Consider the following 54993-nt stretch of genomic DNA (forward strand, 5'->3'; position numbering starts at 1 on the left):
AGAAGTCCGCAAGCATGAACCAACCCTCGAGGAGCCGCACCACCACCGAATGTGCGACAGAGCCGTTGTTGCGATAGTCCCGGGGCCGTCCTAAGCGAGAGCAGTCGCGGCGTGCAGTTCCTCCACGCTGCGCGGCGGCCCATGCGTGATGAGGCGCTGGAAGGTGGCCGGATCGAAGAGCTCGTCGAGTGCTAGGTGGGCGGCGCCGATGATTCCGCCTTCTCTGGTGCTATTCAGGTGAGCGGGGCGGATGACCAGGTCCCGCGTGGCCAGGGGTAGAGAGCGTTGATAAACAGTCTCACGGATGCTTGCCAGCAATTGTCCGCCGTTTGAAACAACACCTCCGCCCATCAAGATGATCGATGGGTTGAAGAAGTTGACGAGCGTCGACAGGACCGAGCCGATGGTCTTACCGCTGTGGGTAAGGGCTTCCACGGAGAAGTGATCTCCATTGCGGGCTGCGGTAATGACATCTTGGGCTGTGATGTTCTCGGTCTCGGTGAGTCGCTCATGGAGGATGGGGCTACGGCCGTTCTGGGCGGCGCGCAGCCCCTGGAGCCCCAGTGCTCCGCCGCCGGCGATGGCCTCGAGACACCCGTATTTGCCGCACCGACACGCCACGTTCTCGGCCCCGGCCACGGCCACGTGCCCGATGTCTCCGGCACTGCCCTGGGCCCCGCGGTGCAACCGCCCGGCCGAGACGAGCCCCGCTCCGATGCCGGTGCCGATCTTCACGTAGATGAAGTCCTGGCCCCAGAACTCCCGCCTGGATCTGAGCTCGGCGAGGGCCAGCACATTGACCTCATTGTCGACCCATACCGGGGCTCGGAACGCAGCCGTGAGTCGTTCTCGCACGGGGTAGTTGTCCCATCCCGGCATGATCGGCGGTTCGCTGGGGCGTCCGGTGGCGTATTCGACAGGTCCGGGCAGACCTACGCCGACGCCCCAGACGTCCCCTTCCGGAAGATTCGCCTCGGCCAGCAGGTCCTTGAGCACTTCCTCGGCCCGGGAGAGTGCGGGCTCGGGCCCGGCTGCGATCTCATGAACTGCGTTGCGGAGAGCCAGCACGTTGCCCGCCAGATCCGTGGCACCGACCGTGAACGAGGTGGCCCCGAGCTCCAGGCCGAGGATGAGCCCGGCTGAGGCGTTGAAACGCAGGAGGCGGGGATTTCGTCCGCCGGTCGACTCTCCGTACTCACCCTCCATCACCAGGCCTGCCTCTTGCAGGACGTTGAGGCGCTGGGCGAGGGCGGTACGTCCCAGACCAGTCTTGGCCGCCAGGTCGGGCCGGGTCTGGGGCCCTTCCCTGCGAATGATTCCCAGGGTGAGGGCGGCGCTATGGGCGAGGTTGGCGTCCATACCGGACAGCAGAGCGGGAGTGGGCATGGTCCTATCCAACATCCTTTCCGGCGGAACGGGCGGTAGACACCCTTGACTTATGTATATGAACGGCAATAGTCTGCAAGTGAACAACATAACACGTGAGTTCCCTCACACCCCAAGGAGCAGACAGTGAAGTTGGCGTACCACTCGATCACGTGGGGCGGAGTCATCGGCGACCCCACCGGCGTCACCAGCATCAAGGACCTCTACTACCGGTCGGCCGGGACGGTGACCGACTCGTTCGCCCCCATCCAGCAGGCCGGGTACTCCGGGGTGGAGATGTTCGAGGGCAACCTCTACGACTTCTCCTCCCACCTGGGTGACCTCCAGTCCCAGCTTTCCGACCACGAACTGGAACTGGTCAGCGTCTACACCGGCGGAAGCTTCATCTATGCGGACGCCCTGGAGGACGAGCTGTACAAGGTTCGTTCCACGGCCGAACTCGCCGCGGCGGCCGGTGCCGGTCACCTCGTCCTAGGTGGTGGCGCCATCCGGGCGGCCGGCACCCGCGAGGACGACTACAAGCGGCTTGGTGGCGCGCTGGACACCGTGGCTCAGATCGCCGAGAGCAACGGCCTGCGCGCCTGCTTCCACCCTCATCTGGGCACGATCGTGCAGTCCCCCGAGCAGCTGGAGACCGTCTTCGCCGAGACCGGCATCGGCTTCTGCCCCGACACCGCCCACCTGGCCGCCGGCGGTGGGGACCCGGCCGAAGCCGTGCGCAAGTACTCCGACCGCCTGACGCTGGTGCACCTGAAGGACTACGACTCCACCAGCGGTCATTTCCTGCCGCTGGGGGATGGGGAGCTGAACTTCCGGGGCATTCTCGACGCCGTCCAGGAGGCGCACTACGACGACTGGGTGGTCGTGGAGCTGGACTACTACGACGGGGACCCGGCGGAGGCCGCTCGGCGCAGCCGCCAGTACCTGAGAGGCCTGGGACTGTGAACCGCCGAGCCCGTCTGGCGACAGCAGCCGGCCTGGTGACCCTATCGGTTTCCCTGACCGCATGTGCCTCCACCACCACAAACAGCACGTGTCTGTTGCCCGACTACGCCCCGGCCCAGGAAGCCCTGCAGGAGATGGAAGGCCAGGTCCTCAGCAAGGGACCCCAGGGGGAAGAGCCGGTCTCCGCCGACACCTTGGAGCTGACCGGCACCGAGGTCGAGGAGGTCAAGGCCGAGAAGGCCACCGCAGCCATCGTCATGCACTACACCGGCGACGACTGGACCGCAGCACAGCTCGACGGGCTGACAACACGGTTCGCCGAACTCGGCATCGAGGTCATCGGCGTCACCGACGCCGGGCAGGACCCGAGCAAACAGGTCTCGGACATCGAGAACATGATCGCGCGCCAGCCCGACATCATGATCTCGATCCCCACGGATGCCGTGGCCACGGCGGGAGCCTATCGCCGGGCTGCCGAAGCCGGGATCGATCTGGTGTTCATGGACAACGTCCCGGCCGGCTTCGTTCCCGGTGAGGACTACATCTCCGCGGTCTCTGCGGACAACTACGGCAACGGCGTCGTCTCCGCCCACCTGATGGCTCAGGCGCTGCAGGGGGAGGGGAACATCGGGGTGATCAAGTACGGGGTCGACTTCTTCGTGACCAATCAGCGTCACGAGGGGTTCACCGACACCATCGAGAACGAGTACCCCGGCATCAACATCATCGCCGAGCGGGGCATCTCCGGCGCCGACCTGGCCGGAGAAGCCCAGAACACCGCCAACGCGATGCTCCTGAGGCACCAGGACGACATCGACGGCCTCTGGGGTGTCTGGGACGTACCCACAGAAGGGATCATGGCCGCCGTCCGTACGGCCGAACGCGAGGACATCACGATCACCACCGAAGATCTGGGCTTGAACGTGGCGATCGCCATGGCCCAGAACACTGCGGTGGCCGGGCTGGGCGCCCAACGCCCCTACGACCAAGGTGTGGCCGAGGCCACCCTGGCCGCCTACGGACTGCTCGGAAAAGACGCACCCCCCTACGTGGCCCTCGGCGCCCTGCCGGTGCACCACGACAACCTGCTGGAGTCCTGGCAGGACATCTACCACCAAGACGTTCCCGAGCCCATCCGGGAGTCCTACGTCGAGTGCACCCCGCCCACGAACTGACATCTGACCCAGCACAAGAAATGGAGCAATGACAATGCAAGAGCTGAAGATCGCCATCATCGGAGCCGGATTCATGGCCAAGGCCCACTCCATGGCCTACGCGACCATGCCGATGTTCTTCTGGCCGGCCCCGGCCCAGCCGGTGCGGGAGCTGCTGATCGACGTGAACGAGGAGTCCGCAGCCGACGCTGCGGCCCGCTACGGGTGGAACCGCTCGGGCACGGACTGGCGTACGGCCATCGAAGACCCGAGCATCGACGTGATCGACATCGCCACTCCCAACCACCTGCACGCGGAGATCGCCATCGCCGCCCTGCAGGCAGGCAAACACGTGATCTCCGAGAAGCCTCTGGCCCGTGGGGCCGAAGAGGCCAAGGCCGTGTACGAGGCAGCACAGGCCTCGGACCGCACCACCATGGTCGCTTTCAACTACCGCCGCACCCCCGCGATCACCTACGCCAAGAAGCTCATCGACGAAGGACGCATCGGCAGGATCCTCAACTTCCGCGGCACCTACCTGCAGGACTGGTCGGCCAGCCCGGACTCCCCGCTGTCCTGGCGCTTCCGCAAGGACATCGCCGGCAGTGGCGCCCTGGGCGACATCGGCACCCACGTCGTCGACATCGCCCGGTACCTGGTGGGCGAGATCTCCGCGGTCAGTGCCCAAGCCCGCACCTGGATCCCGGAGCGCCCCGTACCCAGCGGCACCGTCGACAAGCTCGGTGCCGGCGGTGACGCCAACGCCCCGAAGGAGACCGTCGACGTCGACGACGAGGTCATGACCATGCTCCGCTTCGACAACGACGCGATCGGCAGCATCGAAGCCACCCGCAACGGCTGGGGCCGGAACAACTTCCTGACCTTCGAAATTCACGGCACCGAAGGCTCCATCACCTTCGACTACGAGAAGCGGGACCAGTTGCAGGTGATCTTCGCCTCCGACGATCCCGCCGAGCGAGGCTTCCGCACGATCTACACCGGCCCCGCCCACCCGAACGGGGAAGCGCTGTGGCCCATCCCCGCCCTGGGCATCGGCTATGGCGAAACCAAGATCATCGAGGCCCACGACCTTTTCCACGCCATCGTCAACGGCACCCCAGCCAGCCCTGATTTCGCCGACGGTTACCAGATCGAAAAGGTGGCCGACGCGATCCTGGAGTCCTCCGACAGCGGGCAATGGGTGACCGTGGAAGGGCTGCAGTAGTCATGTCCAGCGCAACCGCATCCTCTTCGCCTACGACCGGGACCGTCGCCGTGTCCATGCAGGGCATCGAAAAGGCCTTCGGCGTCAACCGGGTGCTGCAAGGAGTGAACTTCGAAGTGCTCGCCGGTGAGGTCCACACCCTCGCCGGGGAGAACGGAGCGGGCAAGTCCACACTCATGAAGATCCTGCAAGGCGTCTACAGCGCCGACGCCGGGGAGATCGCCGTGGACGGGCATCCTGTGACCATCAACTCCCCGATCGCTGCCCGCGAGGCGGGGGTGGGCATGGTCTTCCAGGAATTCAGCCTGGTCCCCACCTTGAGTGTCGCCCAGAACGTCTTCCTCAACCGAGAACCCCGCAATGCCCTGGGGTTGATCGACGAGGAAGCCATGGAGCGTGAGACGGAAAAGATCTTCGAGACCTTCGAGCTGCCGATCAACCCCAAAGCTTCCGTAGACAGGTTGAGCACGGCGTACTGGCAATTGACTGAGATCGCCAAGGCCATCTCCCAGAACGCCCGGGTACTCATCCTCGATGAACCCACCGCAAGTTTGTCGAAGAAAGAATCTGAGATTCTATTCGCGCTGATCAAACGATTGACGTCCCAAGGGATCGGCATCGTTTACATCTCCCACCGCATGGAGGAGATCTACCGGGTCACCGACCGCATCACGGTCATGCGCGACGGGGCCGTGGTGCTGACGGATCACGCCACCAACATCACCCCGGAGGATCTCGTCGAAGCCATCATCGGGCGTCGACTGGAGAACGCGCTGACCTACGAGACCCACGGCGTGGATCGTTCCGGGACTCCGCGACTGGAGGTGAAGGGCCTGTCCACCGACCACGGCTTGGAGGACATCTCCTTCACCGTTCACCCCGGGGAGGTCCTCGGCTTGGCCGGGCTGATGGGCTCAGGCCGTACCGAGCTCGCGCGCGCCCTCTTCGGCATCGACAAGCACCGCAGCGGCGAGATCCTCGTCGACGGTGAGCCTGTCTCCGTCACTACCCCGGTCTCGGCCATGGAAGCGGGATTCGCCCTCGTGCCCGAGGACCGCCGTGAACAAGGACTGGTGCTTTCTCACAGCATCCGCGACAACCTGCTGCTGCCGCTGCTCGGCCGATTCAGCCGGGGCCCGCTCATGGACGAACGACGCTCACGACAGTTCGTGACAGAGGTGCTGAAGAAGTTCGAAGTGAAAGGCGCGACCCCCAACCTCGAGATCCGACTGCTGTCCGGTGGCAACCAGCAGAAGGTCGTTCTGGGCCGCTGGGTCTCCACCGAGCCCAAGATCCTCATCCTGGACGAACCCACGGCCGGCATCGACATCGGCACCAAGGGCGAAGTCATCGAGCTGATCCGGGAACTGTCCCGAACCGGCACCTCCGTGGTGCTGATCTCCTCGGAACTGACCGAACTGCTGGCGGTCAGCGACCGCATCCTGGTCCTGCGCAAGGGCCGCCTCCAATCCACTCTGGACCGCTCCGAGATCGAAGACGAAGAGTCGCTCCAATTGACCATTCAGGGAGTCTGACCATGTCCACTTCTACCTCCACTCCAGCCCCGGCTCAGGCGGACACCGCTGCCCGCAAGAGCTCGGTGGATTGGCGCAACTACATCATCTACATCGGCCTGGTCCTGGTGTACGGGATCTGCGTCATCTTCCTGAACGACTCAGGCTTCGCCACCGTCGAAAACCTGCTGAACATCTTCCGCCAGACGGCCATGATCGCTTTCATGGCCGTGGCCGTCACGTTCGTGATCGCTTCCGCCGAGATCGACTTGTCCGTCGGCGCCGTCGCCGGGCTGGCCAGTGTCACCGCAGCCATGGGCGTGGCAGCCGGCGGTCCTGTCACCGGCACCCTGGCCGGAATCGGCACCGGTGTGCTCGTCGGGCTCGTCAATGGCAGTCTGGTGGCCTTTGCCCGGATTCCCTCGTTCCTGGTCACCCTGGGCATGATGGGCATCGCCTTGGGCGTGGCCATGTGGATCACCGGTTCCGCCCCCCAGCCCATCCTCTCGCCCGGGTTCAACGCCTTCTTCGGCGGTGGGTCGATCGGTCCGATCCCGGCCCTGCTCATCTGGGTCGTCATCGCCACCATCATCGGGGCGATCGTCATGCACCGCACCGCCTACGGCCGTCGGGTGCTGGCCACCGGCGGCAACGAGCAGGCCGCCATCTACAGCGGCGTGCGCACGCGCCGGATCATCTTCAGCGTCCTCATGGCCTCCGCCGTGGCCGCCTCGATCGCCGGCATGCTCTACGCCGGACGCCTGGAGTCCGGCCGCTACCAGTGGGGCAGCGGGGACGAACTGTCCGTCATCGCGGCGGTCATCCTCGGCGGCACCAGCCTCTTCGGCGGGCGCGGAGCCGTCGTCGGATCCGTCATCGGGGCGCTGCTGATCGGCGTGATCAACAACGGTCTGGTGCTGGCAGGCCTGGACACCAGCCAACAGAACATCGTCCGCGGCGTGATCATCATCCTCGCCGTGGCCCTGGCACGAAGGAAGTAGCCCAGTGCGCGCAGGAATCATCGGCGGGGGCATGATCGCCCGCGTCCACGCCCACGCGGTGCGCGCATCGGGCCACGAGGTGCTGGCCGCAGCCAGCCGAGACTCGGCATCCGGTCAGCGCGCAGGGCAGCAAACGGGTGCCAGGGAAGTGCACTCCACTCCCCTGGAACTCATCGAAGATCCCCGCGTCGAGGTGGTGCACATCTGCTCTCCCAACGACACCCACCCCGATCTCGTACGTGCCACCCTTGAGGCCGGCAAGCACGTGATCTGCGAAAAGCCGCTGGCCACCGGCCGGACCGATGCGCAGGCCATGGTCGATCACTGGCGGACCACCGATCTGGTGGCCACCGTCCCTTTCGGCTACCGCTTCTACTCCTCCATCCGTGAACTGCGGGCCCGTCTGTCCTCCGGGGAGGACACACCGCACCTGGTGCGGGGCAACTACCTGCAGGACTGGTTGTCCCGTTCCACGGACACCAACTGGCGGGTGGACTCCACCCAGGGTGGTCAGTCCCGGGCCTTCGCCGACATCGGAGTCCACTGGTGCGACCTCCTGGAGTTCGTCACCGGACAACGCATCACGTCCCTCATCGCCGACCTGTCCACCGTCTACGACACCCGAGGGACGAGCTCGGAACCGGTCAGAACCGAGGACGCGGCCGTGCTCGTCTTCCGTCTCGATGGCGGAACCCTGGGCAGCGCCACAATCTCGCAAGCGGCACCAGGACACAAGAATGACCTACGCATCGCCGTGGACACCCCCGTACACTCCTACGAATTCCACCAGGAAGAACCCAACACCCTATGGATCGGGGGGCGGGAGCAGACTCGAATCTGGAATCGAGCCGACGAGGACGCCTCACCCTTGTCCACCGCCTACGACCAGTCCCCGGGAGGACATCCCCAAGGGTGGCGCGACGCATTCACCTCCTTCGTCACCGACACCTACCGGGCCGCCCGGGGCGAGGAAGTGGACGGGCTACCGACCTTCGACGACGGCCTGCGAGCAGCCGTTCTCACCGACGCCGTCCTCTCCTCCGCCGCCTCCGGCCGGTGGGTGGACATCGGCTGATGCACCCGCTGCCCTGAAACACTCCCCTGCCCCATCGGCTCGCTTCCGGAGCGCGACGGATTCGCCGTCGAACTCGAAAAGGAACCCATCATGACTCATGAGAACTCCCACCCCGTCACCCTGTTCACCGGCCAATGGGCCGACCTGCCCTTCGAGGAGGTGGCCCGGCTGGCCGCCGAGTGGGGCTACGACGGGCTGGAGATCGCCTGCTCGGGCGATCACCTGGACGTGTGGCGGGCAGCGGAGGACGACGCCTATCTGGCCGGGCGCACCGAAATCCTCGACCGCTACGGGCTGAAAGTCTGGGCGATCTCCAACCACCTCAAGGGCCAGGCTGTCTGCGATGACCCCATCGACTTCCGGCACCAGGCCATCGTCGGCTCCCGCATCTGGGGCGACGGCGAGGCAGAGGGCGTGCGGCAGCGGGCGGCGCAGGAGCTCAAGCTCACCGCCCAGGTGGCGCGCAAGCTGGGCTGCGACACCGTGGTCGGATTCACCGGCTCGTCCATCTGGCAGTACGTGGCCATGTTCCCCCCGGTCCCGCAGTCCGTGATCGACGCCGGATACCAGGACTTCGCCGACCGGTGGAACCCGATCCTCGACGTCTTCGACGGCGAAGGGGTGCGCTTCGCCCACGAGGTGCACCCCTCCGAGATCGCCTACGACTACTGGACCAGCGTCCGAGCCTTGGAAGCGATCGACCGGCGCGAAGCCTTCGGGTTCAACTGGGACCCGAGCCACATGCTGTGGCAGGGCATCGACCCGGTCGGATTCATCACCGACTTCGCCGACCGGATCTACCACGTGGACTGCAAGGACACCCGCCTGCGCCCGGCCACAGGTCGGTCAGGGATTCTGGGCTCGCACCTGCCCTGGGGTGACCCGCGGCGCGGGTGGGACTTCGTCTCCACCGGCCACGGCGACGTCCACTGGGAGGACGCCTTCCGCGCGCTGAAGTCGATCGGCTACAACGGGCCGATCTCCATCGAGTGGGAGGACGCCGGAATGGACCGCTTGCACGGTGCCCCCGAAGCGCTGCGCCATGTCCGGTCCCTGCTCTGGAAGACACCTGAGTCCTCATTCGACGCCGCGTTCAGCAACCAAAACTGACCCTGGCCGGCCGACACCGGTCACCACGACGCAACACAGGAGGAGAAATCATGGAGATCATCCAGGACCACAACGGCCGCCCGGCCCAGCACGGACGAGCATTCGTCAACGGCGTGCGCCTGCACTACGCCATCGCCGGCCAGGGAGAACCGCTGTTCCTGCTGCACGGAGTGCCGAAGACGTCCTACCACTGGCGCCGGATTGTTCCGCTGCTGACGCCGTACTACACGGTCATCACCCCGGACCTCCGCGGGCTGGGCGATTCGGAGCACCCTCAGGACGGCTTCGACATGAAGAACATGGCCGAGGACATCGCCCAGCTGGCCACTCACCTCGGATACGAGACCTTCAACCTCGTCGGAGAGGACTGGGGGGCCTCGACCGCCTACCAGGTCGCGGCCCAGTACCCCGATCGCGTGAAGAAGCTCGTCTACCAGGAGATGATCCTCCCCGGCTTCGGCCTGGAGGACTACTCGTTCCTCACCCGTGAGAACGTCAGCACCTACGTGTGGCTCTGGCACATCAACTTCTACAGCGTGCCCCACTTCCCCGAATTCCTCATCAGCGGCAAAGAGCGAGAGTACTTCAACTACTTCATCAAGCACGAAACCCACAACCCACAGGCCATTACCCCCGACGCCCTGGACGAGTACGTCCGCTGCTACTCGTCACCGGGCGGCCTGCGGAGCATGCTCGAGATCTACCGTGCAACCCTCGACGACGCCGACCAGAACCGTGAGGCAGCGAAGACGAAGCTCACGATGCCTGTCCTCGCGGTCGGCAGCGAGTACTTCATCGGGGCCGACAACGAGCGCCAGATGCGCGAGGTCGCCGAGGACGTGCGCGGAGTCATTCTCCCGTGGGGCCATCAGTTGGCGGAGGAGGACCCCAAAGCGCTGGCATCCGCCTACCTGGACTTCTTCAGCCGGGAATAGCAGCGTGCCGGGACGCGGACGGCCGAGCGAGTCCCGGGCCTCGGGTTCACCGCCCCCGAATGCGGGACCCGGTGAGCAGAGACCATTAACGACGCCAGGACTGAAAGGAACGACGAACGATGTCCTCAACCACAGGCAATTCCGGTGCATTCTTCCGCGTGGCCCAAAGCGAGAGCGGCTCCTGGAGCTTTATCGACCCGGACGGCAAGCCGTTCATCTCGCTGGCCCTCAACCACCTCGATGACACCGACCTCCGCTATCCACACAACGTGGAGGTCTTCGAACGCAAGTACGGCTCACGCGAAGCATGGACCAAGGGAGTCGTCCGCGACCTCCAGGCACTGAACTTCAACACCATCGGATGGACATCCCAGTACATCAGCGGAGGATGGGGCGAGGCGCTGGACTGGTTCGGCGACCCAGTCGACCTCGGCCACTCCCACCCCTGGCCCGACCAGCACCTTCTCGACGCCGGAATGCCCTATGTGGTGCAGATCCGCGTGCAGGAGATCGAGGACTGGAACGGTCACCCGGCGTACCGAGACGTATACGGTGAAGACTTCCACAAGTACGCGGACTGGATCGCCCGACGCATGGTCTCAGACCACAAAAGCAGCCCGAACCTGGTCGGCTACTTCCTCGTCGACATCCCGGGTTGGCTGCCCCATGCCTCCGGACGATTCTGGCCCGGATTCGAAGGACTGAGCCAAGCCGAGCACGACCAGAAGTTGTTCGACGTGGCTACTCAGTACTACCGGACGATCACCGAGGCAATCCGCCGCTACGATCCGGATCACTTGATCCTCGGAGACCGGTACAACGGCAACAAGGGCATTCCCGAAGCAGTCCTGCACGCCATGATGCCGTTCGTCGACGTCCTCTCCGTCCAGTACTTCACCGGGAAATCCGACGAAGAGCACGCGACCATGATCGAAGACCTCCGCAGATGGCATGAACTGACGGGCAAGCCAGTAGTCATCGCAGACATCGGCAACTGGGTTCCCACGGACATGAACCCTCACCGCACGAGCCCCATGGACACCCAAGCCGAACGCGGCGCGGACTACGCCAGCGGCCTGGCGCGGGCCGTTGCAGAGCCCTGGATCATCGGTTGGCATTGGTGCGGATACATCGAGAACCTCGGCCGCGGGTGGGGCATCAAGGACCCCCACGACGAGTTCTACACCGACATGACAGACCAGATCCGCGAGGCGAATGCGAGGGCCCAAGCAGTCGCAGCTCAACGCATGTGATCCTTTCCGCCACAGGGCCCCCTGCCGGAGCTGATCGGCAAACTGGTCCGTTCACAGGGCACGTCGGGCAGAGGTTAGCCGCGGGTCTCTGCAGTCAGATGTGTCGATGCCATCTGAATACTGGCCCCGGGCGCCGGGCGGATTCAACGGCATAAGGGGTCAATATTCGGTCGGCGTTGACAAGATGCATAAAAGGCGCCGCCCACCCGGGAACGACTGAGGCCTCAGCTCACCACGGAGGGCAGTTCCCGGATCCGCCGGTAGAGGGTCGCCCTGGACATGCCGAGGTCACGGGCGACCTGGGGGGCCGGTTCCCCACCCTCGATCAAGCGCAGGGCATTGCGGATCTGGGAATCCGTGAAGGTCCGGCGGCGCCCGCCGAGGTCCTTGCCGGCGGCCCGGCGCTTGGCCACCGAGTCAGTGATCCGCTCCCGCTTGATCTCCAGTTTCATCTGCGCCAGGGCGACCATCACGGTGAAGACCATCGCGCCCATCGGAGTGTGGGTGTCCACATCTCCACCACCCAGGTTCAGCACCCGCAGCCCCGCACCCATGCCCCGCAACGCCTCGGCGAAGGCCAGCATGTTCTGCGTCGAACGGCCCAGCCGGTCCAGCGTGGTGATCACCAATGTGTCTCCCTCCTCGAGAGCGGCCACAGCCTTGTCGAACTGTGGACGCGAAGCATGGGCTCCAGACCCTCCGTGGTCGATATATAGGTCATCATGTCGAACGCCGGCGGCCAGCAGATCAGACACTTGACGGAGCGCATGCTGCTGCCTTGTCGAAACTCACGCGTACCCGACCTGCAGGGCGACCATTGCCCCGGAGGCGATGACAAGGCCAGTGACGACTGGGGTGCCTGCGAGACGTGGCACCGGGTGGGTGGTGGCGGAGCGTCTCTATTACCTTCTGGTAGTTCCCAACCGTAATCGGATTGCGATCACATTGTTCCCGCACTGTCTTGAACCCGGGCTGACCAGGGCGTTTACTAATGAATGTCCATCTGACTAGGGGGAACATCATGGACGCTCTGTACAAGAAGCTTGCCGGCGCCACCGTGGCCGGGATGCTCGTGGCGGGATCGTTCGCCGGCCCGGCCCTGGCCTCCGACAAGCACAAAGAGGACGACGGCAGGATCAACGTCGTCGTCTACAAGGACAAGAAGCACGGCAAGGACAGAGAGACCGAGCACAAGAACCTCACCATCAAGGAGGCGACCAGGTTCGCCGCCGAGAAGTGCGACGTGAAGCCGAAGACGCTCCAGGACGAGGCGTGGAAGGCCGAGTACAAGAACGAGAAGGTCTTCGTCTGCAAGGTCGAGAAGAACAAGAAGACCAAGCTCTACGTCTGGTTCGAAGACAACGGGGACAAGAAGAAGGACGACAAGAAGGACGACAAGCACTAGTCACCCTGATACACGGAGGTGCCCGCCCGGTAACCGGGCGGGCACCTCCTGTGAGCGGTATGTGCCTCGAAATCGCCTTGCCGGGCTGGTGGTCGCGCGGGGAAGCTGGACGGCAGGCAGGGCCGCTCGTCACCGCACCCAGCGGGGACAGGGCGCTGTGAAGGGATGTGATGGTCATGATCAACCCCTCCGGGGACCCGGGCCCCGATGACGCCGCCTGGGACGCCCGCCCGCAGCACTCCTCGGCCGAGGCCGTCTCCATCGACCCCGACTACAGCACCCGTGGGGGGTACCGCGAGGACTTCCTGGACCACCGGCTACCGCTGCCGGACCACCGATCGTGGGGCGAGGTGGCCTCCGCCGAGCTCAAGTACCACCACTTCAGCATCGTCATGCACCGGCCCCGCCGACTGGCCCTGTACACCGCGGTGAACATCGACGGGCGCACCGCGACGAGGCCTCGGCGGGACTCCGACCGCTGGATCATCGACCCCCGTCTGCCCCGCACCGAGCAGACCAACGATGAGCTCTACCGGGACAACGCCCTCGACCGCGGACACCTGGTGCGCCGGCTCGACCCCGCCTGGGGCCCGGTGGCCGAGGCTGCGAACGACGATACCTTCCACTTCACCAACGCCACCCCGCAGCACCATGACTTCAACGCCGACCAGAGCCTCTGGGCAGGCCTGGAGGACTACATCCTCCACAACACCGACAACCGCGACCTCACCGTGAGCGTCGTCACCGGCCCCGTCCTCCACGACGACGACCCCCCGTACCGCGGGGTCGCCCTGCCGAAGCAGTTCTACAAGCTCGTCGCCATGGTCACCACCACGAACCGGCTCTCCGTCACCGCCTACCTGCTCAGCCAGGAAGCCCTGCTGGAGGAGTTCACCACCGCACCCGAAGAGTTCTCCTTCGGCGCCTACCGCACCTTCCAAGTACCCGTCCGACGCATCGCAGCCCTGACCGGGCTCGAGCTGCCCGCCCACATCGCCGCCGACCCCCTCGACCGCCTCGCGGCCACCGCCCTGCCCCGGGAGATCCTCCGGCCCGAGGACATCCTCCTGGTGAGCTGACCGCCCACCGTGTCCCACCAGCGCTCCGCCTTCTGCCCCGTCTTCTGCCCCGTGCCTTGCGCGAGCGGCTGACTCCATGCCCACCTCAACGGTGCCGAAGCCATGGGAAGAGTTCCGTGGGCTTGGCGGCGGCGCAGCGGTGAGCCCCCCTGGGATCCCCTTCCGGATCCGGAGGAGGAACGTGAGGCCGAGGGCAGACCAACGGCTCCAGCCGTTTTCGCACCTCTGTTCGGCTGCAGCAACGGTTCATGCGGTGGGCCATGGGGCCCACGTGCCAGCCACGCCTTGAGCACGACGGGGTCGCCCCCTGGGGCCGGGAGCAGACCGGGCGTCTCCAGCACAGGAGCGCCCCGCGACGCCTCCCCGTCCGGTGGATTCACGGCGCCACTAGGTGTCATTACGATAGCAAACAGCATTCGCAATGTGACAGTTCTGTTATCCGCCGGTTATGGTGATCGGCGTGCCGACCGGAAACCGGTCGGCATCCCCGTGGCACATCGCCGAATTCTGCCGGTGCCCGGGGCCCCCCTGATCACAGTGCTCGGCAGAAGCGGGGGAACCATCACCGGTCCCCACCCCAGGACCTAGGGGTTAAGCCGCCAGGGCCCCCACCCTGCGGCCGGGTGTCTCCCACCCGCATCCGACAGCTCACCTCGCAGGCAAGCGGGAGGACATCACTCATGCCCAAGTTCCAGTCCCACACGCCTCGCCACCGCGCCCAGACCCCGTTCCGCCTCACGCGCACCGCGATCCTGGCAACCGTCGCCGGAGCCATGATCCTCGGCAGCGTCGCCCCGGCCCAGGCCGCCCCCACCACGGCCCCTCAGCCGCTCCTCACCACCCAGTCCGCCTCCGGCAAGGCCGCAGCCATCGCCTCCGCCGCGAAGAACCAGCTCGGGGTGAGCCAGGACTGCACCGCCCTGGTGACCAAGGCCCTGCGCGCCGCCGGGATCAAGCACCACGGCTGGCCGGTCTCCTACCTGAAGCTCGGCACCCGGGTCTCCGCCGCCCAGGCCAAGCCCGGCGACCTGGTGTACTACGCCGACGGCGGTATGGGATTTGCCCACATCGCTGTCTACATCGGCGGCGGCAAGGCCGTCCACGGGGGCTGGAACGGCAACCAGACGGTCATCCAGACCGTCAACGTCGGCTCCGGTCCCGTCTACATCAGGGTGCGCTGACCGCCCCACCCGGTCGGGGGTGCGCAGTTCCCGCCCGGTGGGCGGGAACCGCGCACCCCGCCTTTGTGGTCTTCCCCTGCCCTGCAATACCAGGCTGGGCCACGGACGACGGGGCCGACCGGAGCCGCTGAGATCCCCCGTCAGCATGCCGCGGTCGTACTGCTCAGCTGGCCTCGCTCACCGTGACGGGAGATCGTCGGGCGATCCTCGAAGTCCGGCCTGGCCCCTCCAGCACCACACGATGGTTCTGCTGATCCCACAGGGGCACCCATACCCCGGCTCCGCCGGCTACGCGGCAGCCCTGGCTGTCCAGGAGACCCGGACCATCAGTGAGCCCTCAACCCTCGACGACCCCGAGGCGCTGCGGGCGGACGCGATCGTGATCCGTCCCCAACAGTTGAAGGATTGGGTGCTCACCGACCTGCAGGACCTCGACGCCACCCGCTGACAACCGGCAGTGCCCGACCGGGCGGGGCAGTACCGCCGGGATCGTTACCACTCGAGGCCCACACCGCTGGACCCAGCAGAAAGTCCCACAGAGACGGGGTCGCCGAGTTGTGCCCGTCAGTTCAGCGGGGCAGGTGGCGCTGCAGCCACAGCGCCAGCCACATCCTCAACCGCAGCTCCGGCCAGGACGGGGCGTCCACGACCAGCGCGGCCGGCCCGTACCGGTGGACCGACTCGACCCCCTCACGGTCGGCGAGCTCGGCGACCAACCGGTCCACCACCCCCGGGTGGTCCTCGGCGATGTCGTCGCGCAGCCCGACGTCGAAGCAGTCCACCTCGGCGACCACCGTCACCAGCGGTTCCTCGGCGGTGGCGGCCTCCGGGCCTTCCCCACGCAGCGCGGCGATCGTCCGGCGCACCTGCTCGACCATCTCCGCCCCGCCCATTCCCTCCCGGCCGCGGACGGTCTGGTACACGCTGTACAGCGGCAGCGCCGGCAGGCACACCTGGTGGACGCCGGCTGCGAGCACCGGGCGGTTGAGCATCGGGAAGTCGTCGAAGCGGTGATGACCGATGATCCACACGGCCGCCGGGACAGCATCAGTGATGACCTGCCCCAGGTAGGAGGCGAACCCGTCGACCAGGCCCAGCGACTCGGCCGGCGGGTGCGGGTCCACCAGGATCCCGTGACGAATCCAGCTGGGCCACCCGGGACGTGTCGGATCTTCCTCCACAGGCCGGGGATCCACCCCGAGCTCGGCGACCCGGGCGGTGATCCACTCCCACACCGGTCCCACCGACTCGAGCGTGCCCTCGAGCATCTCATCTGGATCCAGGCCGCCGTCGGCCATCGCCGAACGCAGTTGCGCCAGCGCCGGGGCCCGCTCGGCCAGGTACTCCTTCAGCGCCGTGGCGGCCTGCTCCGCGTCCATCCACTCGTAGAGCACCTCCGTCATGGACGTGACTCTACCCAGACCCCCTCACCACCCCGAGGCCGGTGCTGCCCCTCGGGGTGGAGGACCGTCGCGGACTCGCCCTTAGGGTGGGGCTATGGGCCCCGCCGTACACCGCACCCGCTACAGCACCCAGGACCCGGATCAAGCCCTGGACATCCTGGCCCGGGTCTACTCCGTGCGCCAGTGGACCCTCACCGGCACCGAGGGATTCCACCTCGAGGTGGCCACCACCACCATCGGGCCGCTCACCCTGGAAGCAGCCCGGACCCGCGGGGCCGCCGGCACCCAGACCGTCGACTTCACCGACACGCTGCGCATCGATCACCTCACGGCCGGCCGCCTGGCCATCGACCAGGTCACCGACAAGGTCCTCCCGGCCACCCCGCTGCTGCTGCCCCCGGCCGGCTACACCCAGCGCTGGTCACAAGCCGCCATGCACTCCGTGGCCCTGGACCCGACCGCCGTGCAGGCCCACGCCTGCGCCCTGCACGGCAACGAGCTCGTCCCCCTGCACTTCACCGGCTTCACCCCCGTCAGCACGGCGGCAAGCCGCTACTGGACCGAGCTGCTCACCCACACCCACCGCTATGTGCTGAGCAACAAGGACGCCACCGACTCACCCCTGATCCTCGACCAGACCGTGCGCCACCTGCTCACCGCGCTCCTGCACACCTTCCCCAGCACCTTCCTCGAAGCACCCCCACCGAGCCGGGACACCGCCCCGGTCCCGGCCGCGCTCCGCCGGGCCACATCGTTCATCGACTCGCACCTGGCCGAGTCCATCGGCATCACCGACATCGCCCAGGCCGCCAGGCTCAGTCCCCGCGGACTCCAGGCGGTCTTCCGCCGCCACCTCGACACCACCCCCACCGCATACCTCCGTCGTGCCCGGCTCGCCGCCGCCCACCACGATCTCCTGGCGGCCGATCCCGCTACCGGGGCCACCGTGGGCGGTATCGCCGCCCGCTGGGGCTTCGCCCATCGAGGCCGCTTCGCCACCGCCTACCGCAGGATTTACGACCAGTCCCCCACCACCACACTGCGCTGCTGACCCCACACATCGCAGCCACCCCTCGACCCCGGGACTGAACGGCACACCCGTACCGCTGTCCCCCTCGAAATGGCTGCGGACCACATCACTTGTGTCTCACCACCCAGCCATCTCATGACCCTTGCCCTACAGGACCGGAAATGACAGTTCTTTGTCGACACGGCACCACGAGCTGAAGAAGTAGAACTGTTAACTTTTCGCGCCTGCCTCGTCACGTCGACGCTCATATGCTCGGGTTTCCACCCCAGCTGAGGAGTCCCTGTGAAAAGAACCCGCCCTGCCCCGTGGCGCGTCGCCGCCGTTGCCGCCGTTTCCTGCTCCCTGCTCGTTCCGGTCCCAGCGGCTCTGGCCTCGGTCTCCGAGCAGCAGGCGGTGAACGAGGCCGGAAAACCCGCCGCCGAGGGACGGGCGACGATCAAGCGCGACGACTACGGTGTGCCCCACATCTACGCCGACACCACCCAGGACCTGTTCTACGGCTACGGGTACGCGGTGGCCGAGGACCGGTTGTTCCAGATGGAGATGGCCAAGCGCTCGGTGCTCGGGACCACCGCCGAGGTGCTCGGGGAGCCGGGCCTGGAGCACGACCGTTTGACGAGGTCCGGCTTCGACCCCGAGGACATCCACCGCCAGATCGAGGCCCTGCCCCAGGAGGACCGCGACGTCCTCGAGGGCTACGCCGAGGGGTTCAACAAGCGCATCGACGATGTGCTGGCCGACCGGGAGAACCTGCTGCCCAAGCAGTTCACGGACTACGGCTTCGAGCCCTCGCGGTGGACCGGCTACGACGTGGCGATGATCTGGATCGGCACCATGGCCAACCGGTTCTCCGACAGCACCTCGGAGGTCGCCAATCTGCAGGTCCGCGACCGGCTCGTGGCCGAGTACGGGGCGGGCCGCGGGCAGGAGCTCTTCGACCAGATCCTCTGGACCGAAGACCCCACGGCCCCGACGACGGACCCGCGCACGGACCACCCGCAGCCCGAGGTCCCGGGCGAGATGCCCTACGACCGCGCCGGGCGTGCTCTCGGCCCGCAGTCCACCTCCACGGTGTTCGGCGCCGCGGCGTCCCCCTCTCTGCTCCCTGTGGACCCGTCCCTGTCCGATGACGGGCTGGAGACCATGGCCCGCAACGGCGGGGAGGACTGGCCCCACCAGCAGCCCACGGCCTCGAACCTGTGGGCGGTCGGGTCCCAGAAGTCCGCCGACGGCGGCTCCGTGCTGCTCAACGGACCCCAGTTCGGCTGGTTCAACCCCTCCTACGTCTACGGGGTCGGGCTGCACGGGGCCGGCTTCGACGTCACGGGCAACACCCCCTTCGGCTACCCGATGGTCCTGTTCGGCACCAACAAGCACATCTCCTGGGGCGCGACCGCCGGCCCCCTGGACGTCAACGACGTCTACCAGGAGAAACTCAACCCGCAGAACCCGGACCAGTACTGGTTCGACGGGGCCTGGCGCGACATGGAGGTCCGCCAGGTGACCGTGCAGGTCAAGGACGGCGAGGACGTCGTCGTCGAGGTCCGCTCCACGGTCCACGGGTTCGTCACCAGCGTGGACGAGCAGAACGACACCGCCTACACCAAGAAGCGCTCCTGGGCGGGTTCGGAGATCGAGTCCCTGCTGGCCTGGACGAAGAAGACCAAGGCCACCAACTGGGACGAGTACCTGGACCAGGCCGAGAACGTGGGCATCTCCATCAACTGGTACTACGCCGACAACGACGGCAACATCGGCTACGTCTCCCCCGGGCACATGCCCGACCGCCCCGAGAACCAGGACGCGCGCCTGCCCGCGGTCGGGGACGGGAGCATGGAGTGGGAGGGCATCCGCCCGTTCGAGGAGAACCCGCAGGCTTTCAACCCGAAGCAGGGCTACATCGCCAACTGGAACAACCAGCCCGGCCCCGGCGCGGTGGGCGACTCCGGGAACTGGTCCGACGTGGACCGGGTCAACGAGATCACCTCCCGGCTCCAGGCCCAGCGCAAGCTGAGCACCGAGGACATGTGGGCGATCAACGAGGAGACCTCCTTCGCCGATCTCAACATCCGCTACCTCCGCCCCTACCTGGAAGAGGCCGTGCGCACCCTGCCGGCCAAGGATCCCCTGGCCCAGGACGCCCGGCTGCTCCTGGACTGGGACGGCCAGACCCGCGACGAGGACGCGGACGGCTCCTACGACGGCCCGGAACCGACCATCATGCGCGCCTGGGTGAAGACCCTGACCGAGGACGTCCTCAAGGACGACCTGCCCGCCGAGGTGTACGCCAAGTACGCCGAGAACGTCTACGCCCGCCCCGGCGGTTCCGCCCGCCCGGCAGACGCCGTGAAGCTCATCGACAACGCCCTCCAGGGCGAGGACTCCGGCGTGCCGCAGACCGTCGACCTCCTCAACGGCCGGGACGGATCCGAGGTGGTCCAGAAGTCCTACGCCCGGGCCATGACCCAGCTGCGCGACGAGCACGGAGAAGACCCCGCCGACTGGCGCACCGAGACCGTCCCGCACACCTACAGTACGAAGAACTTCATGGGCATCGACCAGGCCGGCGACGACGAGGCCCTCTCGACCCCGATCTACATGAACCGCGGAACCGAGAACAACATCATCTCCCTCAACGGCGAGGACGCGGAGGCCTGCATGGCTGCCCCTCCGGGACAGAGCGGATTCATCGCCCCGGACGGCACCAAGTCACCCCACTACAGCGACCAGCTCGGGCTCTACACGAACTTCGAGTGCAAGCAGGAACATCTCTCCCCCGCGGAGGTGGAAAAAAACCTCGAAAGCGTCACGACCCTCCACTGACAACGGTAAAACCCTGCGGACAGTCTCACCCATGGGAAAACGGCGTACGGCGACAATCCTCCAGGAGGAGTCCGGCGTTTCGGCCTGGGGCTGCGATCAACCAGTTCCTGCCCACATCTCATTCCTGATCTGCAAGGGTTCAGGAATTGTTCGACCGATCGCCGTCGCCCCGAAACCGGAGGAGCTCTCGGGCAAGACGTAGTCGCCTCCACCCCGAATCCCGCGGCAGACCCTCTGGCCCCCACCCCACCAGGTGGGGGCCATGGTCGTGCGAGCTCCGTCCCCAACCGGCCCGCCCGCGGAACCGAACCCGGTCCCCGGAGGCCAACAGCGCCCGGAACACAGCGAGGACTCCTCCGGGAGCGTCTCACCACCCAGCCATCTCATGACCCTTGGACTGCGCGGTGCCTCCTTCCCGCCGGTCCTTGTTCTCGCCTGCTGCTCCGGGACGCCCGGGGGTTCTCCTGGACATGGCGTCGTCATGTCTGCCCCCACACCTTCCACAGGCCGGGTGCGGGGCGGACAATCCCACCATGACGACTCTCACGCCCTGCCTGTGGTTCGACACCGAAGCCCAGGACGCAGCGAACTTCTACATCTCGGTGTTCCCCAACTCCCGGATCACAGACACCACCCATTACGGCGAGGCCGGGCCGCGTCCGGCGGACATGGTGCTGACGGTGGAGTTCGAACTCGACGGCAATCCGTTCACCGCCCTCAACGGCGGACCCGAGTTCAGCTTCACCGAGGCCGTGTCGTTCCAGATCGACTGCGCCGATCAGGCGGAAGTGGACCGGTACTGGGATGCCCTCACCGCCGACGGCGGGCAGGAAAGCATGTGCGGGTGGCTCAAGGACAAGTACGGGCTGTCCTGGCAGGTGGTGCCCCGCAGGCTCGTCGAGCTGCTTGCCGATCCCGACCCGGGCCGGGCGCAGCGGGCGATGGCCGCCCTGATGCCGATGCGCAAGATCATCATCGCCGACCTGGAAGCCGCCGCCGACGCCTCGTGAGCCGTGGTGGGCCCTGCCGGCACCGGCCCGGTGCTCTACTTCGACCTGCCGCCGCTCCGGACGCGGAGTGGCGTGGGCGGAAGCTGCTGGCGCTCCGTCACTTTCCCAGATGTTCACCCTGACGCAGTGCAGGCCCCGTACAGTGCGGCCCGTGACACTCCACTACCGGGCGATGACCCAGCAGCAGGCCGCCACCGCGCTCGAGGTCTTCGTCTCCGAACGCGCCCCGGCCCTGGACCACCTGCGCATCGAGCTCACCGCTCACGGGGCCGACCCCTCGGCCATGCTCGACGGCACACCGGCATCGCTGACGGCACTGTGGCAGTGGATCACCGACCGGCTCCTGGAGGACAGCGCCGCTGCCTCCCCCACTCCCCCGCTCGAGCTGCGGGACCTGTGGCCGTCATGGGCCCAGCACACCGCGGCCGCTGACCCGCTGCCATCACCGGAGGCACTGGCACTGGTGGACGGGTTCATCTCCTACCTGGCCGAGGTCATCACCACCGGCGCGCCGGAGGCGACCTGGAAAGTAGGACTCCAACGGGTGAAGGCCTACCACTGGCACAAGCATCCGGTGCTCACCTCCGAGACCACCGACACCCAGGTGTTCCTGCCGTCCCTGCCCAGGACCGGCACCTACCGCCTGCTCGCCGGACTCGACCCGGTGCCCGACCACGAGATGTGCCTGCACGCGGCCGCCGCCATCGCCTCCCTGCGCGGGGATCACCCGTGGGAGCCGGTCGTGCCCCCGGCACCACTGGTGGAGGTCACCACCCGGCCCGGGTGCTTCGAGCTGGAGCTGCACGGCGACCTTGCCCACGAGCACCCAGCCTTGGTGGACCTGCTGGTCGAGGAACTGTCCGCGCAGGACGGTGTCGAGTCGGTCGACCGTATGCACCCCGGAGCGCTCATCGTCGCGGCACCCGGCTGGGACGCCGACCGGCTGGAGCTGTGGGCGATCACCTGGCTCGTGCAGCACCTGCCCCGCTAGAGCCGGACCCGAGCACGGAGGACCCCTCGATGTCGATGACCAATTACCGGACGATGACCAAGCGCCAGGCCGCCAAGGCCCTGGACGAGTACCTCGCCGAACGCTCCGCCGCCCTGGACCGCCTGGGCGCCGAGCTCGCCGCCGACGGAGTCGATCCGGAGGCGATGCTCGACGGCACCCCGGACTCGCTGACGCCGCTGTGGCGGTGGGTCGCCACCCGGATCGTGGGACTGGAGGACGCTCCCGCCCCTGTCTCCCCGGATGCGCCGGCGCCGCCGGAGTGGCCCTCGTGGGCCCGCTGCACCTCGTGGCTGCGCCGGTCCACACCGAACTAGGTCGTGACCCTGCTCGACGGGTTCGTCTCCTACCTCGGGCAGGTCATCACCGCGCACGCCCCGGAAGCGGCGTGGCAGGTGGCCCACCACCGGATCAAGGCCTACCGCCTGCAGAACCACCCGGTGCTCGCCAGCCCGCTCACCGACTCGCACATCTTCACGCCGGTCGTCGTCAGCGTCACCGCCAACCGGCTGCGCAGCGGCGTGGACCCGCTGCGCGAGGACGAGTTCACCGTCTACGCGGTCGCCGTCATCGGCCGGCTTCGCGGGCAGGACGAGGTCGACGTCGCGGAGCCGGAACCTCTCGTGGAGGTCGGGTCCGACGATGACGACGGGGTCTTCGACGTCGGTCTGCGCGAGGACATCGCCCACGAGCACTCCCGGAAGGTGGACCGGTTGGTCGCCGAGCTCGCCCAGCAGCCCGGCATCATCTCCGCGTTCCGTGAGGACCGCGAGGTGCTGCTGGTGACGGCCCCGGACTGGGACGCCGAGGACCTCCAGCGGTGGGTCCTGAACTGGCTCACCGCCCGGCTGCCCGCCCTGGCCTGACCGCACAGCGCCACACCACGCGCCCGATCCCCGCTCCGCCGGCGGCCTCCGTGACCCTGGTCGACGGCTTCGCCGCCTACCTCGGTCAGGTCATCGGTGCGGCGGCACCGGCGGCCACCCGGCGGGTCGGTGAACACCTGGTTGCCGACCACCCGCTGTTCGGCTACCCGGTGCCGGAGTCGGACCAGGACCAGATCTTCCTGCCGGCCGTCCCGCTCCACAGCGCCTACCAGTCCGCCCATGGCCGCGCCTGCCATGGGAGACATGAACCACCACCAGCTGATCGCCCGGCACAGCGCTTTCCGATCCTGACCAGGCCCTGCCGGCTCGGCCACCTCAGCGAGCTGCGATGCACACGACCTCTGCGTCAGGGCTGGGATCCACGTCATTGGGCCGGCAGGTCACTTCGTCGCCTCGCCGAGGGTGGCATCCGACGACGCAAGGGTCTAGCTTCGGGGAGCATGACCATTCAGCGGATGGACAACGTCGCCATCGTCGTCGAGGACCTGGATGCCGCCGTCGCATTCTTCACCGAGCTCGGCATGGAGCTGGAAGGCAAGGCCCAGATCGAAGGCCTCTACGCCGACCGCACCGTCGGACTCGACGGCGTCCGCACCGACATCGCGATGATGCGGACCCCCGACGGCCACGGCAGGCTGGAGCTGACCCAGTACCACACCCCTGCAGCGATCGCAGCCCAACCGCAGAACCCGCCGCCCAACACGGTGGGCCTGCATCGGGTCATGTTCGCCGTGGACGACATCGACGACACGATCGCCCGCCTGCGCCCCCACGGCGCCGAGCTCCTCGGCGAGGTGGCCCAGTACGAGAACACCTTCCGGCTGTGCTACCTGCGCGGCCCCGCGGGCATCATCGTCGCCCTGGCCGAACAGATAGGCTGACGCGAGCCGCTCTGTTCCCCATCGTCTCGATCCGCTGCCGGCGCTGCCTCAAGGTGCTGCCCGTCCCGTCATGCACCGGCTGACCGCGAAGTCCCCACGCCCTTCAGGCCGCGGCACGTCGGGTGTTCAGCGACCTGCAGCTCGCATGCATTCGTCCACCGGCGCCGACCCATCCACGCTGGAGTCACGCGACCCATCCCAGACCCTCCGGGCGATCGACGAGACTGAGTCCGTTCTCCCAGAGGACTCCGCAATGCCTTTCACCCACTACCGGCTGATGCCTGTCGAGCAAGCCACCGCAGCCCTCGAGGAGTTCCTCACTGAACGCCCCGCCGCCCTGGGCCTTCTGCGCACCGAGCTCACCACCCACGGGGTGGACCCGGATGCGATGCTCGACGGCTTCCCGTCCTCCCTGACGCCGCTGTGGAACTGGATCGCCGGCCGCCGCGCGGAGTTCGCACTCGACCCTGCCACAAGCACCCAGGCGGTGCCGCGGGAGCAGTGGCCGTCGTGGGCACGGCACGCCGTGACCGGCGTGAAGGTGCCGTCCTCGACGATGATCGTGCTGGTTGACGGGCTGGTCTCCTACCTCGCCCTCGTCATCATCACCGGGGCCCCGAACGTCCGGTGGGGTTTGGGCTCCCCGGAGGACTCGCACCACCATCTGCACCACCACCCGGTGCTCATCGGCCACGGCCGCCAGGTCTTCGTGCCGACCCTGCCGATGGGAGGGATGATGCGGCTCAGGCGCGGGGAGAGATCGCTGCACGCGACCGAGCTGGAGGAGTACGCGGCCGGTGCCATCGTCGATCTGGGGCTGAGGCCGACGGCGGTTCTCGAGTCGCAGGACTCCCTCGTGGTGGTCGTGGCCGAGCCCGAGTGCTTCGACATCGGTGTGCATCCGGTCATCGCCGATCGCAGCCCCGACCTGGTCGACCGCATGGCACGCGAGCTCGCAGGCCTGGACGGGATCGTCTCGGCGCACAGGAGCGCTCCGGATGCGCTGCAGGTGGACGCCCCGTCCTGGCACGCCGATGAGCTGGAGCGGTGGCTGATCATCTGGATGAAGGCCAACAGTCCGTTCATCCGCTGAGTGTTCTTCCCGCCCCGCGCGCGACTACCGTGGAACCCATGTCCCGACGGAACGCCCCCGCTCCCCCGGCCCTGCGCGCCCTCCAGCTGCCCGAGCTCACCGACGGTGACGCCGACACGCTGCTGGCCCACGGCACCTACGAGGCGCTGCGCTTCACCGGCGACGACCTCACCGGGGTGGACCTCACCGCCATGGGTCTCACCGACTGCTCCTTCGAGCACCTGAACACCATCGAGCTGGAGCTCACCAGCGCCCGGCTCACCGACTCCCAGCTCACCCGCCTGGACATCCCCACCGTCTCGGCCACCTACGCGACACTGCGCCACGTCGCGCTCGAGGACTCCCGGCTCGGCGTGCTCCAGTGCATCGAGGGCGCCTGGGACACCGTGGAGATCCGCAACGCCAAGCTCGGCTACGTGAACCTGCGCGGAGCCACCGTGCGCGACGTGCAGTTCACCGACTGCGTCGTCGAGGAGCTGGACCTCACCGGCGCGGCCGTGGACCGTCTCTGCTTCACCGGCACCGAGCTGGGCGTCCTCGACGTCACCGGCGCCACCCTGCACGACGTCGACCTGCGCGCGGTGGACCTGCCCGACATCACCGGGCTGGCCCACCTGCGCGGGGTGGCGATCAACCACCTCCAGCTGCAGCTGCTGGCCCCCGCGCTGGCCGAGCACCTGGGCCTCTACGTGGAGGACTGATGCTGCGGGATGCGCGGTAGCGCGTCATCCTCTGCAACACGCGCAGCAGGGTCTGTCCAGCGCGGCAGACGGAACGACCTTCGGCCACGGAAGGCGCGGCGAGGCCGGCGGAGCAGCCGTCACCAGGTTCCACGGGCTACAGCTCGGTGTCCCCGAGCCATGGCTCGGTGGCCTCGTCGGGACCAGATCGACCGTGGCTAACGGCCCGGCCGCACCACCCACGAATCGGCGGAGCCGGCGAAAGCGAAGAAACGGATCCGCCTTGGTGAGCGTGAGGAGCACTGGCTACAACCAGTACAAGAACCGGCCGCCGTCTCCCACGGCCATGAGTCAGCGTTTCATCATGGCCGGCGTCGCCTCCCCGTGACGGAGCAGGGGCACCTGCTCACCGCCGCCTCCGGTGTCAGCAATGCGCGATGAAGCAGGCGCACGCGGCCAGGCGTCTGCTGCCCGCCTCCTCGACGCCCGAGACCTGCGCCCCGAGGAGTGTCTGTCCGTCTCCTGAGCGGCAGGACATCCAGATGAGGCACAAGCTACCCCTCATCCGCCCTTGTTCCTGCTACCGACCGCAGTCACCATGGCGAGGCTCCACCGCCCTGGAGCCCCGTGGGCGGAGTCATCGCCCCGGAGAGGAGCGACCGGACCTGGCGGGTCCTCGGCCACCGGCAAGCATGCTCAATGGCCGTGCCCTCAACTGTTCATCGCAGGGAGTCCCTGCGGGGAGAGGCTCGAGGCGGGTGAGGCCTGGGCACGGTCCAGAACACGTGCTCGAAGTCCCAGCCGGTGCCGACCCGCCGCCCCCGCCCGTTGTTCGCCCAGCTCCCCGTGCCGTTGTTGCGCCCCTCGTGCCGGTACCAGATCAGATCCTTCGAACTGCGGTTGATCGCATAGATCACCCCCGGCGGGTCAGCCGCAGCGGCAACCGCTGCGGGCACGGCCCCGACCGCGGTGAGCGAGGCCAACGCCGCACCGGCCGTCAGCAAACCACGCCGGGACACCACCACCGAGGTGCCCGTCGAAGCCAGCGTTTCCACATCGTAGTGCTCGGTCATCACGCGCTCCTGGACTCCGGGAGGGCAGCCCTGATGACCGTCCTCACTGGTATGTCATGCCGTCGGAAGCCGCAGCCTTGTCCCGGGAACGCCCAGAAACCAGAAACGACCCTCCGGCCACTGTCACACCGCATCCGTTACCCCCGCATGACTAATCGAGCGGAACCAACGGCCGGCCTCGGAGCCGCCTCGCCGCTGAAGCGCTGCACCACCCCGGCCGGGGATGCCTTCTTGTCGTCAGGTTGCTCAACTTGCTTCCATGGTTATCGGCTCAGGGCCTGCCCTGGAACATCGCCGTCGGGGCCTGCTCAGCAACGGCGGTGCGGACCAGTCCCGGCAGCGACGACCCTTGAACTGTGAACAGGAAGAAGGAACGATCCCTCTGCCCCCGGGGCTCTGGCTGTCGGGCTGCACCCCTGCTGCGCCGACCACCGGCCCTGGGCGACCCAACCGGCCGCCGGCTACGCCGCAGCACTGGCCGCCTACGATGCCGAGGCCACCCAGGATCCCCTGTCGCTTCCGGTAATGCAGGGTCCTCCAGACGCCACGGTCGTCCTCCCGGCCGGGCAGCTCTCGGAGTGGGTGCTCGAGGATCTCCAGGACGAGACCACCCATGCCCGCCACTGATCTCCGGCAGGCCGCGCATCCAGAACATCCAGACCCCACTGACGTACCGGCCCCTCCAAAGGCAGGCATGAGGGATGCCCGTGTCCCTTGAGCACATGCCTGTGCCTGCGCCGTCGAGCCCGCGCTGACCACCGGCGACGACTCCCGGCCGCGCCGGCTCCAGGTACAGTCCCATTCATGGGGAAGTTGCTGTACGAGGACATGGTCGCCTCCCAGGCCGCTGACGCCCTGGACGAGTTCATCGCCGAACGATCCCCGGCGCTGGGGCAGCTGCATTCCACCATGGCCGCACACGGGCTGAACCCTGATGCCATGCTCAACGGCACTCCCGCGTCGGTCGGCCCGATGTGGGAGTGGATCACCACCCAAGCCGACGAGTTCGGCCTCGCCCCCCGGCCGCTGGCCGAGGACTCGACCAGCCCCGCCTGGCCCAGCTGGGCCCGCCACGCGATGCTGGTGGATCCCCGCCCGCCCGCCCGGACGCTGGCCCTGGTGGACGGATTCACCTCCTACCTCGCCCAGGTCATCACCACCGCGATCCCCAGCACCCAGTGGTTCGTCGGAGAGCACCGTCTCGACGACTATCCGATGCTCAACTACCCAGTGCTGGCCACCTCCCACCACCAGATCTTCCTGCCCGGCATCCCGCTCTACAGCGCCTACTGCTCCGCCCACGGCCGCGACCCGATGAACGGCACCGAGATGCACGCCCATACCCGGCGCACCATCGCAGCGCTGCGCGGTGAAGGCCCGGTCGCCGACAAAGCGGAGGACCCGCTGGTGACGGTGGTCGCCGAGGTCGGCTGCTACGACGTCGGACTGCGCGCCGACCTGCCCGAGAACCACGCGGAGCTGCTGGATCGGATGGTCGCCGAACTCACCGACCACGACGGCGTCGCCTCTGTCCACCGCTACGGATCCGCCGCACTGGTGGTCGATGCCCCGGGCTGGGAAGACATCTGGCTGAAGCTGTGGCTGACCCTGTGGCTCCAACGCCACCTCCACACCGACACCTGAGCACCACGGCGCGCTATGCCATCCGCTGACAGCACGGCATGGATGTTCTTGCGCGTCTTGGCCGCCGTCTCCAGGACGTTGCACCAGGCCGGGACGGGTGGGTGTCCGTGTCCAGGTCGCGCCACAGCACGGCCCAGATCATCGCCCCGTCCGCGAGACCGCCCTCTGCTGTCCGCCGGCAGAACGACAAAAGCCCCGTCGTCAACAGGATTCGTTCTCCTGTCGACGACGGGGCTTCCGTCGTCCGGCCTCACAAGGCCGTTCTCTGTGCGCGAGGGGGGACTTGAAAACCACCGCACAGGTCAAGATAAGACCGACCTCCCCCAGAACTCGCGAGAACCCATGAGTACGCCGCACTTCCAACCCTGCCCAGCGTTGACGCCGTCAACGCCGGTTGAGGACCCTCTGGTTTCATGCCTGAGTCCATAATGTCCCACCCCGGGGCGCGTCAGCAGGTTCCCCGCTGAACCAGCAAATGAGTCGCCGCCAGATCGTGCAACGCCTGTGCTAGCCATCGACGCGTAGCCGAGCAGGGCGATGGCGCTTTCGGAGCGGTACTGTCAGATCGCAAAAGGCGAAGGTCTGATTGCCCGGCCATCTCACTCCACTGAAGAAGAAAATTGAGACACTGCCGACCGCCAGACCATAGTCTCGTCAGTCATTAGGCCTCGCCGCTCAATCGAGCTCGCTGCTGCCGTCTCCGGCACGCCCAGCAGGCCAGCTCCACGCCTCTCCAGGATGCCCGTGTGCCTTTCAGAATGCGGAACCTGGCTACAGTGAAAGCCAGCAAGTACTGCCCATGGCGTCCATCAACCGTTGAATGTCGCGGCGGTATCCCACAAAGCACCCTGGAAGGATAAACCATGGGGTGGAGGCAATACTCAGTCGAGAGCAATAGCCAATGGATTGGAAAGGACGATGTCGTCAGCTCCGAAGAGCGACGGATGTTTAAATTATGAGCCAGCTCCCTGACCACTTTCGGGTATTCAAACCGCAGGAAGTTGCTGCTGCCATTCGCATGCTTCCCGAATCCACTCTGCGTAAGATGGCTCGCGAGGGGAAGATCCCTTTTCACCTTGGTCCCAAAAACTCGGTGTGGTTCACCCTCGATGACATTGAAGAGATCCTACGGACGTTCCATCAGCCCGTGCGAACGAACGAGTCGCTTGAGCAACTCGTCGGCGACTCACAAGAAGTTAACCCTTTCAGGACAACATCAAGGTCATCTTCTACCCGCCGAATCCGCGCTAAGGCCTGATTGGCGTCCCTACGGCCCCCCGCACTAAGCAGTATTTTCGCGCTGGATCATGCTCCCTGGGATGGCATGCTGCTACAGCGGGCGGTGGCAACGAACGCCCTGGCGGCGGCGAGCACCACGACGCTGACCTCATCCACTGGGTAGTCGCGCAGCATCCGCGCCGGAGACCGGTCCCCCAGCGCCGGGTTGGCTCCCTGAAACCACGCCTGCAGCGCCGACGGGGAGCTGGTCGCCTCGGTGATCACCCCGGCGACCTGGTAGGCCAGGCGCAGCCGTTGCTCCACGACCTGGGAGGGCCGGCGCCGGCCGGTGGCCCACTGCCGCACCGCCCGCGTCTCCCCCACCCCACCCAGGTAGGCGACCAGCTGGGCACCCAGGCAGATCCGCAGCGAGGCCGCCAGGCGCGAGAACTCGAGGGTCACCGACTCGCGGTAGCCCCCCAGCCCGGGCGTGGCGGTCGGCGTGGTCATGTCCCCCATCTTCCCCCTGTCCTCCCCGACACCGCTAGAACAGGGCCTTCGGGCCATCCCACCCTGGATCCCGGTGCCAAAAGCCCACCAGATGCGCATACGCCCGTCACTAGCACGGGAGTGCGTGCGGATCCCTGCGAGTTCCTGGCTTCCTGCACCTATCCTCGCCCCATGGTTGACGTTGAGGTCCGTGCCGCGGTAGCCACCGACTACGCCGCCCTCGCACAGATCGAGGAGCACTGGGTGTGGCGCTCCCTGCCCTCCGAGTTGGTCTTCCCCGACGAGGTGGGCGAGTACACCGTGGCCGTGGTCGAGGGGCGGGTCTGGGGCTACTACTCCGGGGCCCACGACTCTCAGGCGTGGCTGCAGTGCCAGATGATCGGCCAGCCGCCGGAGGACTGGACGGTGAGCTTCGTGCACACTCTCGCCGTTCACCCACGCGCCCAGCACCACGGGCTCGGGGCGGCGCTGCTGCGAGACTTCTTCCGCCGCTCGGCGGCCGCCGGCTCCACCTGGGTGATGATGCACCCGGCCGAGTTCGGCGGCGGGCGCATCACTCCCGGTATGGCCGCTCTGTGCGAGCGCGCCGGCCTGCGCCTGGTCGAGCCCCTCCCGGGGCGTCGCCGGCGGGTCCCGTCACTGATGGCCGCTCCGCTACGCCCGGCTCAGCCCTACAGCTTCGTCCCCGCTGCCCTGCGGGCCGAGCCTGCCGCTCGGCCTGTGCCGGCTCGCGTTCCGGTGGCCGCCTGAGCGTCCCTCAGCGCTACATCGTGCGGTGTCCCGAGACCCGGGTGACGGCCGCGGCGTTGGTGTCCGGGCCGGTGCCCTTGCGCCGGCGGGAGCTGACCTTCACCGTCTTCGCCGCGGACCTGGCGGGGCCCGGAGCCCGCCGGTAGAACTCCCGCACCGTGGTCGCCGCCCGCGAGCGCGGGCCTTCCACCTGGCGGGTGTAGGAGCTCTCCATCCGCCCCAGCACGAGGTCGGCGCCGTAGCCGGAGACCGGTTCGACCCAAGTGGGGCTCACGGTGCGGATCTGCTTGCCGGTGGCGGTGACCCGCGGTAGCGGATCGTCTTCGAGCACCAGTCTGTGCGGTTTCGGTGCGACGCGCTGGCGCAGGGCGAGGGCGGCTTGCCGGCCCAGCTGCTCGACGGCCACCGCCAAAACCAGCGCAGGGTCCTCGGCCTTGGCCGGGAGGTAGGAGGGTCCGATCGCCTGGCGGCGCATCGTCGGCATCCGCCGGTTGCCCCACTGCACCGCGTTGGCCGCCGCGGCGCGCAGCTCCGCCCCGGTGCGGGTGTCCGTCGTAGAATAGACCGCCCGGGCGGCCCGCCAGGCGGGAGAGGTGGTCCAGCTGGGCGCCTGCGTCTCCGTCACGGACGGCCTTGGCCGCGCGGTCGTGCAGACAGGCGGCAGTAGTCGCGGCGGCGTGGATACCGAAGCGTTCGGCGGCGATCTCTGCCAGCTCCTGCTCCATGCACCTGGTGGGCGCGGTAGCGGGCCACTGCCCACTGCAGCGCGTAACGGCACCAGTAGGTGTCGGGCGTGTAGTCCTCGTGGTCCCATTCCCAGACGTCGGGGAACGCCGTGGCCCCGTTGCAGGTGAAGTCCTCTGCCCGTTCCTGGGCGTCCTGGGCGTCGGCGGCACCCAGGATCTCGGCGCGCGCGGCCGCGGCGGTGTCCTCGTCGATCTCGTCGTCACCGGCGATGGCATCCTCCAGGGACTGCGCGAGTGCCTCGGCGGAGAACTCCCGCAGCGGGCGGGCGATGTCGCAGGCCTTGAACCGCTCCACCCAGTAGGAGACGTTGACCGATTCGTCGTCGAAGCAGGCGAGCATGTCCCGGTGGCCGGCGAAGACGTAGTGGCCGCGGTCCCCGGTGAAGGTCAGCACTCCGGGGGCGGTGATGATCGAGAAGGACTGGGCGATCCGCCCACCAGCCGAGCAGTGCAGGTGCCGGTAGAGCCCTTCCTCGTGCAGGACCTCCAGCCGGTGCCCGGCGGTGTCGGCGGCGAACTCTGCGGCGGTCTGGGTCTCGGTGGCGGATCGATACATGGGGGCGCTCCTGGCGGCTCGGAAAGTCGGGGACGGCCTCCATGTGTGCGGAGCATCCTGGCGTCCCCACGCCCTCCTGGCGAGCGCATGGTCAGCGGGTGGGCTTGGCCTTCTGCGCCGGGGCCTCCAGCCCGGAGGCGAGCTTCTCCAGGGTCTCGGCAGTCCACCAGCACAGGGTGTCGAGGGCGTAGCCGGCAGCCCGAGCGGCGATGAGGGGCATCTCCCCGGTGCGTCGGGCTTCGGCAGCGACGGTGCGGGCGGATTCCAGAGCGCCGATCGTCTCGAGACCGGCCAGCCGGACCGGGGCCCGATTGGCGGGCAGCTCCCCGAGGGCGGCGAAGACCGGGGGTGGTCCGAAGTAGCGGGCTGTGTAGGTGCCGTCGGCATCACGGTGCAACTGGAAGCCGCACTCAGTGCGGGGGTACTCCGGGAAGACGCGGGTCTCCGGGGCGAGAGTGGACACGGATCCGTAGCGCACGACGGCGCGGCCGGTGCGGTCGGCGACGTAGCCCCAGGTGCCCGGTGCCAGGTTGGCCGCGGCTACCGGGTCGGTGATCCGGGTGGTGCGGGGATCGGTGCGGGTGAGTGCCATGTGGTTTCTCCTTGCAGGGAAGCGGTGATGGCTTCCATGTGTGCGGAGACAGCGGCGGTCGTGGCCGGGCGGTTGCGCGGCTACGACCGTGCTCGGGCCTTGGCCAGGCGTTCGCGCAGCTTTGGACGAGGATGCGGATCATGGGACAGGTGGTGCTCCAGGATCTTGATCTCACCGTCCAGGTCCCCGAGCTTGCGCAGGACGATGGCTGCCTGCTCGGTGTACCAGGGTGCGGCTCCGCTGAGGTCTTCGTCGTGGAGTGTGGCGGCGACGCACTCCAGCAGCAGGGCGAGCGCATTCTCGTTCTGTCCGTCGCGCTTGAACTGCTGCACCTGCTCCACCCACTCCGTGTAGTGGCGCCCCCGGACCCTGCCCTGTGTGCGGTCGGGGGTGGGGCGAGCGAGGTCCTGGAGCACCGCGTCGGTGATGTGCGGGCTGGGCGTCGGGGCCGTGGTGGGGGCGGCAGGCTTCCGGGCCGGCTGCTTCGGTGGTGCCGCTGGGGCTTCGCGCCGGCGGCGGGCCACCTCGAGCCTCTTGGTGAGGGCCGATGTGGGCTGATCGTGGCCGCAGGATGCCATGTAGTGCTCGAGTGCCTGGACCTCTCCGGCGGCGTCACCCTTGCCGCGGTGCAGGCGTGCGAGTTCCTCGGTGGGCCAGGCATCCGGTCTCATGCCGTAGATCGCAGCTACTCGTTCGGCCGCGGCGCGGCACTCCAGCGCTAGACCGATCCCCTCGGCCCAGCGCTGGGCCAAACGGTGCTCCACGACGGTGGGCTGGTGGTCCTTGATCTGCTGGCCGTGGACGAGTCCGGCCTGCTCGGCCGCCTGGTACTGGCGGTAGCGGGCGGCGTCGGTCAACCGTTCCCCCACTGTCGCAGGTCGGCGTGGGTCGACGTCGAGCTGTTCGACGTAGTTCCACTCCTCTTCCCGCGCCCCGGTCGGCGACAGCGTCACCCGGGCGGACCACTCTCCTGCGTCCCTCCGGGCCCAGAGTCGCGCCGGGACTGCCAGCGGTCTCTTGGCGTACCCCGCCTTGTCCATCGCCGGGCCCAGGCGGCGAGCCGTGTCTGCCGGGACGTAGCCGACCTTCGCCCCGTCCAGACGCACCACGACGGCGTTGCGGTCGTGGTCGTTGCGGAGTTCCCGGATCAGCTCGGTGACCACGTTGCGCACACCGCCCAGGGCGGCGCCGCGGGAGGTCATCGCCCGGCCCAGGGCGTCCCCGTAGTAGTGCTCCCCGGAGACCTCCACGTCCTCACGCCCCAGCAGCGCGGCCACCTCCGCGGCGTCGGGTTCGCTGGCAGGTGTCGGCCGGAGAAGGGCTGCGAGGAGATTCTTCATGGGGGTCCTCTGATGTCGGGGGGAGGCAGCGCACGAGCGCCGACCGTGACAGCACCCAACCTAACGAACCAGTGTGACGACAGTGCGAGGGGTCCGCCCCGGGTCCTGGTCATGTCCCGCCTTCGGGCCAGCACGCGAGGTTGGGTCGGGCTCCGCACACATGGGTGGCACCGGAGGATGCGTGGTCCTCCCTTCTCGAAGGAGCACCCTATGAGCCTGGCCCCTGACACCACCACTGTCCCGCTGCCGACGGACGCCGGCGCCTCGTGTGCGGTGTGCGGAATGGAGATGCGGCGGGTCTACAACGACGCCGGCACCGACTTCCACTGGGTCACCGAGGGCGGGCCGATCGGTTCGTCTGGCTCCCCGATCCCCGGGGTGGAGACCAAGACCGAGTGGCTGGACTGGCTGGCCGTGCACGACGTGGCCACCTACTCGGTGGTCTTCGGCTCCTGCTCCGCCCTGCTGGCGCCGTGGCAGGACCTGCACGCCCCCGCCCCGGCACCGGCCTACACCGGGGAGGTCCCGGAATGCCACGGCGCTCCGATGCAGGCTGGCCGCGACGGATGGGTGTGCCGGGTAGACCCCTTCCACGGCTGACCCGTCACCTCCCCCACCGAGAGCCCCCACAGCCGATCGGCAGCGGGGTGTTCTCGCGCGTCCATAGCCCAGAACCCACCCCTGGCGCGTCGAAGCGCGGCTCTACCCTGAGAGCAGGAGCGAGTCATCGATCAGAAGGAGCACCCCGGGTGGGCACGAAGCGGAAGAGGACGCCGCAGCAGATCGCCGCGTCGCGGAAGAAGGCTGCAGGCATGAGCTCTGGCGGGGGAACCGGAGAAGAGCGGTTCGACTTCGCCGCGATGGAGCGCGAGTACTGGGCGAACAAGGGCCGGGTCACCGCTGACACGACTTACCGTTCCGGGGCCCGCACCGGCCGGCAGGTCGCTCCGTCGAAAACCGACGGCAAGAACTACTGGTGAGCCCCACCGGGGGACGCACCGCGCTGCGGGTCGCCGCCTGCGCCGCCCTGGGGCTCATCGGCGCCGGGGCCGCGACGGGGTGTCTGGTGGCCCTGTTCTTGGCGAACCTGAGCTTCTTCGGCGAACGGCCCCAGGTGCCTGCCGGCTACACGCTGCTCATGCTGTCCGGGGTCGTGACGGGGATCGGGATCCCTGCCCTGGTGACCGCCCGCCTCCTGCGGACCGGGCGGCAACGGGCCCTGGTCGCCGTGGCGATGCTGGCCGGTCTGCTGCTGATCAGCCTGCCAGTGATGGCGATACTGGGCTCGTGACTGCCCCACCACGGCCGCAGCGTCGCCACCTCGTGCTCCGGATCGTTGTCTGTACGATGCTGACCCTGGTCAGCATCGGCAGTACGCTCGGTTTTCTGCTGGCCCTCTACCTCGAGGCCACCAGCGGCATCCTGCCCACGGCCGGCCGGCACACCAGTCTGGTCTACCTGGCCGCGCTGGCCAGCGGGGCGCTGCTCAGCGTTCTCGTGCCAGCACTCCTCTGCCGGCGCATCATGCGCCCGGGACGGCGTACAGCAGCCCCGCGGAATGACCACGCGGGGGCTGCTGTACGCCCAGGGGGGATGGGCGACCACCAGTGGGGGGACTGGCGGGGCTTACGGGGTCGGCAACGCGGCCGGGTCCTCGCCGGTCGTGCCGTCGACCGGGGTGATCTCCACGATGATCGACCCGTCGTCGACCACCGGCTCCTCGGTCACGGGACCATCCACGACCGGGGCGTCCACCACCGGGGCGTCAACGATCGGTTCGTCAACGACAGGGGTCTCGGGTGCCTCGGGGGTCTCCACCACCGGCTCCTCGGCCACGGGGGCCTCCGGGGTCTCGGGGGTCTCCACGACGGGCTCCTCGGTGTCAGGCGCCTCGGGGACCTCCGGGGTCTCGGTCTCGGGAGCCTCAGGCTCCTCCACCTCGGGGGCCTCGGCCTCCGGGGTCTCCTCGACCGGCTTCTCCTTCTGCTGGCCGGGAGCGTGGGCGTGGGCGGCCTCGCGGTTGGACTCCCCCGCGGCCTTGGTCTGAGCGGCGGCGGCGACGGAGGTGTCGGCGGCCTCGGTCTCGGGGGCGGCGTTGGCCGTACCGGCGCCGGCTCCCAGGGCCAGGGCGGCGATCGCGGAGGCCGACAGAGTCTTGTGGACGAGCTTCATGTTTCGCACCATTCCTTCTCGGGGGTTGGGTTGGTGGTCCGGTCCCCGGCACCGGCGGGAAAGGGGGACCGCCGGGGCCGTCTCGTTGAGACGCGGAGCCGTCTTCTCGACGACGTGAACCAGCATTGCAGATACATACAAAATCATCAACAGTTCACTTAGCATTCGTGCGTTCCTGCTGGTCACAGCGCACGAAGAAGCCCCCACGACCGTGCGCGGGGGGCGTCTTCGTGCGGTGCCGGGTGCGGGCTACTTGAGGACGATGCCGGTGGAGGTGTCCACGAAGTACTGGGGCGAGTCGTCGTGGATCCGCGCCCCGGAGGGCATGTTGTTGTAGAGCTTGCGGATGCCCACGACCGCCAGGTCCCCGCGCCCGTTGGCGGCGGCCTCGATCATCACTTCCTCGGCCTGCTCCCAGCCCTCCACGGACCCGTCCAGGCCGAAGGCGGCCACCGAGGAGATCAGCGCGAACAGGACGCTGTCGGACTCCTCGCGCCAGGAGACCTGCTGAGCGCCGGTGAGGACCTCGTGGACGTCGTAGACCATCGCGGCGGTGATGTAGCCGCCGAACGCGGCCCCGATCTGGTCCCCGACGAACGCCTTGGAGATCGCGGTGATCAGCGTGACGTTCTCCGGCACCAGCTCCAGCTGGGACAAGACCTTGGTGAGGTTGTGCCAGGACCGCCCCGATGCCCACGCCTTGGAGGCCTTCTCCGGGTCGGTGGGGCGGTCGGGGTTGATGAAGTGCTGGTTGCCGTAGAGGTAGCCGGTGACGAAGTAGGCCGCGCGCTTGTAGTTGACCTCCGGGTCGGGGTGGAAGTCGGCCACCGCGGCGGGCAGGGCCGGGGCGGAGAAGCCGTCGGCCAGGCCCTGGAGCCAGCCGGTGCGGTCGAGCTTGACCTCGAAGTGCCCGACCCGGTTGGCCAGCGGCGGGGCGAGGTAGGTACCGTCGGCCGCATCAGCCGGGTCGTTGCCCGCCAGGACGATCGCGACGTCCTCGCTGATCTTGGAGGAGCCGATATAGCGCTCCTGGATCGGGCGCAGCAGCGCCTTCTGCACGTCCTCGGCCCCGGTGGTGACCTCGTCGATGAACCACAGCGGGGACTTCGCCTCCTGCAGACCGCGGACCCAGTCGAAGGCCGAGTAGGTGGCGATCCCGTCCTCGTTGATGCTCATCACCCCGTTGAAGTCCACGTTCTCACGATTGGCCACCGAGGTGGACTCCACGTGGTCCACGAACGGCACCTGCGCGGCCAGGCCCTCGATCTGGGAGGACTTTCCGATGCCCGGCGCGCCCCACAGCATCACCGGCACCTTGGCGCGCACGCACGCCAGGACACCGGCCCAGGTGAGCTCGTGGTGGGAGTCGTGGGCGGCGAGCCCGGGGCGGTGGCGGCGGCGGGAGGCGGTGGCGGTCATGGGGTGGTCCTGGTGGGGCTCGAGAGGGGATCTTCCTGATGCCTTCCATGTGTGCGGAGACCCCCGAGGTTTCACACCACAGGGGTCTCCGCACCATCGGGTCGCACCGGTTGCGCCTCGAGTACTGCTCAGGCCGGCATCGCCAGCAGCTCCCCGGTCAGTTCCTCGGCCATCGCCGCGGCCAGCTCGGTGGTCAGGGCAGCCGGCAGCTTTTACTGGGCGTGGCGCCGTGCCAGACGCGAGGCGCGGTCGGCGATCTCGTTGGCCGCAACCCCGGAGTGGCCCCAGACCCGGGTGAAGGCCGTCGGCGTGCCCTCCACCAGCTCCAGGATCCGGGCCGCGACCTTGTCGCAGCACACGTCACCGCGCACCGGCGCCCGACCGGCCCGGGTGCGCACCAGGTAGGACAGGGCGAAGGCCGAGTCCGACTCGATGACCAGGTGGGCCGGGGCCCAGAAGAGCCCGAGCTCGCACTTGGCGCGGCCGATCCCGGCCCGGATCGCCTCCAGCTCCGCGGTCCTCGCCCGGTCCACACCAGCGACCGGGCACGTGGTGGCCCCGACGATGTTTAGCCCGAGCGGCCCGTCGGAGGTGATCGAGTACCCCAGCCCGGCCGGACCCCCGCCGCGGGGCAGGGAGGCGTCGGTGGAGATGGTCACGTCCCCGATCAGCGCCTTCGCCACCGACGCGATGGCGTCCTCGGCCAGGCGCAGCCGGGAGGGCTCGGCGATGCCGACCACCGGCACCGGAACCGGGGCGTCAGCGAGGATGTTGCCGGTCCCGCGGGTCCCGACCGAGACCGGGGCCGCCCCGTCCCAGCCGGCGGCGATGAGCCCGGCGAAGACCTGGCGCACCGTGGTCGCCCGGTCCGGGGCCGGGGTGGCCACCGAGGGCCCGGCCACGGTGGTGCCGTCCGGGGCGACCACCGCCCAGCAGTGCAGCAGGTGGGTGTGGAGCATGTGCACGGTGTAGGTCTCCCGGCGCAGGGCCGCCACCTCGTCCAGCCGCACCGGGCGAGAGGACGGAGGGGCGGGCAGGGCGCCGGTCGGTTCAGCGCCCATTGGGGCTGTCCATGCGCACGACGTTGGCCCACGACGGCACCGACTCGCGCAGACGCCACCCGGCCTGGGTGAGGACCACGATCACCGGCACCGACGGCTTCTCGCTCGGCCACGGGGTGCCGCCGTCGGTGGCGACGATGCACAGGGCGGTGCCGGAGGCCTCGGCGTGGGTGATCGCCGCGATCATGTCGGTGCCGCCGTTGGGAGTGGCCACCGGCAGGGACTCGGGCCCGGTGTAGGTGATCGGCTCGTGCACCCGGGTGTCCACGTAGGCGACCTGCAGGGTGACCCCGCGCCGGTCGGCGATGGTGTGGCACTCGGCCACCGCCATGTTGATCTCGGCCTGGGCCATGGACCCGGACTGGTCAATGTAGACGGTCGCGGTCAGGGACTTGCCCGCCTTGCCCGGGTTGATCACCTTGCGCCCGGAGGCGGTCACGGTGGAGTGGTGGCGGCGGTTGATCCGCTTGTAGGAGGCCTTGGCTGCGGCCTTGGCCCGGGAGAGCACGGTGGACATGTAGGCGTCGAGGATCTTCTCCCACGGGGTGGTGGTGACCTCCTTGCGCGCGGCCGCGCTGGCCAGCAGACCACCCGGGACCACGCCCACGCCCCAGCCGCCGTCGGTGTCGAGGATGTTCTGGACGGTGGTCGCCACGATCTCGGCGATCTCCGCCTCGGTCATCGCCTCGGTGACCTCGTGCCCCAGCTCCCCGTCGTACTCATACGGGGCGGACAGCCCGACCACCGACCCGCACCCGGTGGCGTCGTCTTCGGCGCCCAGGCCCTCGTCGTCGCGGAAGCGGCCCACGAGCAGACGGTAGTAGGCCTGCACGGACTCCTGCTTCTCGAAGCCCAGGTGGGAGTGGTGCACGGAGTGCTCGGCGATGCGCACGCACCCGGCGGTGATCAGCTCGTCGTTGACGAACAGGTCCGCGGCGAGGTTGAACAGCACCTTCCGCGAGTGCGGGACCCCCAGGTCGGCGGTGATCTGGTGGTGGGCGGAGAACAGGTGGTGAACGGCGTGCAGGACCATCTCGCCCAGCAGCACGTCGTCGGATTCCAGGGCCTCGGCTGCGATGTAGACCCGGTAGTCGGTGTCGGACGAGACGTGCACGACGTCGTCGGAGATCAGCGGGGTGAGCTTGTAGATGAGGTCGGCGAAGTAGGGCATCCGCTCCACGGCTGCCTTGATGCCCGCGCGCCAGGAGTCCAGTTGGGTGTCGGTGAGATCAGCGATCGTTTTCATACCCGACATGTGTGCGGAGCATCCGGAGAATTCGCGCACACCGACGCTCACCGGCCCTGCCCGCCCCGTCGCCGGCCCAGCCGGGCCCGTGCGCGCGCGGTGGTCACGGGCCCGAACCACCGCTCCAGCAGCACCTCACCGATGAGTACGAACCCCTGGTAGCCCACCCCGATCCACAGCACCAGCAACCCCATCCGCTGCAAGTCGTAGGAGCCCACCGCGGTCGGGGCGAGCAGCCACAGCCCCGCACCGGCCACCACGAGGGTCACCGCGACGACGGAGAGGTGGCGCATTGTGACCTGCCTGGGGCTCATGGACCTGGGCCCCCATTCTCGCCCGCACCCCTCCTACGGTGCCCCGGACGACCCGCCCCCTCTTGGGCGGACATCCACCGCACCGGAAAACGCCCACGGGGCGCCGGCCGCAATGGCCGGCGCCCCGTGGATCGGGCAGAGCGGTCGGTTCAGACGACGTCGGTCTCCGAGCGCACCACGCGCTGACCGGCGACTGGGTCGGCGACCTCACGGCGGACCGTGGAGGCCCGGCGGGTGCGGGAGGCCATCATCAGCGAGATCACGAAGGCGGCGACCGAGACCCACATGATGATCTGACCGGTCAGGGCCAGGTTCAGCGGACCGACCGTGGAGGGCAGGGCAAGCCACATGATCAGGCCGGCGGCCACGCCGACGAGGGGGCTGTACGAGACGGGGCGCACGGGGTGCTCCTTGGGGTCGAGCGGACAGGTGGCTCCATCGTCGCAAAGGGGGCCGGTCCGATCGGCACAACGCCCGCACGTCCAGAGCGCTCCGGCCGCCGCGGCCGGAGCACTGCGAGTCCAGGGCTACCGCTCACACGCGCGCGGCGGCCGCGGCGCGGGCCGCGTCGGCATGGGAGACAGCGGTGGACCAGCCCGACGGGTCAGCGGCGGCGTAGACGGCCGCCACCTCCTCCTCCAGTCCGTGCACCGCCGCGTACAGGGACACCGCCAGCTCGTCCTGCCCCGGGGCGGGCAGGTCCAGGACCACCAGGGTCCCCGCGCAGGTGTGCACGACCGCGGTGCCGTCCTCGTCGATGACCAGGCGGGCGGAGACGTCGGTGGAGGAGGCGGTGCGCAGGGTGCCTGCGGCCACCCCAGGGATCTCCACCCGCCGCCCGGTGCGACCGGCCAGCTCGTCGGCCCGGGCCACGGTGGACGGGTGCAGGATCCGCAGCAGGGCCGAGACCATGGTCGCGGTCGCGGTGTCGCGCTGGTGAGTGTCCAGCAGCAGGTCGTCGACGTCGGTCTCGGACGACAGGTCCCGGGCAGCGCACCAGGCGGCGTAGTCACGCTCGGCCTCGGTGCGGGCCTGGACGGCGACCCGGGTGGTGAGCACGGCAAGGTGCTCGCGCATCCGCCGGCGTGCCACCGCAGTGACAGGGGTGGCTGGGGAGAGGATCAGGTTCACGTCGGCGGCCACGGCCACCGGGTCCGGATGGCACGTCTCAGCAACCACGATCGCCTCGAGCGAGGAGTCGGTGAGCAGGGCGGTGGCCTCATCGGCAGCAGGTGCGGTGTTCATGGCCTGTATGTGTGCGGAGGTTCCGCCCCCTCAGCACGCTCTCCCCCGCGGCCGTGAGCCCGGCACCGGCCGCAGGGGCAGACGCCGGGCTCGCGAACGGGATCAGTGGCGGGCGGAGGTGGATCGGCGCGGCCACGGCGGTGGGCATCTGCCGGGACACGCGCTCGCGCTTCTCCCCCAGCCACCGCCGCTCGGTGGCCACCCGCTGGGGCAGGTCGAACACGTCGGCGGTGAGGTAGACGGTCTCCTCGTCCAGACCGATGAACCCCTCGGAGTTCTTCGTCAGGTAGGCGGCCTCCATGGACACGTAGAGCCCGTCGTCGTCGACGTCGATGCTGGTGACCGTCGCCTGCCCGACCCCGTCGTTGGTGATCACCCGCACGGTGCGCTTGACCTTGTGCTTGAACGGGGAGGAGGCCGGTCCCGCCAGCAGCTGACGGTCGCAGTCCTGGACGGTCATGGCAGAGACCGTGCCGTTGAGCATGTGCATCTCGAACAGGCCCGGGTCCATCGCCGCGATCGCCCCGGAGACGGAGGCGTGGGCGTCCAGCAGGCTGTAGCTGGACACGTCGGAGGACTCGCCCTTGTACCGGAACTGGTTGACCATCCAGTTCTCTTTCAGTGCCAGCGCCCGGGCGTCCTTGGCCTGCTTCTCCAGCAGCGCGGGCGGGGCGGAGCGCACGACCGCCTTGTCCTCCAGGGCGCGCATCATAGCGATGCGCGAGGAGGAGGAGACCCCGAAAGCCGCCGCCCAGGAGGCCAGGGAGTCGGTGTCCACCGCTTCCGGGGCCCACCAGGTGTAGGCCAGCGCGTCGGTGAGCACCGGCAGGCGCCGGGAAGCCGACAGGGTCGTCAGAGGAGTCAGCTGGCGGGAGTAGGGCCGCTCCGCCTCGGCGGAGAACCGCTTGGCGGTGGCGATCAGCTTGGAGCGGGTGGAACGGTCGGCGCACAGCCACACCAGCGGGTCTGCCCCGCGGTCGGTCCTGTGCTCGACGAACTCTTCCACATCCTCGATGCTCAGGCGCCGGTCGGTGCCGTTGCGCTTGGCGATGTGCACGTGCCCGGAGACCACGTGCAGGTACCGGGTGGGGGTCAGCTGCAGACCCGGGAAGGCGGAGCGGTTCAGCGGGGCCCCGGCGGCGGTGGCACGGGCCCGGGCATCGGCGGCGTAGTCGGAGACGGTGAGGATCTTCTTGGGCATGACCACCATGTGTGCGGAAGCCCCCGGGGATCCGCACAACGGATCCACCGGGCGTGCGCGGGCGCTCAGGCGGTGAGCTCGGCGACCATCCCGGTCACCGCAGTCAGCATCTGGGCGAAGCCGGGCTGCTCGGCCGGGAAGTGCCCGCACCCGTGGAGGACCACCAGACGCTTGGGAGCGGCGATCCGGTCGAAGAAGGCCCGGCTGATCTTAAGCGGGGTCCACCGGTCGTTCCCGGGGTGGACCATCAGCACCGGGGTTCCCGTGAAGTCCTCCGGCTCGGTGACCGGTGCGGAGTCCAGGTAGCTGCGCATCCACCCCAGCGGGACCCGCCCTCCCCCGCCGGTACGGTCGGTGAGCACCGCCGAGACCAGGGCCGGGGTGTTGGCGATGTGGCGCATGTCGGCGATCCACCGGATCGGGACCCGCAGGTCCGCGGCCGGCCCCGCCAGCAGCCGCAGGTCAGGACCGGCGACCCGGCCCAACACCGGGTGCCAGGACAGCCGGGCGCGCACGGCCGAGTCGCGGACATCCAGCAGGCAGGTGACCACCAGCCCGGCGGCCTTGCCGGTGGCCGCGGCGACGTCGTAGGCGAGCATCCCACCCATCGAGGCCCCCACCAGGATCAGCGGCCTCTCGTCGTGCTCGGCCTCGACCAGGTCGATAAGCAGCGCCCGCCAGTGCTCGTAGCGCACCGTCCCGGGCTCGGCCACGGTGGTGGCCCCGTAGCCGGGCAGGTCCGCGACGGTGACGTGGGCGCCGAGGCCGGCCAGGTGGGCGGCGTAGGGCCACATGGCCGCTGCGTTGCCGCCGGCGCCGTGGACCAGCAGCATCCGCACCGCAGCCTGCGGGTCCCCGACCCGCTCCAGGTGCACGACGGCGCTGCCCCAGGACCAGGTGCTGGTGGTGCGCTGCGGCCGGGGCTGGGGCACCGGCGGCAGGTGGGGCTCGTAACGCTCGGGGGTGGGGATCGGGCTGGTCACGGGGTGGAACTCCATTCGTCGATCATCACCCGCCACGGCGGTCCCGCACCGTCAGGCACGGACCCGCCGTGGCGGATGGGGTGGGGTGGTCTCAGGCGGTGAGGGACTCGCGCACCGCGCGGATGGTCTCCACGTCGTCCTCGGAGGTGTCCAGGACCTCGGCCCAGTCCACCGGGTGGATCCAGCTCAGGTGGGCGATGTGGCGGGAGGCCATCACGCACAGCCGTCCGGGGTGGAGCTGGTGCCCCTTGGGCTCGCGGTAGCCGGTGAGCGGGTCCACGGCGATGACGGCGTTCCACTGCCCACCCTGCAGGGAGTCGGCCGTACCCACGGCAGTGCCCTCGATGCCGCGCTTTTCCAGCACGGCGGCCACCGCCGAGACCTGGGCGTTGTGAGCGACGACCACCGCCAGCTGGGCCGGGGTCATCGCGGTGGCACCGACTTCGGTGTGCACCTGGCACTGGAGCAGAGCCTCGGCGCGGTCGGCCACCGCGTGGGCGACGTCGAAGGCCTCCGGGGTGTCCACCGGGTCCATGGCGATGGAGGTGATCTCCGGCAGGGTGCGCCGCCCCCGGCGCAGGGAGACCTCGGGGCGGGCGGAGGCGAAGTCGAAGTCGTAGAGCGGGGCGATCGCGTCCACGGTGTCCGGTCCCAGGCGGAAGGTGCGGTCGATGTTGAGCACCGGGTAGCCCTTGGCGATGAACGGCTCCGGGGCCCGGGACTCGGGCTTGACCGCCCGGGAGGCGAACACCCGGGTGTCGGAGGTGACGACCGGACCGATCTGCCCGGAGTCCCCGACCATCAGGATCTGCTCGCACTTGTCGGCGGCCACCGCCAGCTGAGCGTAGGTGGTCTGGAAGGCCTCGTCGACGATCAGCAGGTCCAGCTCGGGCTGGGACATGGCCGCCGAGGCGAGGGTGCGCACCCCCACCCGGCGCTTGGCGCACTCCCCGATCTTGGTGGCGACGTTCTCCGGGGGATCCATCTTGATGTGGAACAGCACCGAGGACTTCTCCCCGGGGTGGCGCTCGGCCATCAGCGCCCCGATCTTCGCCGCCAGCGCCCAGGCACCGTCACGGGTCGGGCAGGCGATCTCGAACTTGAGGTCGGTCTGCTCCAGCAGGAACACCGCGATCTCCCCGATGCAGGTGGATTTCCCGCCACCGGGGGGCGAGACGATCGTGGTAGCCGCCTCCCCCTGGAAGATGCTGAACAGCGCTTGGGAGGTGATGGAGCCGACCTCGAGTTCGGTGACGGGCCGCTCAGGAATGGCGGCGCGGGCGGCAGGGTCGATGTGCAGGTCCTTGGGAGTGAACATGCACCCCATGTGTGCGGAGCACCCCGGACTCGGCGCACCGCACCCTCCGGCAGCGGGTGTGCCCACTTCCGTGCCCACTGTGCCCACCTGTGCCCAACCGGTGTGCACACCCTGGTCGGACCCCCACCATCTGCACCCCCCACGGACAAAACCCCTAGCCACACCTATATATACCCCCTCCCTTAAGAAGAAGGAGAAGGAGATGAGAGAGAGGGTTTTGGGGGTGAGGACATGTGCCCAGGGTTTTGGGCTTCCGTACAAGGTGGGGGATGAAGGTGGTGGGGAGGAGAGGTGTCGGGGGTTCTCTCCTATAGGGGTGCAGAAAAATGTGGGCACATGTCCTCACCCACCCGTTTCCGGCCACCAGACCCATTCTGACCTGTGACGACACCTGAATCGGGGTGTGCCCACACATGGGCACAGACGGGCACAGGGGGGCACATCTGTGCCCATGCGAGGCACAGGGACCGGTCCATCCGCACACATTTAGGCCACCAGATTCTCGGTCGTTAGGCTCCGGTCCATCTCCGCTGCGCCCCGACCGGGATCCCAACGGGGGTCAGGCACACCCCCACGACGAAAGGAAAGCCTGTGTTCGGCATCAACGGCGGCGAGATGATCGTCCTGCTCCTCCTGGCCCTGTTCATCATCGGACCCGAGCGGCTGCCCGGCTACGCCGATCAGCTCAAAGACCTGGTGAAGGCGGCCAAGCGCTACGCCTCCGGGGCGAAGACCGAGCTGAAGGAGACCTTCGGCCCGGAGATCGACGACGTCGACTGGCGCAAGTACGACCCCCGCCAGTACGACCCGCGCACCATCGTGCGCGAGGCCCTGGCCGAGGCCGACGCCCCGGAGCCGGACCCGGAGGAGCTGCGCCGGCGGGAGGTCACCGTGGCCCGGGAGTCCGAGGAGGAGCGCCGCGCCTTCGAGGACCACCTCGAGCGCAAGCGCACCCCCGCCCACGCGCCCGAACCGGAGCTGGAGCCGCTGCCGGAGCAGGACCACGACGCACCCCAGCAGCTGGCGGCCGTCGGTGCTGCCCCCGGCCCCCGCGTCACCCCCTACGACGGCGAGGCCACCTGAACCCCGTCACCATCCCGTCCCACCCGGCCCCGTGCACCACTGAAAGTGCGCGGGGCCGTGCTGTGTCCGCACACATGGGAGACACCAGGAAGTTCCGCACCGCCTCCGAGAGGATCCCGTCATGACTGTCACCGCCACCCGCACCCCGAAGGCCCCGGCCACCCCGACCGCCGTCACCTGTGAGGCCGCCGGCGGTCGGGCCGTCATGGCCGACGCCCTGTTCGGCGGGGCCCGGTTCTACTACCTGCTGGTGCCCTCCCCGCGCGATGCGGAGAAGCTGACCAGGGTCGAGTTCCGCTTCCCCGACGAGCCGGAGTTCCGCGTCGCGCAGCCGGGGTCCGACCCGCTGCCGGTGGTGCGGGTCGCCGGTCACCAGGATCCGGCCAAGGCGCCGAAGTACGTGCAGAAGGCCGTCGCCGAGGTGCTCGAGGCCGTCGCTGCCTGGGAGGCCCGCTACCAGTGGGGCACCCCGCGCACTCCGGAACAGCACGCCGAGATCGGCCCGCACGTCACCCGCGCCCAGCACGCCGAGATGCTCGGGCTGCACCAGGACCACCTGGAGCACCTGGACCGGGCCACCGTGGTGGCGGTGCTGCGCGCGGCCGTGGAGAACGGCTGGGCCACCCCTGATGACGTCTCGGAGCTGGAGTCCGAGCGCGACAAGGCCGCCGGGCAGCTGGAGGAGCACGAGAACGACGAGGAGTCCCGGACCCGGACGACCAAGGCGTTCGAGGAGCTGATCGCCGAGACCGGGAAGTTCCTCGACGGCTACAACGGCATCGGGGTGCCCTTCGACAACTACACCGCCGCTCAGCGCGAGCAGGTCCTCGACGACGCCCGCCACCTGGAGGCGGCGATGGACGAGGCTCTCAACGCCACCTGTTGAGGCTGATCGGCACACCGGGAGCCGGGGTAGGGCGTTACGGCGTCCGCCCCGGCTCCCACACTGGGGACCGTACCGCCGACCCGATCCCCGAGGACGCCCCCACCATGAGCACCGAGACCACCACCGGCGCCCACGCCGCTGACGCCGCTGGCGGGCCGGCCTACCTGTTCAGCGTCTGCCTCACCGACGGCACCTGCCTGGGCAGCCGGTGGATCCACACCGCCCACACCGGCACCGACGCGCACCAGGCCTGGACGACCGCGGCTGCCGTGGCCGCCGTCGAGGCCCGTGACGGGGAGACCGCCGGCACCGTCCACGCCATCAGTTGCCACCCCGCCCTGACCGGTTACGCCCCCGAGTCGCTGGAGCGCACCTGGCCGGAGGCCTTCGCCCACAACTGGGGCGGGATCCTCATCGACGCCGACGGCACGACCCACCACGACTGGGCCGATGCCGGGCCGCTGACCCTGACCCGTGCGGTCCCGCTGGTGGAGTACCGCACCCTTGGCGAGCGCTCGGGATCGGTGGAGGACGATCCGGTGGTCCGTCCCGCCGCCGCACCGTCCTCGGTGGCCGGGTGCCCGGTGTTCTTCGAGGAGCACGAGTCCGCCGAGGGCCGGGCCTGCCCGACCGACTCGGTGTGCGATGAGCCCGACGAGGCGCAGCACCCGCCGGTGCTGCCCGGCGGTGCGTACCGGGTGCGCTGGGTGTTCCGCGTTCCGCTGGGCCTCGAGGTCACCGCGCTGGGTGAGGACCCGGTGGGTCACCTGCTGGGCCGGGACGACGTGGTGGTCCACTCCCGCACCGACTTCCGCCGGCAGGCGCTGACGCACCCGGTGAACAGCGCTGTGGAGGGTGTGCCGGCGTAGCCTTCCGCCGCACATGTCCCGCGGGCAGACTGAGGCGATGACCGGCGCGGCCGCTTCAGGGGCGCCGACGCCGACCTGCAAGGACGGTCCACCATGGATGACCGGGCTTCCACCATCCCCTTTCTGTTCACTGTCCATCTCGCCTACCCCGACGGGCAGGAACATGGTCACCGCTCGTTCGTCTTCCGGGCCCACAGCGCCCAGGAAGCCTGGGTGCAGTGGGCCCGACCCTGGGCCGGGCAGGTCCTGGTGCAGGTCCAGGACGAGGAGGACCGCGCCGTGCTGGAGGACGAGGAGGGGTTCACCTTGCCCGCCGCCCGGTTCCACCTCAGCTTCGTGACGGCGATCAGCTGCGACGAGGAGTTCGCGCAGGCCTATGAGGACGCCGCGGACATGCCGGAGCTGTGGGAGGAGGACCTGGCCCGGGAACGCGGTGCGGTCCTGATCGATGAGCACGGGCAGCTGTTGCCGGGCTGGCGCGACCGGGGACCGTTGCAGATCCGGCAGGCGGTGACGGTGCTGGAGTACCGGGGGCTGGTTCCGGGCTCGCCGGGGATGCTCAGTGATCCGGTGCGCTGGTCCGATGTCGAGGTGGACTCGGGGCTGGCCGCCGGCGGGGACCTGCTGGTGGTGGGCGAGGAGCAGGCATTGCGCTTCGAGCGTGGGGACGGAGTGGTGGACAGCGAAGGGGTGGTGCGTCCGAACTGGATCGCCCCGGGCAGTGACGGCTACACCGGGGAGAGCCGCTACCTGGTGCGCTGGGTGTTCGACGTGGCGAATCACGTGGACGTCGAGGCGCTCTACGAGGAGTGCGGCGACAGCATTTCCGCGCAGCTGCTGGAGATGGAAGGTGACGTCGGGGAAGACCCGGACGAGGGTAACCCGTATGCCGTCGAGGTGCAGATGCAGTCCGCGCGGGAGAGCCTGTTGCAGGAGCTGCTGGAACGCACCTGGCGCCCGTCCACTCCCGCAGGGGCGGATCCGGCCGAAGCGGAGGCGCCCGAAGCTGGGCCGGAGGTCGCCGGGTTCACCATGCTGCTGCCCTACGACCCGCGTTCGGTCGCTGAGATGATGCCCGGCCCGGACCGGCGGATCGGGCAGATCACCGCCGTTATGCGCACCACGATCGTGGCCACCGACCCGCTGGAGTGGCCGGCGCTGGCCGGGTTCGTCGGGGAGCCCGGCTACCGGGTCACCTGCGCCCTGGGCACCCCCGACGGGGAGGCCTGGAGCCGGCACGAGGGGCTGTGGTCGCGGCTGACCGAACGGTTCCGCCAGGCCCGCGCCGCGGTCGCTCTGGCCCGGCTGGAGGAGCTCGTGGAGGTCAGCGAGCGGGAACCGGCCGAAAGCGCCGCCCAGGACGCACAGATCATTGCCGATCTGCGCACCGCCGACGGCCACGGCCGGATCTACCTGGCCGAGCCCGAGGGCACGGTCCACCTCATCGAGCACACCCTGGCCGGTACCTTTGGGTGGCGCCTGCTGCAGGTGCCGGCCAAGACGGTCCGGGCCCTGGTCGGGAACTCCGACGACCCTTGGATCCCGCGCTACAACGACCCTGCCCTGGGGCAGCGCCGCAACCCCTGGGCCGGCTGATCGGCGCCGCACACATGGTCGGTGAGGGGATTTACCCGCCACCTCGCACCGACCACCGCCAGGAGTACGCCGTGACCGCCATCGCCGAACGCCCCACCCACGCCGCCCACACGGCCCGCTTCACCCCCCGCGCCGCAGCCGTCCACGCCCTGTCCGCCTCCCTGACCGCCGCCGGCCTGGACCCGGTGGGTGTGAACCTGGAGGCCGTGGCTACACAGTGGCACCGCGACCATGGCACCTACGACCGCCTCGGGAACCTGCCCAAGGAGCGGCTGGCCCGCATCGCCCGGACCCACCCCTCAGGCTTCCGCGAGACCCTGTCCCCGTGGGATGTCGCCGCGATCCTGCGTGGCTGACCCATCCGTCCACCCACTGTCCGGGCCATCGGCACACGTGTGCCGATGGATCCGGTGCCGCCAGATACGCTTGCGGTGTTCTCCTCTAGGGGGGTGGACACAGCCACAACGGGGGCCCGCCGGCCGACGTCCATGATGTGCGGTTGCCGGGCCCTCGTTGTGGTCACGGCTCGTCATCTCCGGTCTCGGGCCCGGTCCAGGGCCGCCTGCGCCTGGTGGATATGCTCCCGGGCCTGACTGGCCGCCTCGGTCTGTTTCTCATTGGGCCCGGTGCCTGGGGCCCAGTCCGAGCGCAGCTCGTCCTCGGCCTGCTCGAGCAGCCGGTACGCACGGTGGCGCATCTCCTCGAAACTGGGCAGGGCCATCGGTTCCTCCTGGATCGCAGCACGGGTGTGCCGTCGATGGTAGGTGCACGAGGCCCGTCGGCACACGCCTACGTCGTAGTTGTTGTTAGCTTCCGCACACATAGGGAGCATGAACCGATACGCCGAGCTCGCCATCGTCCTGGCCGCCCTGACCATCAGCTTCACCACCGAGGTCCACAACGGCCTGTGGTTCACCGCGCTGAGCGCGCTGGTCGTCGTGGTCGCCGTCGAGTTCCGCACCTGGTGGGCGGACGAGGTCGCCGCCGAGCAGGCAGCCTCCCAGGGCGCCTGAGCCGCACCCGTCGGCGACGTCCGTCTCCTCCGCACACATGAGAACCATGAAGACGCTCCCCGCTCCCGCCCCCACCGCACTCACCGGCTCCCCCGTCGTCCTGGACCTGTGCGCCGGACCCGGCGGCTGGGACGAAGGTGCGCGCATCCTCGGACTCCCCCACCGGATCGCCGGGGTGGAGCTCAACGAGGCGGCCGCGGCCACCGCGACCGCCGCCGGGCACCACCGGATCCTCGGCGACATCACCGCGATCGACCCGGCCGACTGGTCCCACGCCACCGGGCTGATCGCCAGCACCCCATGCCCGACCTTCAGCTCCTCCGGCAAGCGCACGGGCACCGGGGTGGACTACCAGACCGTCCTCGACGTCATCACCCACCTGGGAGCCCATGACTGCGACTGCACCTGGGAGCAGATCCAGGACGAGCTGGGCACGGTCACCGATGTGCGCACCGCCCTGGCCGCCCAGCCGGCCCGCCTGGCCCTGTCCCCGGCGATGGAGTCCTTGGAGTGGTTGGTGCTCGAGCAGGTGCCGGCTGCGGAGTTCATGTTCGAGGACTTCGCCTCCGAGTTGTTCTCCGCCGGATGGGAGTCGGTGGACGTCGGCGTCATCGACGCAGTGGATTTCGGGATGCCGGTGCGCAGGAAGCGCGCCTTCCTGGTCGCCAACCGGTACGGGACCGCCTCCCTGCCGCTGGGCCTGGACGGCCCCGGGCGCACCATGGCATCTGCCCTGGGCTGGGGTCCCGGGGAGCGGGTGAACACCCGCGGGGCGATGAGCTCCGGCGGCAACGAGTTCTCCGCCGACGCCCCGTCCTGGTGCCTGACCGGCTCGGCCAGGTCTTGGAGGCGGGTCTCCGATCGCGCCCAGCTCACCCTCCAGGAGGCCTCCGTGCTGCAGGGCTTCCGCGGCGACTACCCGTTCACCGGCTCCCGGTCGGCGGCGTTCAAGCAGGTCGCCGACGTCGTGCTCCCGCCGGTGGCCGCCTCCGTGCTGGCCGGGGCGATGGGGTTGGACTGGGAGGAGCAGGTCTCCGCCTACCTGGCCGGCCTCTACGACGCGGACCGTGTGTCCGTGGCCGCCTGAGCTTCCCACGGGATCCGTCACTCTCCTGAGAGACGTTCTGGGGGCAGAATCAAAGTCACCGACGCCGAGACTGGGAGCCGAGATGAGCGCACCGCGCTTCGAGCACACCCCGGACCAAGAGGCCATCGACAGCCCCGCGGTGACAGCCGCTCTCGAACAGCTCAGCGAGGCGATGGGGGTCCCTCTGACGCTGGAGATCCTGCGGCGGGCCGCCGCTGAAGCACAGGGCATCAAGGCGCTCGGGACGGCGATGGCCGCCGCGCCCCAGCCGATCTCCCCGGAGCTGGCCCGCTCCCTGCAGGCGCAGGAGAACTGGTGGCGGACGATCGAGGCCGACCACCAGATGCTCTCCAGTGCGGAGGTCGCGGAGCTGGTCGGGAAGACGTCTCACCGCTCCTACGCCTCGCGCCGGAGGCAGAAGGGACGGCTGCTGGGGTACCGGCGCGGCAGCTCCTACCTCTATCCGACGTTCCAGTTCGACCTGAGCACGCGGACGGTGTTGCCGGTCATCGAAGACCTGCTCGCAACCTCCCGGGGGTACGGGGTGCCGGACGAGGACCTGGTGATGTGGTTGTGCACCCCTTCGGCCTACTTCGAGGAGCAGGACGAACCGGTGAACCATCTGCACCATCCCGACGGCGTGCTGGCCGCCGCGCGCGACGAGTTCGGCGCTGTGTGGTGACGGGGCTGCACACGCACCCCGCCTGACCCGTGCGGCGCACGGCTAAGCTCCGCACACATGGGCACCATGAACACCCACCGCACCGCCACCCACCGACCCATGCTGCTCGGCGTCCTGGCCCTCCAGGTCCTGCTGACCGGGTGCTCCACCGACCGTTTCGTCGACCTGAACACCCTCTACGCCGAGGGTGAGCCGTGGGAGCTGGCCACCAACGCCCGCGACACCACCGATGCACTGTGCGCCGCCGCAATGCCGGCCTGCGTGCAGGCGCTGAGCACCGACCAGGCCCACTACCTCAAATACGACTCCGTCCAGGAGGCCGAGGACGCAATGTCGGTGGCCGGTGACGCCGAGGTGGCGCGCGCCGGGGCGATCGTCGTGGAGTTCACCGACCCGACTTTGACCCAGGACGAGAAGGAGCAGCTGGTGGAGAGCGTGGCCTGCGTCCACGAATCCGACTGCTGAGACAACCGGCGACTCCGTGGACCACCGGCGGCCGGGTGCTTTACAGATGGAAGTCGTGATGAACGACAACCAGCCTCGCTCTACCGACGGCCGTTCCGGCTCGCACTCCCCCACCGAGAACGACCTTGACCCGAGTACGACCACCGGGCAGGAGCTCCCGCGCTGGTCACTCCGCCTCCAGGGCGGACCCCAGGCCCTGGAGACGCTGCGGATCCCCGATCAGATGCGTGGGAGCGTCGCTGCCCGGTCGGCGAAGACGTGGAAGGTCTCGTTCCCGACCCGGCGCGGACGGGAGAGCTACACCATCATGGCCGCCGGCCCGCATTTGGCGATCCAGGCGGCCTTCGACCTGGCCCAGGTCGACGAGCGCCAGCGCGCGCTCGTGGAGCAGCACGTGTCGATCGTCGAGGTGATCCCGGTTCGACAGGACAAGGTGGACGGCGCCGGACGCTGAGCGGGCTCCGACGTAGGCCCCGTCCCGTGCAACAGGCCGAAGCCTCGTCGGAGTCCGACCCCACCCGCCGGCTGCCTCATCTGCCGCGCTCCGGGACTGGTCCGGACGACGTCGCCGTGGTGCTGAGCGGTCGGGTCAGCGTGCCGCATCGTGACGGCCCGCCGCTGCGGCCCGCTCGTCGAACACCACCTCGAAGGTCATCGCAGCCCCGTCGTGGTGCACCCCGGCCAGCACCGCCAGGTCGGGCCCGTGCAGGTTGGCCACCACCTGCGCCGCGGTGCGGTCCTCGAGCAGCGGCACTCCCGTGGGCAGCCGCCGGCCGGCGCCGTCGGTGACCTCGGCCAGGTAGAGCCCGTCCTCGACGTCGTCGCAGATCAGCACCATCCTCGCCGCATCCCGGTGACGGGTGCGGACCCGCAGGATCAGCTCGTCCAGGGCCGCGGCCGTGAGCTCGTGACGGGCGACCAGGTAGTGGCGGCGGGCGTCCTCGAAACGCGGGGTGGTGGCAGTCGGTCCTTGGGCCTCGGGGGCAGAGGCGCGGGGATTCCTCATGCCCTCGAGCCTATCGGCCGGGACGGATGAGCCCTGCGCCGGTTCACCTTCAGGCGAGCGCGGCCGCGGCCGGCACCAGCTCCACGACGTCATTGTCGGTGCGGACCAGCCAGGCCAGCGCGTGCACCAGGGCCTCGGCCTTCTCCGGGTCCGCTCCGGCTTCCTCAGCCGCAGCTGTCAGGAATCCGTGCCCGATCGCCGGGTGCGAGTCGTAGGTCGAGTCGTAGACCACCCCGTTCTCCCCCACCAGCAGGGTCCGGTCGAACTGGCCGACCAACACGTGGAAACCGACCTTCCCGTCGGCGTGGACCTGGAGCGAGGTCCGGGTCAGCGGGTGCGCTGCGGCCCCGGAGCCGATGATCTCCTGGGCCACGGCACCGGCCACCGCCGAGGCCAGCAGCAGCCGTGCGGCTTCCGGCTCGACCTCCCGGCCCAGGGCCACATCGTGGAGGAAGGATCCGGAGCCCAGCACCGGCACGGTCTCGCAGTAGGCCTTCATCGCCTGGATGCGGATCTCCCGGGCGTTGTGGCGGGTGCGCAGCACCAGGGCGGAGGACCGGTAGCCGGTGCCGATCCGGGCGGATTCGACCGCGGCCCCGCAGGCAGTGAACAGCTGCACCGTCCGGGTGAGGAAGCGGTAGGTGTCGGCCTGCTCCTTCAGCTCCGTCCGGCCGTCGGTGAACACCCGGTAGACGTCGGCCACGGTGCGGTCCACGGTCCCGGTGCGCGGGTGCCGGACGGTGGTCAGGCGCTCCATGATCTCGTGGACCATCGCCGGGCTCAGCAGCCGGAGGGTGTCCCCGGCGTGCTCGGTGAAGACCGCGGGGATGGTCAGGTCC

General features: G+C 68.9%; 57 protein-coding genes, 2 pseudogenes and 1 riboswitch (1 of these 60 only partly in view). Of the genes and pseudogenes, 37 read left to right on the plus strand and 22 right to left on the minus strand.

Annotation, left to right across the window (positions count from 1 at the left end):
• Positions 1 to 90: 90 nt before the first annotated feature.
• Positions 91 to 1386 (minus strand): ROK family transcriptional regulator, encoded by a 1296-nt coding sequence (locus IEW07_RS14880; protein ID WP_188538622.1) that lies wholly within the window; start codon positions 1384 to 1386, stop codon positions 91 to 93.
• Between the two features lie 126 nt (positions 1387 to 1512).
• On the opposite strand from IEW07_RS14880, the gene IEW07_RS14885 reads away from it, so the two are divergent.
• The 9 genes from IEW07_RS14885 to IEW07_RS14925 all read left to right on the plus strand — a co-directional run bounded on the left by IEW07_RS14885 (position 1513) and on the right by IEW07_RS14925 (position 11598).
• The gene (locus tag IEW07_RS14885) at positions 1513 to 2331 is read left to right on the plus strand and encodes a sugar phosphate isomerase/epimerase family protein (protein WP_188538624.1); all 819 of its coding nucleotides are present in this window, start codon (positions 1513 to 1515) and stop codon (positions 2329 to 2331) included.
• Positions 2332 to 2426: 95 nt separating this feature from the next.
• The gene (locus IEW07_RS14890; protein WP_229741886.1) at positions 2427 to 3506 is read left to right on the plus strand and encodes a substrate-binding domain-containing protein; all 1080 of its coding nucleotides are present in this window, start codon (positions 2427 to 2429) and stop codon (positions 3504 to 3506) included.
• A 28-nt stretch (positions 3507 to 3534) separates the two neighbouring features.
• A complete protein-coding gene (locus IEW07_RS14895) occupies positions 3535 to 4710 on the plus strand; it encodes a levoglucosan dehydrogenase (RefSeq protein ID WP_229741887.1) in 1176 nt (391 codons plus the stop codon).
• A gap of 2 nt (positions 4711 to 4712) precedes the next feature.
• Positions 4713 to 6245 (plus strand): sugar ABC transporter ATP-binding protein, encoded by a 1533-nt coding sequence (locus tag IEW07_RS14900; RefSeq protein ID WP_229741888.1) that lies wholly within the window; start codon positions 4713 to 4715, stop codon positions 6243 to 6245.
• Between the two features lie 2 nt (positions 6246 to 6247).
• Positions 6248 to 7225, plus strand: a complete 978-nt coding sequence (locus IEW07_RS14905; RefSeq protein ID WP_188538629.1) for an ABC transporter permease — start codon at positions 6248 to 6250, stop codon at positions 7223 to 7225.
• Between the two features lie 4 nt (positions 7226 to 7229).
• On the plus strand, positions 7230 to 8300 hold the full coding sequence (locus IEW07_RS14910) for a Gfo/Idh/MocA family protein (RefSeq protein ID WP_229741889.1): 1071 nt from the start codon (positions 7230 to 7232) through the stop codon (positions 8298 to 8300).
• Positions 8301 to 8390: 90 nt separating this feature from the next.
• Positions 8391 to 9410 (plus strand): sugar phosphate isomerase/epimerase family protein, encoded by a 1020-nt coding sequence (locus IEW07_RS14915; RefSeq protein WP_188538631.1) that lies wholly within the window; start codon positions 8391 to 8393, stop codon positions 9408 to 9410.
• A 50-nt stretch (positions 9411 to 9460) separates the two neighbouring features.
• Positions 9461 to 10345, plus strand: coding sequence for an alpha/beta fold hydrolase (locus IEW07_RS14920; protein ID WP_188538633.1), 885 nt, complete (start codon positions 9461 to 9463; stop codon positions 10343 to 10345).
• A 119-nt stretch (positions 10346 to 10464) separates the two neighbouring features.
• Positions 10465 to 11598: an agarase gene (locus tag IEW07_RS14925; RefSeq protein WP_188538635.1), complete on the plus strand. Its 1134-nt coding sequence runs from the start codon at positions 10465 to 10467 to the stop codon at positions 11596 to 11598.
• A 224-nt stretch (positions 11599 to 11822) separates the two neighbouring features.
• Here IEW07_RS14925 and IEW07_RS14930 read toward each other — a convergent pair.
• Positions 11823 to 12416: pseudogene (locus tag IEW07_RS14930) on the minus strand (recombinase family protein).
• Between the two features lie 203 nt (positions 12417 to 12619).
• On the opposite strand from IEW07_RS14930, the gene IEW07_RS14935 reads away from it, so the two are divergent.
• From IEW07_RS14935 to IEW07_RS14950, 4 genes and pseudogenes are all read left to right on the plus strand, one after another.
• Positions 12620 to 13003 carry a hypothetical protein gene (locus tag IEW07_RS14935; protein ID WP_188538636.1) on the plus strand — a complete coding sequence of 128 codons (384 nt, stop codon included), beginning with the start codon at positions 12620 to 12622 and terminating at the stop codon, positions 13001 to 13003.
• Between the two features lie 176 nt (positions 13004 to 13179).
• Positions 13180 to 14082: a DNA/RNA non-specific endonuclease gene (locus IEW07_RS14940; protein ID WP_229741891.1), complete on the plus strand. Its 903-nt coding sequence runs from the start codon at positions 13180 to 13182 to the stop codon at positions 14080 to 14082.
• A gap of 488 nt (positions 14083 to 14570) precedes the next feature.
• Positions 14571 to 14757, plus strand: a riboswitch (cyclic di-AMP (ydaO/yuaA leader).
• Positions 14758 to 14924: 167 nt separating this feature from the next.
• A pseudogene (locus IEW07_RS14945) lies at positions 14925 to 15263 on the plus strand (NlpC/P60 family protein); the annotation flags it as partial.
• 241 nt (positions 15264 to 15504) lie between these two features.
• Entirely contained in the window at positions 15505 to 15711 is a 207-nt protein-coding gene (locus IEW07_RS14950; RefSeq protein ID WP_188538642.1) for a hypothetical protein, read from the plus strand.
• A 121-nt stretch (positions 15712 to 15832) separates the two neighbouring features.
• Here IEW07_RS14950 and IEW07_RS14955 read toward each other — a convergent pair whose 3' ends face one another.
• Positions 15833 to 16666, minus strand: coding sequence for a hypothetical protein (locus tag IEW07_RS14955; protein WP_188538644.1), 834 nt, complete (start codon positions 16664 to 16666; stop codon positions 15833 to 15835).
• 94 nt (positions 16667 to 16760) lie between these two features.
• Here IEW07_RS14955 and IEW07_RS14960 point away from each other — a divergent pair, with 94 nt between their 5' ends.
• From IEW07_RS14960 to IEW07_RS15000, 9 genes are all read left to right on the plus strand, one after another.
• Positions 16761 to 17717: an AraC family transcriptional regulator gene (locus IEW07_RS14960; RefSeq protein ID WP_188538646.1), complete on the plus strand. Its 957-nt coding sequence runs from the start codon at positions 16761 to 16763 to the stop codon at positions 17715 to 17717.
• A gap of 261 nt (positions 17718 to 17978) precedes the next feature.
• Complete coding sequence (locus IEW07_RS14965) at positions 17979 to 20519, plus strand: penicillin acylase family protein (RefSeq protein ID WP_188538648.1); 2541 nt, start codon at positions 17979 to 17981, stop codon at positions 20517 to 20519.
• A gap of 533 nt (positions 20520 to 21052) precedes the next feature.
• The gene (locus IEW07_RS14970) at positions 21053 to 21529 is read left to right on the plus strand and encodes a VOC family protein (RefSeq protein ID WP_188538650.1); all 477 of its coding nucleotides are present in this window, start codon (positions 21053 to 21055) and stop codon (positions 21527 to 21529) included.
• A 151-nt stretch (positions 21530 to 21680) separates the two neighbouring features.
• Positions 21681 to 22520: a hypothetical protein gene (locus IEW07_RS14975; RefSeq protein ID WP_188538652.1), complete on the plus strand. Its 840-nt coding sequence runs from the start codon at positions 21681 to 21683 to the stop codon at positions 22518 to 22520.
• Between the two features lie 29 nt (positions 22521 to 22549).
• Positions 22550 to 22855, plus strand: coding sequence for a hypothetical protein (locus IEW07_RS14980; RefSeq protein ID WP_188538654.1), 306 nt, complete (start codon positions 22550 to 22552; stop codon positions 22853 to 22855).
• 3 nt (positions 22856 to 22858) lie between these two features.
• Positions 22859 to 23404: a hypothetical protein gene (locus IEW07_RS14985; protein WP_188538656.1), complete on the plus strand. Its 546-nt coding sequence runs from the start codon at positions 22859 to 22861 to the stop codon at positions 23402 to 23404.
• A 50-nt stretch (positions 23405 to 23454) separates the two neighbouring features.
• Positions 23455 to 24306, plus strand: a complete 852-nt coding sequence (locus IEW07_RS21645) for a VOC family protein (RefSeq protein ID WP_308738234.1) — start codon at positions 23455 to 23457, stop codon at positions 24304 to 24306.
• A 253-nt stretch (positions 24307 to 24559) separates the two neighbouring features.
• A complete protein-coding gene (locus tag IEW07_RS14995) occupies positions 24560 to 25399 on the plus strand; it encodes a hypothetical protein (RefSeq protein ID WP_188538658.1) in 840 nt (279 codons plus the stop codon).
• A gap of 38 nt (positions 25400 to 25437) precedes the next feature.
• Complete coding sequence (locus tag IEW07_RS15000; RefSeq protein WP_188538660.1) at positions 25438 to 26100, plus strand: pentapeptide repeat-containing protein; 663 nt, start codon at positions 25438 to 25440, stop codon at positions 26098 to 26100.
• Between the two features lie 698 nt (positions 26101 to 26798).
• On the opposite strand, the gene IEW07_RS15005 is transcribed toward IEW07_RS15000, so the two are convergent.
• Positions 26799 to 27152, minus strand: a complete 354-nt coding sequence (locus IEW07_RS15005; protein WP_188538662.1) for a tachylectin-related carbohydrate-binding protein — start codon at positions 27150 to 27152, stop codon at positions 26799 to 26801.
• 804 nt (positions 27153 to 27956) lie between these two features.
• On the opposite strand from IEW07_RS15005, the gene IEW07_RS15010 reads away from it, so the two are divergent.
• Positions 27957 to 28796, plus strand: coding sequence for a hypothetical protein (locus IEW07_RS15010; RefSeq protein WP_188538664.1), 840 nt, complete (start codon positions 27957 to 27959; stop codon positions 28794 to 28796).
• A gap of 1305 nt (positions 28797 to 30101) precedes the next feature.
• On the opposite strand, the gene IEW07_RS15015 is transcribed toward IEW07_RS15010, so the two are convergent.
• Positions 30102 to 30524 (minus strand): hypothetical protein, encoded by a 423-nt coding sequence (locus IEW07_RS15015; protein WP_188538666.1) that lies wholly within the window; start codon positions 30522 to 30524, stop codon positions 30102 to 30104.
• 171 nt (positions 30525 to 30695) lie between these two features.
• On the opposite strand from IEW07_RS15015, the gene IEW07_RS15020 reads away from it, so the two are divergent.
• Complete coding sequence (locus tag IEW07_RS15020; RefSeq protein ID WP_188538668.1) at positions 30696 to 31274, plus strand: GNAT family N-acetyltransferase; 579 nt, start codon at positions 30696 to 30698, stop codon at positions 31272 to 31274.
• Between the two features lie 13 nt (positions 31275 to 31287).
• On the opposite strand, the gene IEW07_RS15025 is transcribed toward IEW07_RS15020, so the two are convergent.
• The 4 genes from IEW07_RS15025 to IEW07_RS15040 form a co-directional block, all read right to left on the minus strand.
• Positions 31288 to 31899 (minus strand): hypothetical protein, encoded by a 612-nt coding sequence (locus IEW07_RS15025; protein WP_188538670.1) that lies wholly within the window; start codon positions 31897 to 31899, stop codon positions 31288 to 31290.
• Positions 31896 to 32576 (minus strand): hypothetical protein, encoded by a 681-nt coding sequence (locus tag IEW07_RS15030; protein WP_188538672.1) that lies wholly within the window; start codon positions 32574 to 32576, stop codon positions 31896 to 31898. The genes IEW07_RS15025 and IEW07_RS15030 overlap by 4 nt, the downstream gene beginning before the upstream one ends.
• A gap of 91 nt (positions 32577 to 32667) precedes the next feature.
• Positions 32668 to 33168 (minus strand): hypothetical protein, encoded by a 501-nt coding sequence (locus tag IEW07_RS15035; protein WP_188538674.1) that lies wholly within the window; start codon positions 33166 to 33168, stop codon positions 32668 to 32670.
• Between the two features lie 80 nt (positions 33169 to 33248).
• Entirely contained in the window at positions 33249 to 34508 is a 1260-nt protein-coding gene (locus IEW07_RS15040; RefSeq protein WP_188538677.1) for an HIRAN domain-containing protein, read from the minus strand.
• A 210-nt stretch (positions 34509 to 34718) separates the two neighbouring features.
• Between IEW07_RS15040 and IEW07_RS15045 the strand changes: the two genes are divergently transcribed.
• The 3 genes from IEW07_RS15045 (at position 34719) to IEW07_RS15055 (ending at position 35799) form a co-directional block, all read left to right on the plus strand.
• On the plus strand, positions 34719 to 35108 hold the full coding sequence (locus tag IEW07_RS15045; RefSeq protein ID WP_188538679.1) for a hypothetical protein: 390 nt from the start codon (positions 34719 to 34721) through the stop codon (positions 35106 to 35108).
• Positions 35109 to 35320: 212 nt separating this feature from the next.
• Positions 35321 to 35488 (plus strand): hypothetical protein, encoded by a 168-nt coding sequence (locus tag IEW07_RS15050; protein WP_188538681.1) that lies wholly within the window; start codon positions 35321 to 35323, stop codon positions 35486 to 35488.
• A complete protein-coding gene (locus IEW07_RS15055; RefSeq protein ID WP_188538683.1) occupies positions 35485 to 35799 on the plus strand; it encodes a hypothetical protein in 315 nt (104 codons plus the stop codon). Before IEW07_RS15050 ends, IEW07_RS15055 begins: the two co-directional genes overlap by 4 nt.
• 335 nt (positions 35800 to 36134) lie before the next feature.
• Here IEW07_RS15055 and IEW07_RS15060 read toward each other — a convergent pair whose 3' ends face one another.
• The 10 genes from IEW07_RS15060 to IEW07_RS15105 all read right to left on the minus strand — a co-directional run bounded on the left by IEW07_RS15060 (position 36135) and on the right by IEW07_RS15105 (position 45467).
• Positions 36135 to 36680 (minus strand): hypothetical protein, encoded by a 546-nt coding sequence (locus IEW07_RS15060; protein WP_188538685.1) that lies wholly within the window; start codon positions 36678 to 36680, stop codon positions 36135 to 36137.
• Between the two features lie 249 nt (positions 36681 to 36929).
• On the minus strand, positions 36930 to 38099 hold the full coding sequence (locus IEW07_RS15065; RefSeq protein ID WP_188538687.1) for an ATP-binding protein: 1170 nt from the start codon (positions 38097 to 38099) through the stop codon (positions 36930 to 36932).
• 212 nt (positions 38100 to 38311) lie between these two features.
• Positions 38312 to 39160: an RNase H family protein gene (locus IEW07_RS15070; protein ID WP_188538688.1), complete on the minus strand. Its 849-nt coding sequence runs from the start codon at positions 39158 to 39160 to the stop codon at positions 38312 to 38314.
• Positions 39150 to 40406: a DUF2201 family putative metallopeptidase gene (locus IEW07_RS15075; protein ID WP_188538690.1), complete on the minus strand. Its 1257-nt coding sequence runs from the start codon at positions 40404 to 40406 to the stop codon at positions 39150 to 39152. The genes IEW07_RS15070 and IEW07_RS15075 overlap by 11 nt, the downstream gene beginning before the upstream one ends.
• 47 nt (positions 40407 to 40453) lie before the next feature.
• Entirely contained in the window at positions 40454 to 40720 is a 267-nt protein-coding gene (locus IEW07_RS15080; RefSeq protein WP_188538692.1) for a hypothetical protein, read from the minus strand.
• Between the two features lie 149 nt (positions 40721 to 40869).
• On the minus strand, positions 40870 to 41121 hold the full coding sequence (locus IEW07_RS15085; protein ID WP_188538694.1) for a hypothetical protein: 252 nt from the start codon (positions 41119 to 41121) through the stop codon (positions 40870 to 40872).
• A 133-nt stretch (positions 41122 to 41254) separates the two neighbouring features.
• On the minus strand, positions 41255 to 41965 hold the full coding sequence (locus IEW07_RS15090) for a hypothetical protein (RefSeq protein ID WP_188538696.1): 711 nt from the start codon (positions 41963 to 41965) through the stop codon (positions 41255 to 41257).
• On the minus strand, positions 41940 to 43166 hold the full coding sequence (locus IEW07_RS15095; RefSeq protein WP_188538698.1) for a hypothetical protein: 1227 nt from the start codon (positions 43164 to 43166) through the stop codon (positions 41940 to 41942). Before IEW07_RS15095 ends, IEW07_RS15090 begins: the two co-directional genes overlap by 26 nt.
• A 65-nt stretch (positions 43167 to 43231) precedes the next feature.
• Positions 43232 to 44149, minus strand: coding sequence for an alpha/beta hydrolase (locus tag IEW07_RS15100; protein ID WP_229741892.1), 918 nt, complete (start codon positions 44147 to 44149; stop codon positions 43232 to 43234).
• Positions 44150 to 44240: 91 nt separating this feature from the next.
• Entirely contained in the window at positions 44241 to 45467 is a 1227-nt protein-coding gene (locus IEW07_RS15105) for an AAA family ATPase (protein WP_188538702.1), read from the minus strand.
• Between the two features lie 591 nt (positions 45468 to 46058).
• On the opposite strand from IEW07_RS15105, the gene IEW07_RS15110 reads away from it, so the two are divergent.
• From IEW07_RS15110 to IEW07_RS15130, 5 genes are all read left to right on the plus strand, one after another.
• Positions 46059 to 46550 (plus strand): twin-arginine translocase TatA/TatE family subunit, encoded by a 492-nt coding sequence (locus IEW07_RS15110; RefSeq protein WP_188538703.1) that lies wholly within the window; start codon positions 46059 to 46061, stop codon positions 46548 to 46550.
• Between the two features lie 121 nt (positions 46551 to 46671).
• Entirely contained in the window at positions 46672 to 47436 is a 765-nt protein-coding gene (locus IEW07_RS15115) for a hypothetical protein (protein ID WP_188538706.1), read from the plus strand.
• Between the two features lie 104 nt (positions 47437 to 47540).
• Positions 47541 to 48305, plus strand: a complete 765-nt coding sequence (locus tag IEW07_RS15120) for a hypothetical protein (RefSeq protein ID WP_188538708.1) — start codon at positions 47541 to 47543, stop codon at positions 48303 to 48305.
• A gap of 93 nt (positions 48306 to 48398) precedes the next feature.
• On the plus strand, positions 48399 to 49901 hold the full coding sequence (locus tag IEW07_RS15125) for a hypothetical protein (protein WP_188538710.1): 1503 nt from the start codon (positions 48399 to 48401) through the stop codon (positions 49899 to 49901).
• Positions 49902 to 49972: 71 nt separating this feature from the next.
• The gene (locus IEW07_RS15130; RefSeq protein WP_188538712.1) at positions 49973 to 50257 is read left to right on the plus strand and encodes a hypothetical protein; all 285 of its coding nucleotides are present in this window, start codon (positions 49973 to 49975) and stop codon (positions 50255 to 50257) included.
• A gap of 173 nt (positions 50258 to 50430) precedes the next feature.
• Here IEW07_RS15130 and IEW07_RS15135 read toward each other — a convergent pair whose 3' ends face one another.
• Complete coding sequence (locus tag IEW07_RS15135; RefSeq protein WP_188538714.1) at positions 50431 to 50622, minus strand: hypothetical protein; 192 nt, start codon at positions 50620 to 50622, stop codon at positions 50431 to 50433.
• A 109-nt stretch (positions 50623 to 50731) separates the two neighbouring features.
• On the opposite strand from IEW07_RS15135, the gene IEW07_RS15140 reads away from it, so the two are divergent.
• From IEW07_RS15140 to IEW07_RS15160, 5 genes are all read left to right on the plus strand, one after another.
• Entirely contained in the window at positions 50732 to 50914 is a 183-nt protein-coding gene (locus IEW07_RS15140; protein ID WP_188538716.1) for a hypothetical protein, read from the plus strand.
• 46 nt (positions 50915 to 50960) lie between these two features.
• Positions 50961 to 52001 (plus strand): DNA cytosine methyltransferase, encoded by a 1041-nt coding sequence (locus IEW07_RS15145; protein WP_188538717.1) that lies wholly within the window; start codon positions 50961 to 50963, stop codon positions 51999 to 52001.
• Between the two features lie 82 nt (positions 52002 to 52083).
• A complete protein-coding gene (locus IEW07_RS15150; RefSeq protein ID WP_188538719.1) occupies positions 52084 to 52683 on the plus strand; it encodes a hypothetical protein in 600 nt (199 codons plus the stop codon).
• 57 nt (positions 52684 to 52740) lie between these two features.
• Positions 52741 to 53148 carry a hypothetical protein gene (locus IEW07_RS15155; RefSeq protein ID WP_188538721.1) on the plus strand — a complete coding sequence of 136 codons (408 nt, stop codon included), beginning with the start codon at positions 52741 to 52743 and terminating at the stop codon, positions 53146 to 53148.
• A gap of 58 nt (positions 53149 to 53206) precedes the next feature.
• A complete protein-coding gene (locus IEW07_RS15160) occupies positions 53207 to 53602 on the plus strand; it encodes a hypothetical protein (protein ID WP_188538723.1) in 396 nt (131 codons plus the stop codon).
• Positions 53603 to 53737: 135 nt separating this feature from the next.
• Here IEW07_RS15160 and IEW07_RS15165 read toward each other — a convergent pair whose 3' ends face one another.
• Positions 53738 to 54154: a hypothetical protein gene (locus IEW07_RS15165; RefSeq protein WP_188538725.1), complete on the minus strand. Its 417-nt coding sequence runs from the start codon at positions 54152 to 54154 to the stop codon at positions 53738 to 53740.
• A gap of 49 nt (positions 54155 to 54203) precedes the next feature.
• Positions 54204 to 54993, minus strand: partial view of a hypothetical protein gene (locus tag IEW07_RS15170; protein ID WP_188538727.1) — the 3' portion only. The gene runs 323 nt beyond the window's last position; 790 of the gene's 1113 nt are visible here — the last part of the coding sequence; its start codon lies beyond the right edge, outside the window; its stop codon occupies positions 54204 to 54206.

The sequence above is a fragment of the Kocuria dechangensis genome, assembly GCF_014636775.1.
In the GTDB taxonomy this organism is placed as follows: domain Bacteria; phylum Actinomycetota; class Actinomycetes; order Actinomycetales; family Micrococcaceae; genus Kocuria; species Kocuria dechangensis.

What these genes read in the sequence shown, in the direction of transcription:
- IEW07_RS15115 (WP_188538706.1), top strand. Translation starts at nt 46,672, where the DNA reads ATGACTGTCACCGCCACCCGCACCCCGAAGGCCCCGGCCACCCCGACC.
- IEW07_RS14925 (WP_188538635.1), top strand. Translation starts at nt 10,465, where the DNA reads ATGTCCTCAACCACAGGCAATTCCGGTGCATTCTTCCGCGTGGCCCAA.
- IEW07_RS14970 (WP_188538650.1), top strand. Translation starts at nt 21,053, where the DNA reads ATGACGACTCTCACGCCCTGCCTGTGGTTCGACACCGAAGCCCAGGAC.
- IEW07_RS14915 (WP_188538631.1), top strand. Translation starts at nt 8,391, where the DNA reads ATGACTCATGAGAACTCCCACCCCGTCACCCTGTTCACCGGCCAATGG.
- IEW07_RS15045 (WP_188538679.1), top strand. Translation starts at nt 34,719, where the DNA reads ATGAGCCTGGCCCCTGACACCACCACTGTCCCGCTGCCGACGGACGCC.
- IEW07_RS15150 (WP_188538719.1), top strand. Translation starts at nt 52,084, where the DNA reads ATGAGCGCACCGCGCTTCGAGCACACCCCGGACCAAGAGGCCATCGAC.
- IEW07_RS15075 (WP_188538690.1), bottom strand. Translation starts at nt 40,406, where the DNA reads ATGAAAACGATCGCTGATCTCACCGACACCCAACTGGACTCCTGGCGC.
- IEW07_RS15160 (WP_188538723.1), top strand. Translation starts at nt 53,207, where the DNA reads ATGAACGACAACCAGCCTCGCTCTACCGACGGCCGTTCCGGCTCGCAC.
- IEW07_RS14960 (WP_188538646.1), top strand. Translation starts at nt 16,761, where the DNA reads ATGGGCCCCGCCGTACACCGCACCCGCTACAGCACCCAGGACCCGGAT.
- IEW07_RS15095 (WP_188538698.1), bottom strand. Translation starts at nt 43,166, where the DNA reads ATGCCCAAGAAGATCCTCACCGTCTCCGACTACGCCGCCGATGCCCGG.
- IEW07_RS15005 (WP_188538662.1), bottom strand. Translation starts at nt 27,152, where the DNA reads ATGACCGAGCACTACGATGTGGAAACGCTGGCTTCGACGGGCACCTCG.
- IEW07_RS14900 (WP_229741888.1), top strand. Translation starts at nt 4,713, where the DNA reads ATGTCCAGCGCAACCGCATCCTCTTCGCCTACGACCGGGACCGTCGCC.
- IEW07_RS15145 (WP_188538717.1), top strand. Translation starts at nt 50,961, where the DNA reads ATGAAGACGCTCCCCGCTCCCGCCCCCACCGCACTCACCGGCTCCCCC.
- IEW07_RS14950 (WP_188538642.1), top strand. Translation starts at nt 15,505, where the DNA reads ATGGTTCTGCTGATCCCACAGGGGCACCCATACCCCGGCTCCGCCGGC.
- IEW07_RS15020 (WP_188538668.1), top strand. Translation starts at nt 30,696, where the DNA reads ATGGTTGACGTTGAGGTCCGTGCCGCGGTAGCCACCGACTACGCCGCC.
- IEW07_RS14920 (WP_188538633.1), top strand. Translation starts at nt 9,461, where the DNA reads ATGGAGATCATCCAGGACCACAACGGCCGCCCGGCCCAGCACGGACGA.
- IEW07_RS15035 (WP_188538674.1), bottom strand. Translation starts at nt 33,168, where the DNA reads ATGGCACTCACCCGCACCGATCCCCGCACCACCCGGATCACCGACCCG.
- IEW07_RS15060 (WP_188538685.1), bottom strand. Translation starts at nt 36,680, where the DNA reads ATGAAGCTCGTCCACAAGACTCTGTCGGCCTCCGCGATCGCCGCCCTG.
- IEW07_RS15050 (WP_188538681.1), top strand. Translation starts at nt 35,321, where the DNA reads ATGAGCTCTGGCGGGGGAACCGGAGAAGAGCGGTTCGACTTCGCCGCG.
- IEW07_RS15000 (WP_188538660.1), top strand. Translation starts at nt 25,438, where the DNA reads ATGTCCCGACGGAACGCCCCCGCTCCCCCGGCCCTGCGCGCCCTCCAG.
- IEW07_RS15030 (WP_188538672.1), bottom strand. Translation starts at nt 32,576, where the DNA reads ATGTATCGATCCGCCACCGAGACCCAGACCGCCGCAGAGTTCGCCGCC.
- IEW07_RS14995 (WP_188538658.1), top strand. Translation starts at nt 24,560, where the DNA reads ATGCCTTTCACCCACTACCGGCTGATGCCTGTCGAGCAAGCCACCGCA.
- IEW07_RS14935 (WP_188538636.1), top strand. Translation starts at nt 12,620, where the DNA reads ATGGACGCTCTGTACAAGAAGCTTGCCGGCGCCACCGTGGCCGGGATG.
- IEW07_RS15065 (WP_188538687.1), bottom strand. Translation starts at nt 38,099, where the DNA reads ATGACCGCCACCGCCTCCCGCCGCCGCCACCGCCCCGGGCTCGCCGCC.
- IEW07_RS15120 (WP_188538708.1), top strand. Translation starts at nt 47,541, where the DNA reads ATGAGCACCGAGACCACCACCGGCGCCCACGCCGCTGACGCCGCTGGC.
- IEW07_RS15165 (WP_188538725.1), bottom strand. Translation starts at nt 54,154, where the DNA reads ATGAGGAATCCCCGCGCCTCTGCCCCCGAGGCCCAAGGACCGACTGCC.
- IEW07_RS15015 (WP_188538666.1), bottom strand. Translation starts at nt 30,524, where the DNA reads ATGACCACGCCGACCGCCACGCCCGGGCTGGGGGGCTACCGCGAGTCG.
- IEW07_RS14980 (WP_188538654.1), top strand. Translation starts at nt 22,550, where the DNA reads ATGTCGATGACCAATTACCGGACGATGACCAAGCGCCAGGCCGCCAAG.
- IEW07_RS15105 (WP_188538702.1), bottom strand. Translation starts at nt 45,467, where the DNA reads ATGTTCACTCCCAAGGACCTGCACATCGACCCTGCCGCCCGCGCCGCC.
- IEW07_RS15080 (WP_188538692.1), bottom strand. Translation starts at nt 40,720, where the DNA reads ATGAGCCCCAGGCAGGTCACAATGCGCCACCTCTCCGTCGTCGCGGTG.
- IEW07_RS14955 (WP_188538644.1), bottom strand. Translation starts at nt 16,666, where the DNA reads ATGACGGAGGTGCTCTACGAGTGGATGGACGCGGAGCAGGCCGCCACG.
- IEW07_RS15040 (WP_188538677.1), bottom strand. Translation starts at nt 34,508, where the DNA reads ATGAAGAATCTCCTCGCAGCCCTTCTCCGGCCGACACCTGCCAGCGAA.
- IEW07_RS15090 (WP_188538696.1), bottom strand. Translation starts at nt 41,965, where the DNA reads ATGAACACCGCACCTGCTGCCGATGAGGCCACCGCCCTGCTCACCGAC.
- IEW07_RS15070 (WP_188538688.1), bottom strand. Translation starts at nt 39,160, where the DNA reads ATGGGCGCTGAACCGACCGGCGCCCTGCCCGCCCCTCCGTCCTCTCGC.
- IEW07_RS15155 (WP_188538721.1), top strand. Translation starts at nt 52,741, where the DNA reads ATGGGCACCATGAACACCCACCGCACCGCCACCCACCGACCCATGCTG.
- IEW07_RS14895 (WP_229741887.1), top strand. Translation starts at nt 3,535, where the DNA reads ATGACAATGCAAGAGCTGAAGATCGCCATCATCGGAGCCGGATTCATG.
- IEW07_RS14940 (WP_229741891.1), top strand. Translation starts at nt 13,180, where the DNA reads ATGATCAACCCCTCCGGGGACCCGGGCCCCGATGACGCCGCCTGGGAC.
- IEW07_RS15135 (WP_188538714.1), bottom strand. Translation starts at nt 50,622, where the DNA reads ATGGCCCTGCCCAGTTTCGAGGAGATGCGCCACCGTGCGTACCGGCTG.
- IEW07_RS15125 (WP_188538710.1), top strand. Translation starts at nt 48,399, where the DNA reads ATGGATGACCGGGCTTCCACCATCCCCTTTCTGTTCACTGTCCATCTC.
- IEW07_RS14905 (WP_188538629.1), top strand. Translation starts at nt 6,248, where the DNA reads ATGTCCACTTCTACCTCCACTCCAGCCCCGGCTCAGGCGGACACCGCT.
- IEW07_RS15010 (WP_188538664.1), top strand. Translation starts at nt 27,957, where the DNA reads ATGGGGAAGTTGCTGTACGAGGACATGGTCGCCTCCCAGGCCGCTGAC.
- IEW07_RS14880 (WP_188538622.1), bottom strand. Translation starts at nt 1,386, where the DNA reads ATGCCCACTCCCGCTCTGCTGTCCGGTATGGACGCCAACCTCGCCCAT.
- IEW07_RS15140 (WP_188538716.1), top strand. Translation starts at nt 50,732, where the DNA reads ATGAACCGATACGCCGAGCTCGCCATCGTCCTGGCCGCCCTGACCATC.